Here is a 57075-nt window from a genome sequence, read left to right as displayed (position 1 = left end):
AGCTCCGCGGATTTTTCCGCCCATGCCGTTGATATAGTTTGCTAAATCAACGATTTCGGGTTCTTTCGCCACGTTCTCCAGCGTTGTTGTTCCATCAGCCAGAGCGGATGCCATAATCAGATTCTCTGTAGCTCCTACACTTGGGAAGTCCAGATAGATTTTTGCGCCTTGCAGACGGCCGTTTACTTCAGCTTCGATGAAGCCGTTGCCGACTTTGATTTCTGCGCCCATTGCTTCAAAACCTTTTAAATGCTGATCGATCGGTCTGGAACCAATTGCGCATCCGCCCGGAAGCGCAACTCTTGCATGACCTGTACGCGCAAGAAGCGGCCCCATAACAAGCACGGACGCACGCATTTTACGAACATATTCAAAAGGTGCTTCAGTTTGCAAAGCGTATGAAGCATTTACAGTCACTTCATTATTTTCAAAATGCACATCTGCTCCTAAATGACGCAACACTTCGTTAATTGTATATACATCGGAGAGCGTAGGTACATCACAAATTACGCTTTTTTCTTCACTTGCTAATAAAGATGCAGCGATAACAGGTAAAACGGCATTTTTAGCGCCTTCAACTTTGACTGTGCCGTTTAACTTTTGACCGCCGCGGACGATGATTTTTTCCAAGGTATTCCCCTCCGCGTCCCTAAATTCTCTATATTAATATTCAGTCGTAACGATTGGTGTGCCAACCGTAACGGTATGTTTTCCGCCCATTCCTGCACTTCTAAGTGCAATTTGCAAATTCATTTTATGTTTTGAGGTCATGATGGACTCTTTCCACTCATCTGTAAACGCAGAAATAGAAACGAAATTTGGCTCAACTACATGTTCTACAGTTCTTGCTTGAAATTCATTTAATAACTGATTTGCTTTTTTTTGCAAAACAATATTCATATTATCATCTAAATGACCATTTAGACAAGTAAAAATAACTACTTTTTCTTGGAATATCCCGAGTGACTCACGTTCAAACTGTTCATATGTATCATTCCAGCTATTCGGTGTCTCAAGACTCATTTGCTCATATAATAAATACGAAGTTGGGTTGTGTTTTTTGAGGGTTGTGACAAGCTGCAGCCTAAAAGAAGTGCGATTTTTTTTGTCAGTATATGTGCCCATTGCCTTTACGACCTTATCTTCCTGTGCAAGCGCCCAATTATATTGACGATATTTTGTTTTTAAACGTTGCACTTTTTGATAAAATTCTTTTTCGGTCAGCGACATGTTTTGTTTGGCATGCAATGTCCATTTATCTATTGACACATCTTGGCGTTTCATCCCCTCAGCGATTTGCGCTAACGGTGTTAGCTCACTCGCATGAATGGTATGAAAAAAAGCTATGACGAAGCTTAACATCACGGAAATGATAATGGCGCGGCTTACTTGTTTTTTGTACATATTCATCTCTCCCCCTTATCCCCAGTTTTACCGGAGGTGAGAGGCGCCATACGTAAAAATCTTCGTCAAAACTCGAGCTATTCGCTTATACCCCTTCCCCAACCATTCCCGTGATTATGATGTTCAAAACCTATTAAAATAGATAGGGAAGCTGCTGTGAATAATTGAGGTAATCTAAAAAGAAATTTGCAACGGTCGTTCCAATAGCGATTGTCAGCAAAATCATCAGGAGTCTAGCCTGCACAACTTTGCCTTTTTTGATTAACGGATCGATATTGACGGCTTGCAGTGCCCACCAAGTCACCGCTATAAAAATCAAGTGAACGACAATGCCGATTGCAGCCTGCTGTCCCAATACACTCATCTATTCCACTCCTTTCATCCTTTCTCCGCGTTTTTACCCTTTCTTATTATATAAGAAGCACAGATAAAGATGATACCTTTTATACAGAACGGAATAATCAGCCAAATCTAGGGTTAATCCCCGCTTAAAGTACGATTCTCTTACATGGTATACTTTGTTGGAAAGGAGCTGGCAAACGTGAATCATTCTTTTTTTCAGCCTGAAAAGCAATACGGTGAGGATTTGCCAATTTTTGAACAGGAATGGGAAGCAATTGCATTCTATTATGATTATAGACAGTCACAGATTGAAGAACTGAATGAATTGTGTCAGTTTTATAACATTTCTCTTACCTATACGAGAGAAAGCCTTGAAGAGCTTGAAAACCTTTATTTTCAAAGTATACAAGACCTTTTGCTTGCTGATTGGAATCTTCCTATTGAAGAATTCGAGAAAATGATCAGTGTGTATCTTATAGATTGCGTGATTGCCCATCATGAAGATGCGGAATGGATCGTAAAGCCTTACCCGTATACAGACGGCGCTTATACAATGGGCTTTAGAAGACATCTCAAATCATGGCATACAATGAATTGCTGTGATCGTTTATACTTGCGGCATAAAGAGAGTCAGCCGCTGCTTTCGCTGTTTGATTCTCTTATGCGGTCATAAAAAATCCTTCTCATAAAGAGAAGGATTCAGCGTGTCGACAAACCCTTGCATTCGTTGTCAAGCCTGTGCGTTGGTGCTCACGAATTAGGACATTCGCTCCGCTCCAATGCTCGCCTTTCCTAGACTTCAAGGGTTTTCAACCACGCTGAAAAGATGACAAAATCCTTCTCATAAAGAGAAGGATTTTTTCTATTTCCCTGCTACATCCAATCTGTTCAAAGCCCGCTGTAACGCAAACTCAGCCCGACGAATGTCAGTATCACCTGATTGAGAATTCAAACGCTCCTGCGCCCGCTGGCGTGCAGCTTCAGCGCGCTCTTTATCGATGCCTTCCGCTGTCTCCGCAGTTTGGGCAAGGATAGTCACATGATCAGGACGGACTTCTACAAACCCGCCGCTGACAGCAACCAATTCAGTCTGTCCGTCTTTTTTCAGACGGACAGCGCCAATTTTAAGAGGAGCCACGGTTGGAATATGACCTGGCAAAATACCGAGATCGCCGCTTTCGGCTCTCACACTCACCATTTCAATATCCGCATCGTATACTGGGCCGTCGGGAGTAACGATATTGACTTTAACGGTCTTCATGCTTTTACCCTCCTAGGACCAGATTAAACTTCTACACCCATTTCTTTTGCTTTCTCAACAACTTCTTCGATACGGCCTACAAGACGGAACGCATCTTCAGGAAGATGGTCGTATTTGCCGGCTAAGATTTCTTTGAAACCTTGAACCGTTTCTTTTACAGGCACGTAAGAACCTTTTTGTCCAGTGAACTGTTCAGCCACGTGGAAGTTTTGAGAAAGGAAGAACTGAATGCGGCGTGCGCGTTGAACGACAAGCTTGTCTTCATCACTCAATTCATCCATACCGAGAATCGCAATGATATCTTGAAGCTCTTTGTAACGCTGAAGCGTTGATTGCACTTCACGGGCAACTGCATAATGCTCTTCTCCGACAATTTCAGGAGCAAGGGCGCGTGATGTAGAAGCCAACGGATCAACCGCGGGGTAAATACCCATTTCTGTTAACTTACGCTCAAGGTTTGTTGTCGCATCCAAGTGAGCGAACGTTGTTGCCGGCGCCGGGTCAGTGTAGTCATCGGCAGGCACGTAGATCGCCTGGATAGATGTAACTGATCCAACGTTTGTAGACGTGATACGCTCTTGAAGCTGACCCATTTCAGTCGCAAGCGTCGGCTGATAACCAACCGCTGAAGGCATACGGCCAAGAAGGGCTGAAACCTCGGAACCCGCTTGTGTGAAACGGAAAATGTTATCGATGAAGAACAGTACGTCCTGTCCTTGTTCATCACGGAAGTGCTCAGCCATTGTAAGGCCTGTCAAAGCAACACGCATACGGGCGCCCGGCGGCTCGTTCATTTGTCCGAATACCATGGCTGTTTTGTTGATTACGCCAGAGTCGCTCATTTCGTAGAACAGGTCGTTCCCTTCACGAGTACGCTCCCCTACACCGGCGAATACAGAGATACCGCCGTGCTCTTGCGCGATGTTGTTGATTAATTCCTGGATTAATACGGTTTTACCTACACCGGCACCGCCGAACAAACCGATCTTACCGCCCTTGATGTATGGAGCAAGCAAGTCAACAACTTTAATACCTGTTTCAAGAATTTCAACTTCTGTTGAAAGCTGATCAAACGAAGGCGCCTGTCTGTGAATCGGATCCTTTTTTGCATCCGCGGAAAGCGGCTCATTCAAATCAATATTTTCTCCGAGTACGTTAAATACACGGCCGAGTGTTACATCACCAACTGGTACTGAGATTGGCGCTCCTGTATCAATAGCTTCCATTCCGCGCTGAACACCGTCCGTAGATGCCATTGCGATTGTACGGACTGTATCATCGCCTAAATGAAGAGCGACCTCAAGCGTTAAATCAATACCTACTTCGTTTTCACTTGCTGGCTGTGAAACTTTAATCGCATTATAAATTTCAGGCAAATGACCGTCTTCAAAACGCACGTCGACGACCGGCCCTAATACCTGGCTAACGCGTCCTTTCTTCATCGCTATCCCTCCTGACAAAATCTTTCTATTCTAAAGCGGCTGCTCCGCCGACAATTTCCGTAATTTCTTGTGTGATGGCTGCTTGGCGAGCGCGGTTGTAAGATAGCGAAAGTGAATCGATAAGTTCCTTCGCGTTGTCTGTCGCGTTTTTCATCGCCGTCATTCTTGCAGCGTGCTCACTTGCTTTACTGTCAAGAAGCGCACCGAAAATTAAGCTTTCCGCGTATTGAGGAAGCAAAACCTCCAGAACCTCCTCTTCAGACGGTTCAAATTCATAAGACGCCGTTCTTTTACCGCCGCCGCTGCCCAAATCAGATAACGGCAGAAGTTTTTTCTCCGTTACTTCTTGAGAAATGGCGCTGACAAAATGGTTATAAACAAGGTGCAATTCATCATACGCACCATCTGTAAACATTTGGATCGTTTGTCGGGCAAGATCCTTAATTTGTGTAAACGTTACTTCATCTCCAAGCCCTGTTAACTCGGAAATGATCGGAATCTCACGTTTCTTAAAGAAATCACGGCCCACTCTTCCGATGACGATCACCGCGTACTCATCCTTAGACTGATGACGTTCTTGCATGGCCTGATAAGCACTTCGTAAAACCGAACTGTTAAAAGCGCCGGCAAGACCGCGGTCAGACGTAATGACTAGGTATGCTGTCTTTTTTACTTCTCTGCTGACAAGCATCGGATGCTTCACGTTGCCGGAAACTCTTCCGACGTTTGACACAACCTCTTGGATCTTATCCATATATGGCACAAATGATTTTGCGTTGTTTTCAGCACGATTCAGCTTAGCCGCAGATACCATCTGCATGGCTTTTGTAATCTGGCTCGTTTTTTTCGTTGACGTGATCCTTGACTTAATATCGCGTAATGAGGCCAAAGATTTCACCACCTTTTCTCTTCATCTGCGTAAAAAGAGAGAAAAAGAGAACCTTTTTCTCTCATCAGCATTCGAGTTAGTTGCTTGGTGCAAATGTGCGTTTGAAGCCTTCGATTGCAGCTTTGAAGTCTTCATCAGCAGGAAGGTTTCCTGTTTTCGCAATTCCATCAAGCAGTTCTTTATGGTTTTGGTCAAGGTACATGTAGTACTCTTCTTCAAAACGTCTGATGTCCGCTACAGGAATATCATCAAGATGTCCTTTTGTCAGCGCATAAAGAATGGCTACTTGCTTTTCAACCGGAAGCGGCTTGTTCAGGTCCTGCTTCAGCACTTCAACTGTACGCGCACCGCGGTTCAGTTTCGCCTGAGTCGCTTGGTCGAGGTCAGATCCGAATTGAGCAAATGCTTCCAGTTCACGGTATGACGCAAGGTCCAGACGCAACGTTCCTGATACTTTTTTCATCGCTTTGATTTGCGCTGAACCGCCGACACGGGATACAGACAATCCGGCGTTGATCGCTGGACGTACGCCTGAGAAGAACAAATCAGATTGCAGGAAGATTTGTCCGTCGGTGATAGAGATAACGTTCGTCGGAATATAGGCAGAGATATCTCCGGCTTGTGTTTCTACGAACGGCAGAGCTGTAATTGATCCTGCGCCTTTCGCGTCGCTAAGCTTTGCTGCACGCTCAAGCAAGCGGGAATGAAGGTAGAATACATCCCCAGGGAACGCTTCACGGCCCGGCGGACGGCGTAGAAGCAAGGACAGCTCACGGTAAGCAGCCGCTTGTTTAGAAAGATCATCGTATACAACAAGAACGTGCTTGCCGTTGTACATAAATTCTTCTGCCATTGTAACCCCTGCATACGGAGCCAGGTACAGAAGCGGTGCCGGCTGTGACGCAGACGCCGTTACAACAATTGTATAATCAAGCGCGCCGTGCTTACGCAATGTTTCTACTACGCCGCGGACTGTTGATTCTTTTTGACCGATCGCAACGTATACGCAGATCATGTCTTGGTCTTTTTGGTTCAGGATCGAGTCGATCGCAACAGAAGTTTTACCTGTTTGACGGTCACCGATGATCAGCTCACGCTGGCCGCGGCCGATTGGGATCAGTGCGTCGATCGCTTTAATACCCGTTTGAAGCGGTTCATGAACGGATTTACGGTCCATAACGCCTGGTGCAGGGCTTTCAATCGGACGTGTTTTGCTTGTGAGGATTGGGCCAAGTCCGTCTACCGGCTGACCTAATGGGTTCACAATACGGCCGATTAGTTCCTCACCGACAGGAACCTCCATGATGCGGCCTGTTCTTTTTACTTCGTCTCCCTCACGGATCTCACTGAAAGGCCCTAAGATAACGATACCTACGTTTGATTCCTCAAGGTTTTGGGCCATACCCAGAACGCCGTTTGAAAATTCGACAAGTTCACCGGCCATACAGTTGTCAAGACCGTGCACACGCGCAATACCGTCACCGACTTGGATGACTGTACCTACGTCTTGAACTTCAATATCAGATTGATAATTTTGTATTTGCTGTTTTATCAGCGTGCTAATCTCTTCAGCTTTGATGCTCACTTAGGTTTCACCCCTTCTATCGATTTTCCCCGGCTAGTTGACGTTCAATGCGCTGAAGCTTTCCGCTTACGCTGCCGTCAAAAATCCGGTTTCCAATGCGGACTTTAATGCCGCCTATTAAATCCGTCTGCACTTCATTTTTGATTCTCAGTGAAGCGACTCCGGCTTTTTGTGCAAACACTTGTGATAATGATGAAATTTCCGTATCCGTCAGCGGTTTCACTGAATATACGATTGCGTCTTCTGTTTGACGGGCCTCATTTGCGAGTTTGATAAACTCATCTGTGAGATCAGGCACAATCGCTGCCCGATGGCGGTCAATCAAAAGAAAAATCGTATTGAGCACGGTCTGTGACAGAGAGCCAAATACATTTTGAATCAACTCTTTTTTCTTCGCAGCCGGCACCTTCGGATGGTTTAACACATCATTAAGCGCTTTTTCATTTTGAAATACTTCTTTTACAACGATTAGCTCTTCTTCTACTTGATTCAGCTGAGCGGACTCATTGGCAATATCAAAAAGAGCTGACGCATATCGTTTAGAGACAGCTGATCCACTCATCGGCTTTCTCCTACCTCTTTAAGATAGTCCTGAATCAATTTCTCTTGAGCCTGTTCATCCAGTTCTTTTTCGATTACTTTCGACGCAATCATGACAGATAGAGACGCTACTTGCTCACGGAGAGCAGAAACCGCCTGTTCTTTCTCCTTCACAATTTCAGTTCTTGCTGCTTCTTTCAGACGTTCAGATTCTGCACGTGCAGCCTGAATAATCTCTTCTTTTTGCTTATCTCCCAGTTTCTTTGCGTTTTCGATAAGAGTTTGGGATTCCTGTCTTGCTTCTTTTAAAAGAACGCGCTGCTCTTCAATCAGCTGCTGCGCTTCTTTATTTTTTTCTTCAGCAGACGTAATTTCTCCAGCGATATGGTCTTCACGCTGTTTCATTATGTTTAATAGCGGCCCTAAAGCGTATTTCTTCAGAAGCGCTAATAAGATTAACATAGCTAACAGTTGGAACAGAATATCTCCGCCGTTAAACGACAATCCTAGTTCAAGTGGTAATTGAGACATCTACTACGGCAACTCCCTTCTGCAGGTTTTTCTTTGCTGATCCAGCAGCCGCACTTGTCTCTTTTCAGCCGGCAAGGCGGGATGCTTATCAGACATAAAGCAATGGCGAAGGTTCTCTTGGAATGATCTTCGCCATTTTTAGTTCATATAAGGCTTTTATGCTTAGCCAAAGAACGCTAAGAATGCGATAACGACAGCGATAATTGGAAGGGCTTCAACTAATGCGATACCCATAAACATAAGAGTTCTAAGTTCTTTACCTGCTTCCGGCTGACGGGCAATCCCCTCTACCGTACGTGAAACAATCAAACCGTTACCAATACCTGCACCAAGTGCGCCTAAACCAATTGCAATTGCAGCTGCTATTAAATTCATGAAAAAGTTCCTCCTTTTAAATGTTATCCGTTTGGATATAATGTTTTAATGATCATGACTGATTTTATGAGACATGTACACCATCGTGAGCATTGTAAAGATAAACGCTTGGATGGCACCTATAAATAAACTGAATGCTTGCCATGCCAGCATCGGCAGAATAGCGCCGATTGTACCGACAAGACCGAGAGCCACGCTTTGCGAATAATGGCTTGTCGCTAAACCCGCAAGCAGGCCGAGAAGAATCTCACCGGCGAAGATGTTACCATAAAGCCGCAATCCGAGAGTCAGTGTATTCGCAAACTCTTCGATAATTTTCATCGGGAACATGAGTGGAACAGGTCTTAAATAGTCTTTGGAATATTCCTTGAGCCCTTTCATCTTCACACCATAGTAGTGGGTTAAAGCGACAACCATCACGGCTAGCGTTAATGTAATGGCAGGGTCGGCTGTCGGAGATTTCCACCAGAGCTCATGTCCGATTGTAATAGAGAACGGCAGCCCCAGCATATTCGACACAAATATGTACATCAGCAATGTGACACCAAGTGCCAAGAAGTTAGCCCCTGTTTTCAAATCCATTGTACTGCCGATAATATTGCGGACGAAATCCACAACCCATTCCATAAAATTCTGGGCTTTTCCGGGACGGATCGAAAGCGTTCTTGTCGTTAATATCGCAATCAATAAAACAATCACACTCGCCACAGTAATCATCAGAATGTTTGTCAGATTAAAAGTAAGACCTAGAAATTCAATAGTTCTGTATTCATGATTCAAAGGGTTTTCACCTCTCTTCCATTGATGAACGTTTAAGCTGGATAATAGAATCTATCATAATGACAGGATATATTGTCATTAATCCAATAATTGTACTTGCCATATGAAAATGCTCGGGATATTTATAGGCGACAGCCACAGCAAGAATCGCATTGCACCACCGCGCTGCGCTCCCCAGAGATCGTATGGACTTTCCTTTCTCAACAGCTCTGTCAAAAGCGTTCATTCTTCTGATGAGCAGTAACAAATTAAACAAACTGAAAACAGTTCCCAGAATAAGGCCTAAAAAAACGGTTTTATACGCTGTTAAACCATAACCCAGTACATACACTGCCAAAATGCATAATAGATATTTTCGTTGTCTGCTAAATGTAAGCTTGGGATCGTCCATCAACTATCTGTCTCCTGATGAAAAAATAATGTATTTCTTAGATACGGCAAAATCAGCGGTTAACCCTAGTAGAAGACCTTTTTTGACCGACAAAACGGGCCTGTTCGAAAAAATCATTCATCCGCAAGCCTTGCAAGGATGCTGTTTCATTCGCTTAAATAAATCCTCATAATACGGGTTTACTGAGAGGATTTATATTGAGGATGAGGACTATAATGAAAGCTATGAAAACCTTCTCATAATACCCTCGTTTAGCATACAATAGCCCCTAACAAGTGTCAATCTGTTTAAAGTTAAAAAACTTTTTATACTGTAAGCCTCCACAGAATGTTCACATTTTCACCTATAATTGTATACAAATTGACCGAATAGCAAATAACTGGATAAAAAAAGAAAACCCCTTTCGGGAGTTTTCTTTTATTTTGTTCCAAACATACGGTCTCCCGCGTCTCCGAGACCGGGAACGATATAACCTTTTTCATTTAATTTTTCATCAAGAGCCGCGATGTAAATATCCACGTCCGCATGATGCTTCTGCAATTCTTCCACACCCTCCGGCGCCGCTACAAGGCACATGAAACGGATATTTTTCGCACCGCGTTTTTTGAGGCTGTGAATCGCTTCTACAGCAGAACCGCCTGTAGCCAGCATCGGGTCAACCACGATGAATTCACGCTCTTCCACGTCAGAAGGAAGCTTGACATAGTATTCCACGGGTTTTAAGGTTTCAGGATCACGGTACAGGCCGACATGTCCCACTTTTGCTGCTGGAATCAGCTTTAAAATGCCGTCAACCATTCCCAATCCCGCTCTGAGGATAGGAACCACTCCAAGTTTTTTTCCTGAGATGACTTTCGATTTCGCAGCCTGAACCGGTGTATTGATATCCACTTCTTCTAAAGGAAGATCGCGGGTAATTTCAAACGCCATAAGAGTGGCTACTTCGTCTACAAGCTCTCTAAAATCTTTCGTACCTGTATTTTCATTCCGTATATATGTCAGCTTATGCTGAATTAAAGGATGATCAAATACATAAACCTTTCCCATACTGTGTTTCAGCTCCTTTTTTATTGTCCCATCAACAATTACACACTTCTATTGATTCTACAAAAAAAGACATTGAGTTTCAAGAACATCGTCAAAAAACCCGCCGGCCATAAGCCGAGCGGGTTTTTAGGATCTTAGTAATCTAATTCTTTATATAAAGGAAATTGATCAGTCAGAGCAGTTATACGCTGTCTTGCTTCTTCAAGTTTTCCTTCATCTTCGTGGTTCTTCAATGCAAGCGCAATGATGGAACCGACTTCATCCAATGCATCTCCGTCAAAACCGCGGCTTGTCACAGCAGCTGTACCAAGACGGATACCGCTTGTCACGAAAGGTTTTTCCGGATCGTATGGAATCGCGTTTTTGTTAGACGTAATACCGATTTCATCAAGCACGTGCTCCGCAACCTTACCTGTCAGTCCGAGAGAACGAAGGTCAACAAGGATCAGGTGGTTGTCAGTTCCGCCTGAAACGAGCTGGATGCCCTCTTTCGTTAACGCTTCAGCCAGACGTTTTGCATTTGAAATGACGTTTTGCGCATATGTTTTGAAATCGTCCTGCAATACTTCGCCGAATGAAACAGCTTTTGCGGCAATAACGTGCATCAGCGGGCCGCCTTGAATTCCAGGGAAGATCGATTTATCAATTTTCTTGCCGAACTCTTCACAGCAAAGGATCATACCGCCGCGAGGTCCGCGAAGTGTTTTATGTGTTGTTGTTGTCACGAAATCAGCGTAAGGAACCGGGTTTGGATGAAGGCCTGCCGCAACAAGTCCTGCGATATGCGCCATATCCACCATGAAGTAAGCGCCGACTTCATCAGCAATTTCACGGAATTTCTTAAAGTCGATTGTACGAGGATACGCACTTGCTCCTGCTACGATAAGCTTCGGCTTATGAGCGAGGGCTTTCTCACGCACGTCATCGTAATCAATATATTGAGTTTCTTTATCTACACCGTACTCAACAAAGTTATATTGAACACCGCTGAAGTTGACTGGACTTCCGTGTGTTAAATGGCCGCCGTGGGAGAGGTTCATCCCAAGTACAGTATCGCCTTGCTCCAAAATCGTGAAGTACACTGCCATGTTTGCTTGTGCGCCTGAATGCGGCTGAACGTTTACATGCTCCGCTCCAAAGATCTCCTTCGCGCGGTCACGAGCGATATCTTCAACGACATCGACGTGCTCACATCCGCCGTAGTAGCGTTTGCCCGGATATCCTTCAGCGTATTTATTTGTCAAAACAGATCCTTGTGCTTCCATAACCGCTTCACTTACAAAGTTCTCAGAAGCAATCAGTTCGATCTTAGTCTGTTGGCGTTCACGCTCATTTTTAATGGCGTTAAACACTTGTTCGTCTTGCGCAGGTAAATGTTTCATCAGCGAGATCCTCTCCTATCCGTATCCTGTTCTTTGTTTTTACCATCACTATTGTACATGGTTTTTTAGGCCGATGTAAAAGATTATTTTTAAAAAATCAAAATTTTTATTGGTAAAAACGAATATTGATAACTTAAATTTAAGTTAAAGTTCGGGATTTATTTTACTGCCTTAAAAATAAAAGAAAAGACTGGCCACGCAGTCTTTCATTCACATTCATAAATCGCCCGCACTCCGCCGATCAGTTTCGGCCGCGTACGCGCTAATGTCACATGTGCTGCCCCGAGACCGTTTTGAGACACACGCACAGGTACAGCTACCGGCTTCAGATGCATGCCGATAAACGTATCGCCGATGTCGATTCCGGCATCAGCCTGAATGGTTTCGACAAGAACAGGAGACTTCATCTGCTTAAACGCATAAGCAGCCATCGCCCCGCCCGCTTTTGAAACGGGTACGGCAGAAACAGTTGGAAGCCTGAACAGCCGGGCCGTTTCTTCCTCGACGACAAGCGCTCTGTTCAAATGCTCACAGCATTGAAACGCGAGATGGATTCCCGTTTTTCCCTTAAGCTCGGCAAGTCCGCTGTAGATGCTTTCCGCGATGTCTGTACTGCCCGATGTTCCGATCCGGCTGCCGGCCACTTCGCTCGTGCTGCATCCAAGAACAAAGAACTGATCCTGTTTCAATCCCGCTTGTTCCTGAAACTCAGACAACATCGTATTCCACGTTTGCTTGATCTCATTCATTGAACAGCACCCCTACAGGTTTTTCCCTTCATAATCTGAGATTTTTCCAATACGGGTTTGATGTCTTCCGCCGGTAAACTCAGTGGTCAGCCAGATTTTCGCGATTTCACGCGCCAAACCGGGGCCGATGACCCGTTCACCCATCGCGAGGATGTTTGTGTCATTATGCTCTCTCGTTGCCTGTGCACTGAATGTATCGTGCGCCAGCGCGCAGCGAATGCCTTTCACCTTATTAGCGGAAATACTCATACCGATGCCTGTCCCGCAAATTAAAATGCCTCTGTCAACTTCGCCGCTAACGACTTTTTCGGCCACCGGAAAAGCATAATCCGGATAATCGACAGATCCGCTTCCGCAGTCACAGCCCATATCCATATATTCAATTTGCAATTCGTCCATTAACTCTTTGATTTCATTTCGAATGTGAACGCCGCCATGATCCGATGCTATGGCTACTTTCATCAGCTTTTCCTCCCAGCGTGTGTGATGCGGCCCGCCCGCTTTGTTGACCGCGCAGCCTGTCCGCTCTTAGATTCACACCATATGATGTGCTTTTCACTATATTCTACTCCTTCACGAAGGATTTGCAAATGACCTGTTTGCAGATTTTCTGACAACTTACCTGCCGTCTTTTTTCAGTTGTTTTGCCAGCTGCTGAAGAAGCTCTTCAAGCTCATCTCTCGTTTGTTTATAGATATCAATTGTGCCGCCGAACGGATCGATGACATCCCCGCGGCTGTCTGTGACATATTCTTTTAGCGTAAACACTTTATCACGATAACGTCCGAATTGGCTGGCAATGATCTGTTTGTGCTGCTGGGTCATAGCCAGAACCAAATCAGCCGATACCATATGTTCTTCAGTCAATGGAGAAGACAAATGATTAAGGGCAATGTGTTTTTCAAACAGCGCTTCGACAGCATGAGGCGTCGCTCTCCCATTAGGCGAAGCAAACACACCTGCCGAGCGGACACTGACATTCAGCCCTTCCGTTTCTGCAATTGATTTAAAAAGCGCCTCAGCCATGGGGCTGCGGCACGTATTTCCAGTACAGACAAAAATAATGTTCATGTCAGTCACCCCTTATTTTCTCTATTATATATGAAGAAAAAAGAAACGGCGACTTCGTTTCTTTTATTGGTATATTAAATTGGCAAAAGCAGCTTTAGGCCGAATGCGATTAATATGATGCCCCCGAGCGCTTCACTGTATGTACCAAGCCACGACTGTACTTGTTTTCCGATCAGCAGGCCCAGCCATGTCAACATCATGCTGAACAGCCCGAACAGGGTAATGGTGAGGAGCGGATGCGAGCCGTATATCCCCAAGCTCAAGCCGACGGAGAAGCTGTCAAGGCTGACGCCGACGGCAAACAGCAATAAGCCCGGTCCTGCCGGCGACATGAGTCGTTCTTCTGACTGTTTAAAAGAAGACATAAGCATTTGAACACCAAGAACAAAAAGCAGCGCCCCCCCGATATAAACCGCTAACACGCCGAGGAGCCCTGACAGCATGTTACCGGCCGCCATCCCTCCGAGAGGCATGATGACGTGAAAGAGGCCGATGATGAAACCAATATAGAATATCTGCTTTTTTGTGAGTTTGATCATGCCCATTCCGAGACCGACAGAAAAAGCATCCATCCCTAAAGCAAACGCCATGATGCTTAATGTAATCAGTTCGCCTATAAACAAATCCGACATACATGAATAACCCCCTTGGACACGCCCCGCTTTTTTAGCCTATGCGTGTCCAAAAAGGGTTAGAACATCTGACTGCGTTCAGCGAATCACTCTTCCTCCAGCGGCTTTCATCAGCCTGTTCACAATGGCGAGTCCGACGCCCGTGTCCGGAAAGGATTCCGCGATAATAAAATCCACCTTCTTCTCATCAAAGCTGCGTAAAGCATCATACAGCCCTGCCGCAACAGTCTCAAGCTGAGCCCGTCTGCCGCAGCTCTTCACGTAATCAGCGGAATACACGTCCGCATTTTCTTCTGTCGTCAGGACACCGACTCGTCTTCCGTCCTGTTGATATTCTTGAATGAGGTGCTGAATGCGCTCAGGGCTGCCTTCGCAAATGGCAAGCGGCGCTGTCGGCGCATAATGTGTATATTTCATCCCTGGAGAAATCGGCTTCTCATTTTGATCACTGAGCCCTTTATCCACAAGGATCGGTCCAATCTCCGCTTCAATTTGTTCTTTCGTAATGCCGCCCGGGCGCAGGAGAACGGGGATGTCTCCCTCACATGAAAGGACGGTCGATTCGACCCCAATCCCGGTAGGGCCTCCGTCCATCATTCCAGCTATGCGGCCATCCAAGTCGTGAGCCACATGTTCCGCCTTTGTCGGACTTGGCTTGCCTGATAGATTGGCGCTCGGTGCCGCAATCGGCAACCCCGACGCGCGAATCAATGCAAGGGCAAGCGGATGATCCGGCATCCTAATGGCAACCGTTTCAAGCCCTGCCGTTACACGAGGTGAGAGCGCACCAGGTTTGCAAGGCAGGATGAGCGTAAGTGCTCCCGGCCAAAACCGGTTCATCAATGTTTTCGCCTTTTCTGGCGCCGGTCCTGTTAAATCGTCTAGCTGGCTGATGTCCGCAATGTGGACAATCAGGGGATTATCACTCGGACGCCCTTTTGCTTCATATATTTTTTTGACAGCATCTGTGTCTTTCGCATTTGCGCCGAGGCCGTATACCGTTTCTGTCGGGAACGCAACGACCTCATTTTCCCGGAGCGAAGCGGCTGCTTGTGCAATTTGTGGATCATTTGTGGATAACTCGTCAGTTGCGTCCACAAACCATCTTTTCGTTTTCATTTTCTGACCAAACTCCTTATTCACAACAATAAAACGATTGTTTTACGCGTGTAATCCTTTTGAAAGTATAAAAGATGTCCTGTAATAAAACAAGCGTTATCCACAAATTGTGGACAACGCTAATGAAGAAGTGGATAAGTATGTGTATAAATCACACTTATCCAGACGTTTTTTTCATCAAGACAGCCCCTTCTGTTTGCCGGGATTCACGGAAATGGTCGGAAGAAAACAGCTCTTCAGGTACACTTTCAGCTGATTCAAACCCCATAGCCGTCAGGAAATCGGCAGAAGAATGCTGATTCGCAATTAAATATACTGTTTTGATCTGATGCTTTTCACACAGCAGCTCCATACTCTGAAAGAGCGTCACAATATGGCCTTGGTGAAGCTTGTCCGATATCACAAGTGATCGCAGCAGCCCTTGGTCACAGCTTATTTTTTCAATTCCGAGACAGCCGGCAATGTTTTTCTCACTGTCCTCCAGCATCAGAAACTGGGTGAAGCCTTCTTTCACGCCTTCATGATTGGTTTTCGCCTGTTTTAAAAATCCCTCAAGCACGTCTCCGTCTTTTTCCCTTGCCACCCGCAGTTGATAAAACATCCGTTCACCCCGTTTTTGGATTCTTTCTTCCAATCTATGAGGTAAATCTATTTTTAGACCAGGTGATTAGGAAAAAAGGCCGGAAATCCATTCGACTAAAAAGAATTTCACTTCTGTGCCGCCGTCTTCCTTCTCTTCTTTCTCTTCTTTCTCTTCTTTTTTGGCTTTTTCCGCTTTAGCGGTTACGTCCTCAAGCACTTTTTCAGTCTGCTTTTTTGAAGCTTCTTTATCTTCTTGTTCTTTTACGGCTTCCCCGTTAGAAAAATCGAGAAAACAGAGCGGCGGGAACAGCACACACCACCAATTGGCGCCGTCGCCGTTTCCAAGCGTAATCAGAATCGCTTCATATTCACCAGCGGGATATACCATGTTGCCGTAAAGCTTTGTCGGAAATGAGATTTTGTCAAAATCAACGGAAATCGACTGGTACGCTCCTTCTTTCTCCATTGTTTCCTTTGCAATTTCTTTGATTTCGGGCAGCTTTGAGCGAATCACACGCCGCGCTTCTTCTATAGAAGTAATATCCTCTACCCAAGTCGTGATTTCTTTATTGACCGCGTCTCTGATATGCCGTTTTAATTGCTGGTCCTGATCCCTATCGCTGTTTGCCAATATTCTCAGGCGGATCGCCTCGTCCGGAATGACCACCGGCTGATTTTCTGATTGCTGTGCCGTCTCTTCTTTTGCCAGCCCTACAAGCGCACCGGATAATAAAAGAAAGATATATATACAAATGATTACTGTTTTTTTCATCGGTCCCCACCGTTCCTCTCCGTGCTTTGTTTCTAGCCCTATTATGGACAAGGAGAGCCTGGGGTAAACGTGCAGGGTGAAAAAAATCTAGCAAGCTGTTAATCTTATTTATGGTACGATAGTGATTTAGGAGGTTTAAGATGAAATATAATTATACAGTGCTGTTATCAGCATTCACGATGTCGGTTCTTTATTCGATGATTTATATTCATTCATTTATCATTGCCGCTCTCGTAACGATGGCATTTTATTTTCTATTTCCTTATTTGATATTCGCACTTCCGCTTCAGTTCATGATGAATAAAAAACCGAAGCGGTTCAACCCTTTGTATCTGCTGTATTACTTTGCCGCGTCAATTGTTGCCAACGCGATTATTTTCGGCTTGCTGCAGCCTTCGGGACAATCCCTGTTTCAAAATAAAGCCTTCTATCTTTTCGCTGTATTAACAGCTCTTGTCTATTGGATATGGGATTCTGTGTTACTGCAAAAAAAGGAAGCCTAGAGGGCTTCCTTTTTCATTAGAACAAAATCGTCAGCAGATAACAAAGAATAGAGGGTATCGCCGCAACAAAAAAAGCTGCCGCCATTTTCATGCGGGATGTACGGCCTTCTTTCGTTTCTGAATGGTAGTTTGCCCGCTGATCGCTTCCGCTTACGGCCAAACCCGATGTGATGATCGCGAGCCCAATCAAAACAAGAGACGCAATGCCAAAAATCGACTCAAATGGAAGTGCCTGCGGAACAATGGTGCCGATCATACTTTCAATCGCAATGAGCAAGATTCCTGCTGCCAGGGCCTTTTTCATCTTTCACATCCCCTTTGCTGGTGTTAAAACAGCTTGATTCATCAACTCGCCAGCAAGCTGCTTATATATTTTTATGAATCACAGCGCATATGGTTCTGTCTTTTCCATTAATATCTTTCAGCACTTCCACTTCCGCACCCTTAAACGTCTTGAGGATCAGTTCTTTGACCGCCGCTCCCTGATTCCATCCGATTTCAAAAACGACAAACACTTTATTCTTCATGACAAGCGGGATGTCTTCCATAAACCGCTTATAAAATTTGAGCCCGTCTCCGCCATCAGTGAGAGCGTGAAGCGGCTCATGAAAACGGACAATCTCTGATAGATCAGCCATTTCTTCTTCTGAAATATAAGGAGGGTTCGAGACGATAATATCCGCTTTTTTTCCTGCTGTAATCAAAGGCTCGAGCAGATCGCCCTGATAAAAGCGCACATCAGCTCCAAGCTTTTCCGCATTAGCAGAGGCGACTTGCAGCGCCTCTTTTGAAATATCGACCGCCGACACAGAAAAACTTTTGTTTTCAAGCGCAAGCGTGACGGCTATCGCGCCGCTCCCTGTACCGACGTCAACGACATCAACCCGGCCGTCTTCCGAAAAAACACGCCGATATTTTTCAAGCAAATGATAGACAACCTCTTCTGTTTCCGGCCGCGGAATCAGCACATCATCATTCACCATAAATTCCCGCCCGTAAAAAAACTCTTTTCCTATAATGTACTGAACCGGCACGCCCTCTTTATGCATCTCAACGTGACGCTGAAAGCGATACAGTTCGTCTTCGCCAATCGGTTCCTGTAAGCTGGCGAGCAGCTTGCTTCTTTCCATTCCGGTATCATAAAGCAAAAGAAGCTCGGCAGCGTTTTCTTCTCTTCCCGCTTCGGTTAAATAAGAAGAAGCCCATTTCAGGGCTTCAAATATCGTCTTCATCTTAACCTTCCGACTGTTGAAGCTTGCTTGCCTGATCTTCAACGATCAGTGTTTCAACCACTTCGTCAAGTTTTCCTTCAAGAATCTGATCAAGCTTTTGAATCGTCAGGCCGATTCTGTGATCCGTCACACGGTTTTGCGGGAAGTTGTATGTGCGGATACGCTCAGAGCGATCACCTGATCCGACTGCTGATTTCCGTGTTTGATCATATTCAGCCTGGGCTTCCTGCTGAAATTTATCATAGATTCTGGCACGGAGAACCTTCATTGCTTTTTCTTTGTTCTTGATTTGAGATTTTTCATCCTGGCATGATACCACAACACCTGTCGGCAAGTGCGTCAGACGAACGGCAGACATTGTGGTGTTCACGCTTTGTCCGCCCGGTCCGCTTGAAGCAAACGTATCAACTCGGATATCCTTCTCATGGATGTCAACCTCTACCTCTTCCGCCTCAGGAAGACACGCTACTGTTGCAGTCGATGTATGGATACGGCCGCCTGATTCTGTTTCCGGAACACGCTGTACGCGATGGGCGCCGTTTTCATATTTGAGTTTAGAATATGCGCCGCTCCCCGTAATCATAAAGATGATCTCTTTGTAGCCGCCCGTTCCGGTTACACTCGCTTCCATGACCTCTGTTTTCCAGCCTTGAAGCTCAGCGTAACGGGAATACATTCTGTACAGGCTGCCCGCGAATAAAGCGGCTTCTTCGCCTCCCGCAGCTCCGCGGATCTCCATAATAACGTTTTTGTCATCATTAGGATCTTTCGGGATCAGAAGCACTTTGAGGCGTTCAGACAGTGTTTCCGTTTCCTTCTGGAGTTCAGAAATCTCTTCCTTCACCATCTCGCGCATTTCAGCGTCCAGCTTCTCTTCAAGCATCGCTTTTGCATCAGTCAGCTGTTCTGACGCATCTCTGTATTGTCTATATACGTCAACTGTTTCTTGTATATCGGATTGCTCTTTTGAATATTCTCTTAGCTTTTTCGGATCGTTGACTACTTCTGGATCGCTTAAAAGCTCATTTAATTTTTCGTATCGTTCTTCGATTGACTTTAATCGGTCTAACACGGTCTTCACCTCTGTTTTCCTGTGCGTAACATTCTCATTATAGTATAGTGATTAACCCCAGTCAAAAGCATTTCAATCCAAGTTGGAAATGCCTCCTCTGCTATACTGGGAATCGAGGAGGGATCATCATGCTGAGATCCATACATCATATTGCAATCATATGTTCAGATTATGAAAAGTCGAAAGCTTTCTACGTACATAAGCTTGGTTTTCAAGTCATTCAAGAAACGTATCGAGAAGAGCGGGGCTCCTATAAGCTTGATTTGTCGCTTAACGGCACGTATGCTATTGAGCTGTTTTCGTTTCCCCATCCACCCGCACGCCAAACCCGGCCTGAAGCGGCAGGCCTGCGCCATCTCGCCTTTACAGTCAGCAGCTTGGATGAAGCGGTTCAGGAGCTTCAGAAAAAAGGAATCGAAACAGAGCCCATCAGAACAGATCCACTGACCGGCAAGCGTTTCACCTTCTTTTTTGATCCTGACCAGCTTCCTTTAGAACTGTATGAACAATAACGGTTTTTGAAGAAAAAAAGAAGATACCCACTTTCTTTGCCGAATCTTTTCTTGTTTTGTCTAACAGGAAGGGAACCGCATTCTATGGTCGAATACCTAGCTAAAAAGGAGGTATGGGATCATGAATACAAATATGGTAGCAAGTGAACTCGGCGTCTCCGCAAAAACGGTGCAGCGGTGGGTGAAGCAGCTGAATCTTCCGGCCGAACGCAATGAGCTCGGACACTATTCGTTCACGGCAGAAGACGTGAAGATTCTAAAATCTGTACAGAAACAAATCTCTGAAGGCAAGGCGATTCAGGATATTCATGTGCCTCAAAGCACTAAAAAGCGCACAGGCTTCCTTGTCCAAAATACAAATGGCGACACAGAACGAAGAATCGAGCAGCTCGAACAGAAGCTGAACACCCTATTACTGCAAAAGCAGGACGAAAACGAACTGCTGGCAAGGATCGAGGAACTGGAACGCCAGCTGAAGCAAAAAGCGGATGAGGGTGTATCTTATCAGCTGCTTCAGCACCGCAGGGAAATTGATGACATCCTTGCAGACATGCAATCACTGACCTCACAAATGAAAGAATTCACCGCCCAGCCGATCCCCGAGACTGCTGCCGCTTCCGAAAAAACCAAAACAAGAAAAAAACCGCTGCTGTCACTGTTCAAATTTCAAACCTAATATAAAAAGCTCCCCGTAAAGGGAGCTTTTTTGATTTACGCAGTAAGCGCAATAATAATTGGAAGTGAAATCAATGACAGAATCGCACTGATTACAAATGCAGAAGCAGTTTCTTCCTCTTGTTTTTCGAAACGAGTTGCAATCATGGCTGCTACGGCAGAACCAGGGAATGCAACAAGAAGGATCGCTTTTGTCATTTGGTCAGCTGGAAGTCCGACTGCAAGAGCAATCAAGAACATTAACGCAGGCTGAACCGCAACTTTGAGCAGCGCAATACCAAATGCCGGTACGCTGAGTTTGATACTGCGGATACCAACAGTAACACCGACAGCAAAGAGAGCCACACCAGATGTTGTGCTTCCAATCTGGTCAAGCATTTTAACACCCAGCTCAGGTAGAGTCACACCGCAAAGCACTAAGATCATACTGATTAACGGAGCAGCTGCAAGCGGCTCAGAAAGACCGTGCAGGATTGATTTTCCTGTCATCTTCCAGAAGCTGTCGCCGCCCTCTTCGTTTTTCTTAGAAGACACACCGACAGTAGCGACAATAATCGCAAGCGGATCAAGAATCGCATTAACAACAATACCTGTAACCGCGATCGGAATCGCAACCTCTTGCGCGCCGAACAAGCTTCCCAGTACAGGAATACCCATAAATGCGAATGTCGGCTGTGCAGAGTTCAAAGAAAATATGGATGAGTTCGTTAAATCATATTTAAACACAAATCTGCAAAGCAATAAAATAACAATATAGAAACCAACAATCCCAATAATTAAAGAAACCATTAATGGAATTTGAGATAAAAATTCACTTCTGGAAGTAGTCAAAATACCAGCGATAAAGTGAGCTGGAAGTGCGTATTTCGTTACTAACGTACTTACCCCTTTTGCCGACTTGGCATCATAACTTCCAAAATGTCCTGCAAACCATCCCAGCACGATAACAAAGAAGATCGGTGCCAGAAGGATTAAGATATCTAAGATGCTCAAAATATTCTCCTCCAAATCCTATGTCCGTATACTTTAGCTTTCCAAAAAGCTTTCCCTCGGACGATGTATTTAATCGCTAATTATTTTGCGATGACTTTTTTGTATTCCGGTGTCCACATTGCATCAAGAACCGCTTGTTTCACATCTTCAGGCTGACGATTTGCTACGCCTTCTTTAATAGCTGCTTCAGCAACGGCAATCGCAACTTGAATAGAAACCTCTTGAAGCTTATCAATGCTTGGAAGCAATCCTGCTCCAGGTGTTTCAAAATCAACCATTTCAGCAATCGCATCAGCAGTTGCAGCAAACATAGCAGGCGTAATCACACGCGCTTCAGCTACAATCGAACCAAGTCCAAGACCAGGGAACGCAAATGCGTTGTTAGATTGTCCGATTTCATAAGAAACACCGTTGTATTCCACATTTTCAAACGGGCTTCCTGTTGCTACAAGCACTTTTCCGTCAGTCCATTTGAATAGATCTTCAGGAGTCGCTTCCGCAAGGTGAGTCGGGTTTGACATCGGCATGATCACCGGACGGTCTACGTGAGATGCCATTTCTTTTATAATTTCCTCTGTAAACGCGCCTGATACGCCTGAAGTACCGATTAAAATCGTTGGTTTCGCTTGGCGAACCACTTCATCGAATGGAATTTGGCCTTTTTCATCGCGTTTCCATTCTTTCACTTCGTCCGCAGTGCGAAGGTAAGGTTTTTGGAAATCAAGGATGCCTTCGATTTCTTCAGTCAGCAAGCCTCTGTAATCGATTGTGTAGAAGCGTTTGTTCGCTTCTTCTTCAGATAATCCCGCAAGCACCATTGTGTCACGAATTTGGTCGGCGATTCCGATACCTGCGGAACCTGCACCGAAGACAACAACACGCTGGTCTTTAATAGATGCGCCTGTTTTCTTCATAGCAGCAAGCACACCAGCAAGTGTAATCGCGCCTGTACCTTGAATATCATCGTTGAATGTCAGAATGTCGTTGTTGTATTTCTTCATGATATTACGCGCGTTTTTATTACCAAAGTCTTCCCAGTGAAGAAGTGCTTTAGGGAAGAATTTCAGCGCAGCTTTTACATACGCATCAACGAATTCTTCATAACGTTCATCTGAAATACGCTGATGATGGTTACCGATATATAAAGGATCATTTAAAAGTTTTTCGTTGTTCGTACCGACATCAAGCACAACCGGGATCACACGGCTTGGGTCAATACCAGCTGCTGCAGTGTAAACAGCCAATTTACCGATCGCGATGTTAATACCGCCTACACCCCAGTCACCGATTCCGAGGATGCTTTCAGAGTCAGTTGCAACAATAAGATCAATATCGCCTGCTGTCGCATGAAGGTTTTCAAAAGCTTTTTCAATACCCTCAATATTTTCGATTGACAAGTAGATACCTTGAGGTCTTCTGTACTCATGGCTGTATTCTTGAATCGCTTCGCCGACTGTCGGTGTGTATACAACAGGAAGCATTTCGCGAAGATGGTTTTTCAGCAATTTATAGAAAAGAACTTCGTTGCGGTTTGCCAAATCATTTAAGTAAACATTTTGACGGAGGCGGTCTGGCTGAGCTTTAAACTGCTCATATGCGCGTTTTGCTTGTTGATCTAGAGAAAGTACAGTTGGCGGAAGAAGTCCTTCCAAACCAAGTTCTTGTCTTTCCTCTAATGAGAAAGCAACACCTTTATTTAAAGTAGGAATAGATAAAACTTCTTTTCCTCTAAGAGTTGTTTCTAAATGGCCTTCCTTCGTTTTTTTTATGTTATTCAAGCAAATCTCCTTCTTTCTTGAAATAGTTAACAAAGTTAAGTAATAACCCATCTTGAAAATCCGATCATGATCTTTATGCGACTTTATGACAATTATTCGAACAATGTCTAAAAACTATTTACATTACGTAAGCTATTGTATGCCTGTGAAAATCAAAATTCAAGGGAAGAAAATTACTTAATTTTTTAATACACTTAATTAAATTTTTTAATTAATTATTATCAGAATATAAAAAAAACACCGGTGTTTTTAGCCGGTGTTTTCTATCTTTATACCCATGCTTCGGGCTATTTTTTAGATTTCCCTAGAACTTCGTGATGGTGTCTGCATCTCGCTTCATACGATTCGGATGCGCCCACCAAAATGACCGGATCATCGTAGGAAGCAGGTTTGCCGTCAATCAGGCGCTGCGTTCTGCTCGCCGGCGATCCGCAGACGGAACAGACGGCTTGCAGCTTCGTCACACTTTCCGCAATCGCCATAATATCCGGGACGACACCGAACGGCTCTCCTCTAAAATCCATATCAAGACCGGCTGCAATCACACGGTAGCCTTTATCGGCAAGGGATGATAAAACCTCAACAATTTCCTGGTCAAAAAACTGCACTTCATCAACCGCAATCACATCCGTACGCTCACTGATATGGTCCCAAATATCTGCAGCAGAAGAAATGACATAGCTCTTCATGGATGTTCCATTATGGGAGACAACAGCATCTTCACTGTATCGATTATCAATCACAGGCTTAAATACCCTGACTTCCTGCTTGGCGTAAGTCGCTCTCTTCACTCTTCTGATCAGCTCTTCAGATTTCCCCGAGAACATGCTGCCGCAAATCAGCTCAAGCCAACCGCTTTGTTTCATTATGTACATAGGCTCTGTTCCCCTCTTTCTGCCAGCTGTGTTTTAGACAATATAAAAAACAGGCAAGACTGCTTCTTGCCTGTTGAAAAATCTATTATTACTTAAGACCGTATTTTTTGTTAAAGCGATCAACACGACCATCAGCAGAAGCGAATTTTTGGCGGCCAGTGTAGAATGGGTGGCACTCAGAGCAAATCTCAACGCGTACCTCTTCTTTTACTGAGCCTGTTTCAAATTCATTTCCACAAGCGCATTTAACTGTTGCTTTTTTGAAATTAGGATGAATTCCTGCCTTCATTGTATCCATCTCCTTCCGCCCTGAATCCAGTGTGGAAACAGAGTTATTATTTCGGAGCATTGTCCGAAACGCATATAAGAAAATTATATCAGTGATTTACTTCTTTTGCAAATACTATTTACCTTCTTGCAGATGATAGATTTGCCTGTTTCCATTCTTGATTGAGAATGTCGAAAAATTCTTGGTTTGTTTTGGTTTTTTTCATTTTTCTCATGAATTTTTCCGCAAAATCAGGTGAATCAGACATCGTTTTGCGGATCGACCATAAACGATCAAGATGCTCTTTAGGCACAAGCAGCTCTTCCTTGCGCGTTCCTGAACGGCGGATATCGATGGCCGGGAAAATGCGGCGCTCGGCCAAAGAGCGGTCAAGGTGAAGCTCCATGTTGCCTGTTCCCTTGAATTCTTCATAAATAACATCATCCATACGTGAGCCTGTATCGACAAGAGCCGTAGCAAGGATAGTTAAACTGCCGCCCTCTTCGATATTTCTCGCAGCCCCGAAGAAGCGTTTCGGACGGTGGAACGCCGCAGGGTCAATCCCCCCGGAAAGCGTTCTTCCGCTCGGCGGAATCACTAAGTTGTAGGCGCGGGCAAGGCGTGTGATGCTGTCCATCAGAATGATGACGTCTTTTTTGTGTTCTACAAGACGCATCGCGCGCTCAAGTACAAGCTCAGCCACTTTGATATGGTTTTCCGGCACTTCATCAAACGTTGAACTGACGACATCCCCAGCCACAGAACGCTCGATATCAGTTACTTCTTCCGGTCTTTCGTCAATCAAAAGCACGATGAGCTCTGCTTCTGGCTGGTTCGCTGTAATACTGTTGGCAATTTCCTTCAGCAGCATCGTTTTTCCGGCTTTTGGCGGTGCAACAATCAAACCGCGCTGTCCAAATCCGACCGGCGCCATCATGTCCATAATTCTTGTAGACAAGAAGTTAGGTTTTGTTTCTAGCACCATTTGACGGTCTGGATAAAGAGGTGTAAGAGCCGGGAAATGCACACGCTCTTTTGCAGATTCGGGATCATCCCCGTTTACTGCTTCAACGTGCAAAAGTCCATAGTAACGCTCATTTTCTTTTGGCGGACGAACCTTGCCTGATACTTTGTCTCCGTTTCGCAAATCGAAACGGCGGATTTGAGAAGCTGAGATGTAAATGTCTTCTGAGCTCGGAGAGTAGTTGATCGGCCTCAGGAAGCCGAAACCTTCAGACTGGATGATCTCAAGAACGCCTTCCATAAACAGCAGATCTTCCTGTTCTGCATTTGCTTTCAGAATGGCGAAAATGAGTTCTTTTTTTGTCAGTTTGCTGTAATAGGAGATTTTATAATGTCTTGCAAGTTCATAAAGCTCTTTCAATTTCATATTTTCCAAAGAGGAAATAGATACGTTTTTCATAAAAACACCACGCTTTTCATAGTCAATATCTTACTCTGTACATATAACCTGCTGCTTTTGCACAACATCCGCCAAAGCACATTCTTTTTTTAACATAAAGGAACTTCTATCGGTAACACTTCCACCCATGATCGGCGCTTTTGTTAAAAGGATTGTCTTAATGAGTTTTGAAGGAAGCGAGGACAAAAACATGAGAAGATCAATACTTATATCGTCTGTATGCGGTAGAAATTAAAACTTTCCTAGTGCTTAAAAGAAGGAATTACGCAGTAAAATTCGCAGCACTCTTTATTTTTACCTTATTTCAGAAAATTATTCAACTGAAATAAGGTTTTGACACTGAATTGATAGAGTTGACTCTTTTTTGCAAAAGAAAAGCAGGCTCACACCCGCTTTTTCTGTTTGTTATGGACGGATTACAAGATTTGGTTTCTTTTTCAAGCTGTGTCTGCCGTCAACAAAGCGGACAGTGCCTGATTTTGCACGGATCACTATGCTTTCAGTTGTGCCGACAGAACCTTTAAATTGAACACCTTTTAACAGCTCGCCGTCAGTTACGCCGGTAGCTGCAAAAATCGCGTCATCACCCTTCACAAGGTCTTCCATACGAAGGACTTTGCTTAAATCAAGGCCCATCTTGTTGCAGCGCGTGATTTCTTCTTCATTTTGCGGAAGGAGTTTACCAATTATTTCTCCGCCCAGCGCTTTTAGCGCAACAGCAGAAAGCACACCCTCAGGAGCTCCGCCTGATCCGAACAGGATGTCGACGCCCGTGTGGTCGAAAGCCGTATTGATGGCGCCTGCGACATCGCCATCATTGATCAATTTGATTCTGGCGCCTGCCTCACGAAGCTCAGAAATAATTTTCGCGTGTCTTTCACGGTTTAAGATAGTGGCAACAACGTCCTCAACGTCCTTGTTTTTCGCTTTTGCCACCGCTTTAAGGTTATCAATGGCAGGTGCTTCGATGTCAATGCAGCCCACCGCTTCCGGACCGACTGCGATTTTTTCCATATACATGTCAGGGGCGTTCAGAAGCGTGCCGTGGTCTGCGACCGCAATAACCGTCAGCGCGTTCCAGCCGCCGCTTGCCACGATGTTTGTGCCTTCAAGAGGGTCAACTGCGACATCCACGCGCGGACCGTACCCGTTTCCGAGTTTTTCCCCGATATACAGCATCGGCGCTTCGTCCATTTCCCCTTCACCGATCACAACGGTTCCTTTCATCGGAACTGTATCAAAAACATCTCTCATTGCGCTTGTTGCGGCTTCATCAGCCTCGTCTTTTTTTCCCCGGCCCATCCATCTTGCAGATGCCAATGCCGCAGCTTCGGTCACACGTACCAATTCCATTGATAAACTTCTTTCCATTTCAACACGATCTCCTCTCACAAGAAACCATTATGAATTTTGAAGCTGTTCTATTTCTTCGTCAGTCATTCTTTCACGCCAGATTGTCGCTCCAAGCCCCTCAAGCTTCTTCTCAAGGGTGCTGTATCCGCGGTCAATGTGCTCCAGGCCCGTAATTTCCGTGACGCCGTCAGCCATCAGGCCGGCTACCACCAGACAGGCTCCGGCACGCAGGTCGCTCGCCTTCACTTTTGCGCCTTGAAGCTCGACAGGACCTGTGATGATGGCAGATCTGCCTTCTACTTTCATATTGGCACCCATCCGTCTCAGCTCATCAATGTGCTTGAATCTTGCCGAGTAAATGGTGTCCGTTACGACGCTTGTCCCTTTTGCTCTTGTCAGGAGCGCCGTCATCGGCTGCTGCAAATCAGTCGGAAAGCCCGGATATACCAGGGTTTTGACATCAACCGGCTTTAAGTGCTTCTGCCCGCCGACAATGAGAAGCTGGTCATCGCTTGTTTCAATATGATAGCCCATTTCTCTCAGCTTTGCTGTTAACGACTCCAGATGAGTGGGAATCACATTATCGATCATGACTTCCTTGCCCATTGCAGCAGCCGCAATCATAAATGTACCTGCCTCAATTCTGTCCGGAATGATTGTGTGTTTGCAGCCGTGCAGTTCTTTCACGCCGTCGATTCGGATCACATTGGTTCCCGCACCTTTGATTTTGGCGCCCATGCTCGTAAGCAGTGTCGCAACATCAATGATCTCAGGTTCCTTCGCAGCGTTTTCGATGAGCGTTTTCCCTTCTGCCAAGACAGCGGCAAGCATAATGTTAATGGTTGCCCCTACACTCACGACATCTAAATAAATGCGTGCGCCTCTCAGCCTTTCAGCACGCAAATAAATGGCGCCTTGTTCATTGGTCACTTCAGCTCCGAGCGCTTCAAAGCCTTTGATATGCTGATCAATCGGCCGGGGGCCCAAGTGGCAGCCGCCGGGCAATCCGATGACGGCCTGCTTAAAGCGGCCGAGCATCGCCCCCATTAAATAATAAGACGCGCGAAGCTTTTTTACTTTTCCGTTAGGAAGCGGCATGCTGATCATCGACGTGGGGTCAACAACCATCTCCCCATTCTCGAAATGCACGTTGCCGCCGATTTCCTTTAACAGGTCACGCAGCGTTTCAATATCTGAAATCTCTGGAAGCCCTTCAATTGTCACCTCGGAATTTGCCAAAATGGTTGCAGGTATTAATGCAACAGCACTGTTTTTAGCGCCGCTGATATGTACTGTACCGTTTAACGAGTCACCGCCGGCAATATTCAACTTTTCCATGATAGTCTCCTTCCATAAGAAGATAGCTGCGGAGCTAAATAAAATGTCATTTTATTCTGTCTCTGCAAATAAAGCTCATGTCCAAAATCTAGCCAATTCGAAGAGAAAGAATACAACACATTGTAAAATATCAGGAAGAAAATAGCGAAGCTTTGCGGGGCACAGGTTTCGAAAATGCACAGAGACCCGCCGGCTTGAGAAACAACGTCGTCATCCGGCAAAAGCAGTACGCAAACACTTCATTCCGATATCAGCTTCTGCAGCCCAATGATTCCTTCTCTGTAAAGCGGCGTCAGCATCTGAAGGTCCGCTGTATCAGGGGTGAAAAACAAAGGCCGCGGCAAACAGGCATAAGCTGTTTGCCGCCCTTTGAATTATTTATTCCAGTCTGCCAGGAATTGTTCGATTCCTTTGTCTGTTAACGGATGCTTAGTGAGTGAATGAATGACTTTCAGCGGCATGGTGCCGATATGGGCCCCTCTTAGAGCGGCTTCTGTCACGTGTTGCGGATGGCGGATTGACGCCGCAATGATTTGCGTGTCAAGACCATGAATGTCAAAAATGGCTTTGACGTCTGAAATCAGGTCAAGTCCGTTGTGGCCGATGTCATCTAAACGTCCCAGGAAAGGAGATACATACGTTGCCCCTGCTCTGGCAGCAAGAAGCGCCTGGTTTGCATTGAAGATCAATGTGACGTTTGTTTTGATGCCTAATTCAGTAAGGGCTCTTACAGCTTTTAGACCGTCAGACGTCATCGGGATTTTCACCGTGATGTTCGGAGCGATTTTCGCCAGTTCTTTTCCTTCCTCGATCATCTCTTCAGCTTTTAAAGAAATAACCTCAGCGCTTACAGAACCTTTCACGACGCCTGTAATCTCGCGAAGACGGTCGTGGAATGATACGTTAGCTTCTTTTGCTACTAAACTAGGGTTCGTCGTAACACCGGCAAGAACTCCTAATTCATTCGCTTCTCTAATTTCATCGATATTGGCTGTATCAATAAAAAATAACATGTTCAAAAGCCTCCTTGAGTAAGAATTTTTCTGAATTGCAAATATGATTGCGCTTTCTAAAGATAGACGGAAAACCGCCTGTCAAGCTGTCAGGCGGCTATAAAAGTTCCAATTAAATTAAGCTTGGTTTGAAGAACCAAATTCACGCATTTTACCGATAACTGTTTCTTTAATCGCTTCACGAGCAGGTCCAAGGTATTTACGAGGATCGTATTCGTTAGGCTTCGCTGCCAATGTATCGCGAACAGCTTTTGCAGAAGAAATTTGGTTTTCAGTATTTACGTTGATTTTAGCTGTACCAAGTGAAATTGATTTTTTGATGTCAGCAGTCGGAATTCCAGTACCGCCGTGAAGAACTAATGGCAGACCAGTTGTTTTACCGATAGCTTCCATTTCCTTGAAACCAAGGTTTGGTTCGCCTTTGTAAGGGCCGTGAACAGAACCTAATGCAGGTGCAAGGCAGTCGATGCCAGTGCGCTCAACAAGTTCTTGGCACTCTTTAGGGTCAGCGTAGATTACGCCTTCAGCGATAACGTCATCTTCTTGTCCGCCGACTGTTCCGAGCTCAGCTTCTACAGATACTCCGTGGAAATGAGCAAGCTCAACAACTTTAGAAGTTGTTTCAACGTTTTCTTCAAATGGATGGTGAGAAGCGTCGATCATGACAGATGTGAAACCTGCATGAATCGCTTTCGCACAAGATTCAAAGCTTGAACCGTGGTCTAAGTGAATCGCAACAGGAACTGTCACTTTGTACTCTTCCATAAGTGCTTTTACCATAGCTACGACTGTTTTGAAGCCGCCCATGTAGCGTCCCGCACCTTCGGAAACACCAAGGATCACTGGAGATTTTTCTTCTTCAGCTGCTTGTAAAATCGCTTGAGTAAACTCAAGGTTGTTTAAGTTAAATTGTCCTACAGCGTACCCTTTTTCTTTAGCTGTATTCAACATTTCCGTCATAGAAACTAAAGGCATGTCGAATGTCCTCCTTATGTAGCCTGATTGTCTTCTAGCGAAAAAAGCTTTCCACCCTAGCATGACCCATATATTGCTGTCATATGTAAATACTCAGATCGCTTTTTCTCCATAACTAGAATACCAACTTTTCGACAAATGGGCAACACAATGACATCATTCATTTGTATCTTCTTTGTTAATTAGACTTCAGGGGCAGATATTTTTTCACGGCATCTCTGATTTCATCGATATCAAAAGGCTTCGCAAAATGCGTCAAAGCGCCCAGTTCCTTTGATTCCTGGATCATGTCGAGTTCTCCGTATGCCGTCATGATGATCACCCGAATGTTTTCGTCAATGACCTTCATCCGTTTTAAAATTTCAATTCCGTCCATGCCGGGAATTTTCATGTCCAGAAGCACAAGGTCGGGCCGTTCTTTTGTCACGATGTCAAGCGCCTGCAGGCCGTTTGCAGCCTGAAACGTCTGGTAGCCTTCTTTATTGAATACTTCGTTAAGCAAAATACGTATGCCGTATTGATCATCAACGATTAAAATTTTTTCATTCATCATTTTACACCCCAATATTATGATTTTCGTCAAAAGTAAGCAGTAGTGTATGTATTCTGTTTGATTTTCCTATTTCCTTTAATTATAATAGTCTACTTTACGACATTTTCTGAGCATTTTCTCTTTTGTTGTATAATGATATTGTACGTTATAAAGGAGGATTCACTTATGTTGAAAATATTTACGACGCAGTTAACAGGTATTTTTTCCCGCATTCAGGATAAGGAATCTGACGCGATTGAAGATGGGGCACGGCTGCTTGCTCAAGCGGTGATCAGCGGGCATTCCATATACATATACGGAGCAAATGAGCTTCAGGGCGTCTTATATGAGGCTGCCGAAAGCACAGAGCCGCTGCCTTCCGTCAAACCCTTTCCAGAAAGCGCTGATGAAGTGACAGAAAGCGACAGGGTGCTGATGTTTTGCTCAGGGGCGGGCACTGCCGAAGAGCAGGCGCTCGCGAAAGAGCTTTATGAAAAGGGTGCGGGAATCGTATGCGTATCGCCGGCAGCTAAAGACAGCGCGGGAATTGAACAATATTGTGATGTGCATATTGATTCCAAATTAAAAATGCCGCTTGTTCCCGATGAAAGCGGCACCCGTTACGGATTTCCCTCTTTAATGACGGCACTGTATGTCTACCATGCTTTATCGTTTACATTAAAAGAAATTTTGCAAGAGTATGCATAATACATTGTACATGCTGTATCTTGCCGGAAACAAATAAAAAAGACTTGCCCGCTTTTAATAAAAACGGCAAGTCTTTTTTATTACTTCTGATTTGCAGCTTCGACAGACGCTCTGATAAAGCCTTTGAATAGAGGCTGAGGTCTTGTCGGTCTTGATTTGAACTCTGGGTGGAACTGAGAAGCCACGAACCAAGGGTGGTCTTTCAGCTCGATGATTTCAACAAGGCGTCCGTCAGGGCTTGTGCCTGAGAAAACGAAGCCTTGATCTTCCATTTGCTGTCTGAATTCGTTGTTGAATTCATAGCGGTGGCGGTGGCGCTCATACACCACTTCATCCTGATACACTTCAAAGGCTTTTGTGCCTTCTTCAAGCTTACAAGGGTAAAGGCCGAGACGAAGCGTTCCGCCGAGATCCTCAACATCCTTCTGTTCAGGTAGAAGGTCGATGATCGGGTATTGAGTTGACGGATCAATTTCCGCTGAGTGAGCGCCTTTTAAGCCCAATACGTTTCGTGCGTATTCAATAGACGCAACCTGCATGCCCAGGCAAATGCCCAAGAACGGAATGTTGTTTTCGCGCGCGTATTTTGTTGCGACAATTTTGCCTTCAACACCGCGGTCTCCGAATCCGCCCGGCACAATGATGCCGTCCGTTCCGCTTGTAAGCTCTTCAATGTTGCTTTCTGTTACTTCTTCCGCGTTGATCCATTTCACTTTTACATCTGTGTCGAACGCATAGCCCGCATGGCGAAGTGATTCAACGACAGAGATGTACGCGTCAGGAAGCTCAACGTATTTACCGACAAGGCCGATCGTGATCGTTTGAGACAGATTGCTGACCTTGTTAACAAGCTCATTCCACTCGGACATTTCCGCTTCTTTGCATTCCAATCGCATGTGCTCGCAAACAAGCTTATCAAGCCCTTGTTTTTGAAGCTCAAGCGGAATGGAGTAAAGGTTGTCCGCATCCTCACACTCGATAACCGCTTTTGTATCAATGTCGCAGAATAGCGCGATTTTATCTTTCATATCTTGAGAAATCGGCATTTCTGTACGAACGACGATGATGTTTGGCTGAATGCCCAAGCTGCGCAATTCTTTTACACTGTGCTGTGTCGGTTTTGTTTTCAATTCGCCCGCAGCTTTAATGTAAGGTACAAGCGTACAGTGGATGTACATGACATTTTCACGGCCGATGTCGCTCTTCATTTGGCGGATCGCTTCAAGGAATGGCAGTGATTCGATGTCCCCGACAGTTCCGCCGATTTCTGTAATAACGACATCTGCGTTTGTTTCTTTCCCCGCGCGGTAAACACGGTCTTTCAGCTCGTTTGTGATGTGCGGGATAACCTGTACAGTTCCGCCAAGGTAGTCTCCGCGTCGTTCTTTTTTAAGAACTGTTGAATAAATTTTACCTGTTGTCACGTTGCTGAATTTATTCAGGTTGATATCGATAAAACGCTCATAGTGACCAAGGTCCAGATCTGTTTCAGCGCCGTCATCCGTTACGAATACTTCACCGTGCTGATACGGGCTCATTGTTCCCGGGTCGACGTTGATGTATGGATCGAATTTTTGAATTGTCACGTTCATTCCGCGGTTTTTCAGCAAACGTCCTAATGAAGCTGCTACAATACCCTTTCCAAGTGAGGATACGACTCCCCCTGTTACAAAAATATATTTCGTCATTTCGTTTGCTCCTCTCTTCGCTCTTGGCTACATTTTTAAAATGTACTGTTTTATAGAAAATCATTTAGCCTTTTAAATGATTTATTAAGAAAAATGAGGGGTGAAAATAAGAAAGCTCCCTTTCAATTTCTTGAAAGGGAGCATAAACGCACTATGTTCTCTCTTCGTTTTTGAAGAGCCCAAAATACATACTACATAGTTCGACTTTGAAAGTCAAGATTGTTTTAAAGATGGGCTTTTACGATTTGAGATCCTTATCGTCGTCGTCTTCTTCGTCTTCTTCATCTTCATCAATCAGATCTTCTTCGATCTCAAGTTCGTCGTCGTCTTCATCAAGATCTTCATCGTCAAAATCATCGGTATCAAGATCAAGTTGTTCCTCGACTTCATCCAAATCAATGTCGTCTTCGTCGATCTCTTCAAACTCGTCAAGATCAAGATCTTCTTCGACTGCTTTCTTCGCTTTTTTCTTTTTCGCTTTTACGGTCGGCTGCGTTTCTTCGTCAAGCTGATCATACGGATACCAGCTGCGAAGCCCCCAAGTCTGGTCAGAAAGCGCGAGGAAGCGGCCGTCAATGTTTAAATCTGTATAAAATTGAGCGATGCGGTCTCCAAGCTCTTCTTTTGTCACGCCAAGCAAAGATGCAATTTCATTTAAAAGCTCCTGAAAAGGAACTGGTTTTTTATGTTCTTCAAATAATTCGTGAGCGATTTCGACTAAAGCCATTTCCTTTAGCTCTTCCTGTGAATATTGTTTGATACCCAAGGTCGGACACTCCCTTTCTATTACTTATATGTATCTGTTTTATCAATAATGAAAGCGTTTTTGTATCGTTCTTATACAAACCATACCTCTCATTATAAACAAAATAAAACAGAATATGCTACCCTTAACAGCGTTAATTTAAATAATTTTACAAGAGTGATCCGCCTGACAGATGTTTTGCGTCAATCCGCGAGCATTCTGGAGATGACCAGTCTTTGAATTTCTTGAGTGCCTTCATAGATTTGCGTGATTTTCGCATCACGCATAAAGCGTTCAACCGGATAATCTTTTGTATAGCCGTAGCCGCCGAAGATCTGCACGGCTTCGGTCGTCACCTTCATCGCCGTATCCCCCGCCAGCAGTTTGGACATGGCGGAAGCTTTTCCATATGGAAGGCCTGACGATTCAAGCCATGCCGCCTGATAGGTCAATAGCCTTGAAGCTTCTGTCATTGTAGCCATATCCGCGAGTTTAAAAGCGATGCCCTGATGCTCGGCGATCGATTTACCGAATTGCTTTCTCTCTTTTGCATATTGAACCGCCGCATCAAGCGCCCCCTGAGCGATGCCTACGGCTTGAGCGGCAATGCCGTTTCTGCCTCCGTCAAGCGTCTTCATCGCGATTTTGAAGCCTTCCCCTTCTTCTCCTAGACGGTTTGCTGCGGGCACAACACAATCTTCGAATGTGATTTCCGTTGTCGTAGACGAACGGATTCCCATTTTCTTTTCTTTCTTGCCTGCAGAAAATCCTTCGAAATCCTTTTCTACAATAAAAGCGGAGATGCCTTTTTTCTTTTTCTCGGGATCCGTGACTGCAAAAACAATGTAAATATCCGCGATCCCGCCGTTTGTAATAAACACTTTGGAGCCATTTAACACATAGTCATCACCGATTCGTTCAGCAGTTGTTTTCATGCCGCCGGCGTCAGAACCGGACCCCGCTTCAGTCAAAGCGAAAGCGCCGATCTTCTCTCCGAGGGCCAGCTGTGTTAAGTGCTCTGCCTTCTGTTCTTCCGTCCCAAAGGCAAAGATCGGCCAGCTGCAAAGAGAGATATGGGCGGAAAGCGTCACACCGGTGGAGGCGCACACTTTTGACAGCTCCTCCACCGCGATGACGTAGGCCAGATAGTCACTTCCGATTCCCCCGTATTCTTCAGGCCATGGAATTCCCGTCAGCCCTAAATTCGCCATCTCCCGAAACAGCTCGTGATCGAAGCGTTCTTGTTCGTCGCGTTCTGCTGCTGACGGGGCCACCTCATGCTTCGCAAAATCGCGCACCAATTTCCTTATCATCTCGTGTTCTTCTGACAATGAAAAATTCATTGCTTCTCCCCCATTTTCATATCAGCGCCTAAGACAGATTGGGCCAGAAGCTCGGCGACATCATACGTTTTGACCCGGTCTTCGGCTTCTTTTGCCTTTGTGCCGTCCCCAAGCATCGTGAGACAGTACGGACAGCCGGAGCTGATCACCGATGGGGTGACCGCGAGCGCTTGCTCTGTTCTGGCGACGTTAATCCTGTTGCCCGTTTCTTCCTCCATCCACATTAATCCTCCGCCGGCGCCGCAGCACATGCCGGTTTCCCGGTTTCTCTCCATTTCAATCAGCTGCACGCCCGGGATGGCTTTCAAAATCTCCCTCGGCGGATCATAGACTTCGTTGTACCGTCCCAAGTAGCACGAATCATGGAAGGTAATCGTCTCTTGAAGAGGGTGCTGCGGTTTTAATTTCCCGTTCTTCACCAGCTCAGCCAATACTTCTGTATGATGAAAAACCTCGCCTTCAAAGCCGAAATCCGGATATTCGTTTTTAAATAAATTGTATGCGTGCGGGTCAATCGTAACGATTTTTTTGACATCATTTTTTTCAAATTCAGAAATATTCTTTTCAGCCAGCTCTTGGAACAAAAATTCATTTCCAAGGCGGCGCGGCGTATCCCCTGAATTTTTTTCTTTATTGCCGAGGATCGCGAAGGACACGCCCGCTTGATTGAGCAGCTTGGCAAAGGAGACCGCGATTTTCTGGCTTCTGTTGTCGTAAGACCCCATGGAACCGACCCAGAAAAGGTACTCAAATTCCTTTCCCTCTTTTTTCATTTCTTTTACGGTCGGAATCTCGGTATCCGGCGCCGCGTCACGCCAATTTTCACGTTCCTTGCGGTTGAGTCCCCACGGATTTCCCTGCCGCTCGATACTGGTCATAGCGCGCTGTGCGTCACTGTCCATTTTCCCTTCTGTCAGCACAAGGTAGCGGCGAAGGTCAATGATTTTATCCACATGTTCGTTCATGACCGGGCATTGATCCTCACAGTTTCTGCAAGTCGTGCACGCCCAAATTTCTTCCTCTGTGATGACGTCGCCGATCAAGCTCGGATGGTTTTCAAGCGCGGCTGCGGCTTCCTGCGATCCGCTTCCTGATGAGGCCGCCGCCAGCTGATTGCCTTTCGTATGCCGAAATGCTGCCGCGGGCACCCATGGCGAGCGTGAGGTGACGGCGGCGCCTTTTTCTGTGAGATGATTCCTGAGACGCAAAATCAAGTCCATCGGCGACAGCATTTTTCCGGTGCCTGTTGCCGGACACATATTGGTACAGCGGCCGCACTCAACACACGCGTACAGATCAAGCAGCTGGGACTGCCTGAAATCTTCAATTTTTCCCGCGCCGTAGCTTTCTTTCGTTTCATCGGTAAAATCTATTTTTTCAAGCTTTCCGGCAGATTCCATCCTATTGAAAAAGACATTGGCAGGGCCGGCGATTAAATGGGCATGCTTTGACTGCGGCACGTATACCAAAAAGCTCAGCAAAAATAGAAGATGCATCCACCATGCGATATAGAAAATCACCGCTGCCCCTGTTTCTCCTACTCCGCCAAGCAAAAACGCAATACCTGATGCAATCGGCTCGCTCGATGAAAGCCCATGCCCATGCCAGATCAGATTCATCCCGTTTCCAAGCAGAACCGTCAGCATTAATCCTCCGATAAAAATGAGAACAAGTCCTGCTTTGAAACCCCGTTTCAGCCTGACGAGTTTTTCAATATAACGTCTGTAGAATGCCCAGACTACAGCGATTAAAATGAGAAACGTAACGATTTCCTGAAAAAAGGTGAAGGCGGGATAAACAGGGCCAAGCGGCAGATTCCGATCGGGAGCCAGTCCTTTAATAATAAAGTCAATTGCTCCAAACTGAACCAATATAAACCCGTAGAAAAACATGACGTGAATGATTCCGCTTTTCTTGTCCTTCAGCAGTTTTTTCTGTCCGAATACATTCACCCATATGGCACGAAGCCGTTCCCTGATCCGTTTATCAAGATGTTCTTTCTGCCCGAGTCTGATGTAGGCCAGTCTCGTTTTGACCAAGTAGACAAATAAATAAACAGCGTAAGCGGTTACAACCAGAAATAACAATGCATTTGCGATGAGAAAGCCGCTCATTTCAATTCCCCCTTTTTACTGATAAAGACCGCGATCCCCTACCTCCGAATCTGTATAAGATTACCTTTATGATAAATAATGAATGAGTGTTCAGTCAATAATTAAATTCCCGCTGTTAGGGCACACTACCCTTACTACAGAAAGGAGTGCCGGGATGAAGATATTTTTCGTGATTCTTATCATTGGCATTATACTATTGGCTTTCATACTGTTTGATATCTTCATGGGGCGTGCCGTTTACAAAAAAAACGCGTACGAGCCTGTTTTTTCAAAAAAGGAGAGTGATATCGAATTGATCCACTGCGGTGCTGATCTTGTGGAACGGATGATGAAAGATATCAGCCAGGCCGCTTCCTCTGTTCACGTGATGTTTTTTATTATGAAAAACGATGAGGTCAGCCACAATATGTTTACGCTGCTGAAAACAAAAGCCCAAGCCGGTGTTTCAGTTTATTTGCTGCTGGACTGGTCCGGCTGCCAAAAAATCAAAAAACCGGCGCTGGAGACGATGAAAAATGCCGGGGTTCATGTGCATTTTCTGAACAAACCTCGTTTTCCTTTTTTCTTTTTTCATATGCAGAAACGGAATCACCGGAAAATCGCTGTGATAGACGGAAAAATCGGTTATATCGGCGGGTTTAACATCGCTGAGGAATACCTTGGAAAGAAGGCGAAGTTCGGCAATTGGGAGGATTATCATCTGCGTATAAAAGGAGAAGGGGTGCATGATCTTCAAACGCTTTTCGCTTCCGATCTGAAACGAAATACCGGAATCGAACTTGGCACGGATGTTTGCCCGGATCTTCCGCAAGGGAATATCTCTCATAAGATTTATGCGACTGACGGTTATTCTCTTGAAAAAACGTATTTGGCAAATATCGCGCAGGCAAAAAAACGCATTACCATTTGTACACCGTATTATATTCCGACAAAACCGCTTCAGCAGGCCTTGGTCAAAGCCAGAAAAAACGGTGTAGCTGTTACGATCATCGTACCGATGAAATCAGATCATCCGCTGGTCCGAGAAGCAGCTTATACCTATTATTCGGAGCTCTTGGATGCCGGCTGCCTGATCTACCGTTTTTATCAGGGGTTTTATCATGTGAAAGCCCTGATCATTGACGATCATTTCAGTATCATTGGAACCGCCAATTTTGATCAGCGAAGCTTTTTTTTAAATGAAGAAGTGAATGTTGAAATTGATAATGAGGCATTTACAAAAGAAGTCTATGCCACGATTGAAGAGGATATGAAAAGGTCGGAGCTGCTGACAAAGGAAAATTTCAAAAAGCGCACGTTCAGGCAGCGTCCGGCGGAATGGCTTGGCAGAGCATTATCTTATTTTTTATAAAGGAGAGTTCCTATGATTTTCAGATTCGGGTTCGTTTCAAACGCGATGAGCCTTTGGGATGCGTCTCCCGCTAAAACACTGACATTCGCGCGTTATTCCAAGCTTGCAAAGGATGAAAGAAAAGAAGCCCTGCTGTCCGTGACAAAAGCCAATTTGCAAAATACACTGAGAACCCTTCACTATATCATCGGCCACAGCATTCCTTTGTACCGTTTTTCCAGTTCGATTGTTCCGCTGGCCACGCATCCCGATGTCATGTGGGATTTTGTAACACCGTTTCAAAAAGAGTTTCGGGAGATCGGGGAGCTTGTCAAAACACATCATCTGCGAACAAGCTTCCATCCAAACCAATTCACCCTGTTTACAAGCCCGAAGGAAAACGTCACAAAAAATGCGGTAACCGATATGGCGTATCACTACCGCATGCTTGATGCCATGGGCATTGCTGATCGCTCTGTTATCAACATTCATATCGGCGGCGCTTACGGAAATAAAGAAACCGCCACTGCACAATTTCAACAAAATATAAAGCAGCTGCCTAAGCAAATCAAACAGCGGATGACGCTTGAGAATGACGATAAAACATATACGACGGAAGAAACGCTACAGGTTTGCGAACAAGAGGACGTTCCATTCGTCTTTGACTTTCATCATTTTTACGCCAATCCAGATGATCAGGCAGACCTGAATGAAGCACTGCCCCGGATGATCAAAACGTGGGAGCGGATTGGGCTGCAGCCGAAGGTTCACCTGTCCTCTCCAAAATCGGAGCAAGCCATACGCAGCCATGCCGATTATGTTGACGCCAACTTTTTGCTGCCGCTGTTGGAACGCTTTAGGCAATGGGGGACCAATATTGATTTCATGATTGAAGCAAAGCAGAAAGACAAAGCGCTTCTCCGCCTGATGGATGAATTAAGCTCCATCCGCGGGGTCAAACGCATCGGCGGCGGCACACTGCAATGGAAATCATAAATGTGCATTATCAGGTTTAAGATTCGTCCGCCCTGGGAACATACGCTATATAAGACAACAATGATGGAGGAGAAAGAACATGAAAAATATCAAGTCTCTAAAAGTAGCCGCACAGGCATTTACTTTAAGAAATTTGATTCATCTTTATAAAATGTGCCATTCCGGCAGCCACGAGGTCTATATTTATTCGAAGAAAACGATGTGCAAAATCAAAAACTTAATTGAGCTTGAGACGTTCCGTATGGCTCATGATGAAAAGGAATATCTCATTGTAGTGGAAGGAACAAAAGCGTCCCAGCTGGTTGAAAAGTTTCAAAATATCATCGAGCCTGCTGAAAAAGAAGCGCTCTGACTTACATATAAAAAGGATAGACGTCGATGTCTATCCTTTTTCTTATGGTCATACATAATGAAGCTGAACCGCCTGTCCAAATTGTTTCAGCCCTTTTAACCGCAGCTTTTTTTCATTCGTTAGCTCGTGAAACAGCGGAATGCCTAGACTGGAATAATATTTTCTAACCCTGCACCATTTGCCCGAATTGCGCCTGATGCAGCCTGCTGTAAAGACCGCCGGCTTCAATCAGGTCATGATGGCGCCCTTGCTCTTCAATTCCGTTCTTTGTGACGACCACAATTCTGTCCGCGTCTTTGATCGTCGCCAGCCTGTGGGCGATCACGAGCGTGGTGCGCCCCTCGGACAATTCTTGCAGCGCCTTTTGGATCGCCGCTTCTGTTTCTGTATCAAGAGCCGAGGTCGCTTCGTCGAGAATCAGGATCGACGGATTTTTCAAGAACATCCGCGCAATGGACAAGCGCTGCTTTTGCCCGCCGGAAAGCTTCACGCCCCTTTCACCGATGATGGTATCCAATCCATCCGGCATGTGATGGACGAGCTCTTCCAGGTGCGCCTGCCTCACAGCCTGCCAAATTTCCTCTTCTGATGCGTCCAGACGGCCATATGCAATATTCTCTCTAAGCGTGCCCGAGAACAAGAAAACGTCCTGCTGCACGACGCCAATCTGCCCCCGCAGTGAAGACAGCGTCATGTCTTTAATACTGATGCCGTCGATCGTAATGTTGCCCTCCGATGCTTCATAAAAGCGCGGAAGCAGACTGCAAAGCGTTGATTTTCCCGCGCCTGACGGACCGACGAACGCAACCGTTTCCCCTGCTTGAATGGATAGGTTTATGTCATCGAAAACACTGTGATGGTCGTCATAGCCAAACGAAACATGTTCATAGCGGATATTGCCCCCCAGAGCGGAAACATCTCTCGCATCAGGAGAATCCTGGATATCCGGCTCTGTCTCCATCAGTTCCATATAGCTTTTAAAACCGGCGATGCCCCTTGGATACATTTCGATAATGGCGTTAATTTTGTCAATGGGCCTGAACAGCACATTCGTCAGGAGCACAAACGCCACGAATTCCCCGTACGATAAGGAACCGCGAATGACAAACCACGTTCCGCACAAAAGGACAAACAATGTGACAAACCGAGTCAGCATGTAGCTGATTGAACCGTTTTTCGCCATGATTTTGTATGAGGAAAGCTTTGTGATACGGAAACGCTGATTGTTGACGGCGAAGCGTTCTTTTTCAAACGCTTCATTGCCGAACGCCTGCACGAGCCTGATGCCGCCGATGTTATTTTCCACACGCGCGCTGAAGGCTCCGATATCTTTGTTCAGCGCGGTAAACGCTTTGGTCATTTTTTTGTTGAAATAAAGCGCGAGCCATATGACAATCGGCATGATGATAAATGTTAGTAATGCCAGCTGCCAGTTAATAAACAGCATCACCCCGAACGCCCCGAGAATGGTCATGATGGCAATGAATAAATCTTCCGGGCCGTGATGGGCAACTTCGCCGATGTACATTAAATCGTTCGTCAGCTTCGACATGAGCGTTCCCGTCTTGTTGTTGTCGTAAAATTTGAACGAGAGCTTTTGCAAATGGTCAAAAAGCGATTTTCTCATATCGGTCTCGATATTGATCCCGAGCATATGCCCCCAGTATGTCACGATATACTGGAGAGCCGAGCTGAGCGCGTACACCGCAAATAATCCGATTGAAGTCGCGATGATCAGGCCCCAGTCCCTGCCCGGAAGCAAGGTATCAATAAAATAATTGACGATTAAAGGAAAACTCAGCTCCATTAAGCCTCCCGCGATCGCCGAAAAAAAGTCGAGAAAGAACAACGTTTTATATGGTTTATAGTATGAAAAAAATTGCCGCAACACCCTATCTTCCTCCAATGCATAAATAACTGATAATTTTTCTCAATTATACTATACACTGTCTGTATTTAAAGATCAGATTTCTTTTTCTTACAGAACGCCTGAAAATAGACGGGCAAAGGATTCTTTTGTCCGGTCGGTCACCCCTCTTTTGTAAAAGGCGACAGGGGTGAGTTTTTCACTGTCCAGCATATCCTCTTCAAAATGGTCTTCAAGGGTGTGTATCGCTTCGGCATCCGTGAAGAACACGTTCACTTCAAAGTTGAGCTGGAAGCTGCGCATGTCCATATTCGCTGTGCCGACCGAGGCGAGATCACCATCAACAATCATCACCTTTTGATGCATGAAGCCTTTTTGGTAGGAGTACACTTCAATGCCCTCAAGAAGCAGCTCCGGGAAATAGGACCTCGACGCGTATTGCGTCAAAAAGCTGTCGTTCGTCTCCGGCACCATAACCCTTACTTCTACTCCTTTTGTCGCCGCCGCTTTCAGCGCCGTGCGAATGGACTCATTCGGGACAAAATAAGGCGTGGCGATCCAGATTGATTTCTGGGCTGAAGTAATCATTTCATAATAGAGGTCGCTCATGCTTTCCTTCATGTCGGGGCCTGTCGCGACAATTTGATATATGCCCCCTCCCTCCACGGGAACAGGCATATTGTATTTCTCTTGATCTATTAACACTTCACTGGAGACGTATTCCCAATCCAGCATAAAGATGGCGTGAAGCGTTTGCACAATTTCTCCTTCCAGCCGGAGGTGAGTGTCTCTCCAAAACCCGATATACGGATCTCTGCTGATATACTCCTTCCCGACATTTAATCCGCCCACAAAACCGATTTTCCCGTCGATGACTACGATTTTCCGGTGATTTCTGAAATTCAATTTTTGGTTGAAAAACCCGTATTTCAGCGGAGAAAACGGAACGATGTCCACTCCCGCTTGTTTCATTTTCATGATATCTCTTCTTGCCAGCTTGATGCTTCCTGCGGCGTCGTATAAAAACCGCACCTCGACACCTTGACGCGCTTTTTCCATCATAATGTCCATCATGCCGCGGCCGAGCATGTCCGACTTGAACATGTAGTATTCAATATGTATATAAGATTCCGCTTTCCGCATCGCTTTGAAAATATCGGGAAAGGTTTCTTCGCCGTTTTTCAGCACTTTGATATCGCTTTTCGTATTGATATTCATATGGGCAGCCCTGATGGAATACGTAAAGAACCTTTCCTGATTGTCCTTAAGACCTGTCACTTCCGGCGTTTCCTCCCTGTCAAACAGCTTCCTGAGCTTTTCCCGGTTGTACATTCGTTTTGTTTTAAAAAGCTTTCCCTTCACATAAAGCTGTCCGGAAAACAGATAAAACATATAGCCGATGATAGGAAAAAAGACGAGAATATGGATCCATAACAGCGTGTGCTGCGAGGTGCGGTTTTCAAGAATTAACGAATAGATGCTGAACAAAATAATGCTGACATAGCAAAGCAATCCTCCGTAAAACTCAAGCCTGGAAACCGGAAAAAACCATATGATATAAGCCCCGATGAGCATGATATATAAAAAGAAAAATTCCAGTTTCCTTTTCAGCATCCTCACTCTCTCCAATCTGATTCAATTACCTCCTTATACCTCTTTTCCCTAGTCTGTAAACCTTTCAAAAAAATCCCCTCCGCGCGAGGCGGAAAGGCTTAAGATGATGCTTCCTGTGATTGGCCGGGTGTGATGTTCCGGAGTAACCCGGGCTTGAGTGAATAGCTGCTTTTGATTTTATTTTTGAAGAAGCCGACGATCAAACCCGTCGCTGCAATCGACACTAGGGAGAAGAGGCCTTTCAGCAATCCGACGGAGAAAATGCCGGCCAGCACTACGCCAAAATCGAAGAGAAAATTAACTGTACCCGGATTCCATCCGTAGCGCTTTTGCAGAAATAAAGCGAGAATATTGGCGCCCCCGAGCGATGCCTGATGATAAACCTGAGCGACAAGCCAAACCCGATCAGCGTCCCGCCGCAAATCGCCCCGGCAAGCGGTGAAAATGAGACAGACGGCAGCCAATGATCCGCGCTTGTAAACAGAGTCAGCGTTGTGACTGCAAATACAGTGGATAAGGTGAATGTAATGCCCATTCTGATGAGAGAAAATACATAAAACGGAATATTGACCAGAGAGAAGATCATGGCAAACGAGGAATGAAACAAGTATGACAGGCTTAGTGACAATCCGGCTGTGCCGCCGGTTAATACGTGAGAATGTCTGAGTGTCAGAACTCCGGCGCTTGTGATAAGACAAGCAGTTAAAATGAGTAAAATTCGTTTCATTCTTCACTCTCCTTTTTTAGATGATGTCATTTCCACCTACAAACATAACAGGATACCCGGCCGCCCAGCTATTGCCTTGGCAGAAAATATCTTATGTTTTCAAAAAATCCCCTCTTGCAAGGGGGATTTTTACGAGCGTTTCCGATACACGACATAGCTTCGTGTCAGATATTTGAGCGGGAGACTGAACACGTGAACCAGTCTCGTAAACGGCCAGAGGATTAAAACGACGTATCCGATTATGATATGAAGCTTAAACCATATCGGGACCTTCTCCATCAAAGAGGCGTCAGGCCTGAACAAAAAGATCTCCCTAAACCACGGTCCGACTGTTGTCCGGTAATCAAATCCTTTCGAATCAATGTTGAGAAATGTGGCGGCAAGGCCCGACAGCATCATAAACAGCAGCAGAATAAGCGTAAGGATATCCGATGGCGAGCTGGTTTTGCGGATTCTTTTGTCAAACAGCCTTCTGTACGTCAGGATGAAAAGTCCGGTACATGCCGCGATTCCGGCAGGCAGGCCCGCGCCAATCGCCATTTTGTGATACACATGCTCTGAAATGCCAATGGAAGCGTACACGGCTTCCGGGATCAGAATGCCCATGACATGCCCGCCGATAACGCACAGCATGCCCCAGTGAAAAAGGGTGCTGCCTGCCGCAAGTTTTTTCTTTTCTAACAGCTCGCTTGATTTCGCGGTCCAGCCAAATTGGTCATGCTGATAGCGGTAAATATGGCCGCCGATGAAGAACGTCATGACAATGTATGGCATCACGCCCCACAGGATCTGCCCGCTCATGGCTGAACAGCCCCTTCAACGCCTTCACGTACGCCGATGTGTTCCAGCGCGGCCAGTAGCACGTGCAGCAGCTCCGCATAGATACTGGCATTTTTTTCGAGGCGGGATGCCAGCTCCCTCACATTGGACAAATACTTTTCAAACACGCTATTCGCAGCTTCAATCTCCGCAACCGCGGCAAATTCCAGCATAAGCGGGAGATAATCAGGCAGCTCTTTGTCTGTCGGCAGGAAACCGGATTGCTGGTAGGTGTTTTTTAAATGCAGCAATTCAATACCGCGTTCCCTTTGCTCGCCTGAGTTAAAGTAGGTGACGTACATATTCGTTTTTTTCCCGAAGTCGAACGTATAGACATAGTGTTCAATCAGCGCTTCATGAGAAAAGCTGGCTGACGCCTCGAAAAAGTGCAGCAGCAGCTCCCGGATTTGTCGGTTGCCGATTTCATGGGTAAGAGCCTTCCAATCGGGAAGCTCGGCTCTCCACTCTTCGTCTGGATAAGACAGAAGACAGGAAAGAGCGGAGAACGTGATTTGCCGGTCTGTGGTGTTCATCTTGTTACACCTCATTTATCAAAAATTAAAAACAAGAGCCGGGGCCGCCTGAAAATGATAAGCCGCAGCTCCCTTGTTCAGCGTATAAATCAGACACTTCTTCTCGGTGGCTGCTTGGAATCACAAAGCGATCATCATATTTTGCGATCGCAAGCAGCCGATACATGTCTTCAATTTGCTGTTCTGTTAAGCCGACGCTGGAGATCAGTGCCGGGTCGATGGATTTATTCGTCTGGACCGCTCTCATATACTGGCGCATGACAGACATTTTCTTTAACGTTGACCGAATATGATCCGTATCACCAGCCGTTAAAAGCTGCGCCAAATAGTCAATCGGAATTCTCATTTGGTCGATAGCCGGAAAAATATCTTCCGCAGATTGCTGGCTGCCTTTTCCTTCAAAGAGATTCATAATCGGGCTCAGCGGCGGAATGTACCAAACCATCGGCAGTGTGCGGTACTCAGGGTGAAGCGGCAGCGCAATCTTCCAGTCAATGATCATTTTATAGATCGGCGATTGCTGAGCAGCCTCTATCCATTCAGCCGGGATGCCTTGTTCTTTTGCCAGCTTGGCAACCTCAGGATCATTCGGATCAAGAAAAACGTCCAATTGGGAATGGTAGAGATCCTTTTCATTTTCAACAGATGCCGCTTCCTCCACTTTGTCCGCGTCATACAGCATGACGCCGAGGTAGCGTATTCTGCCTACACACGTCTCGGAGCAGATGGTCGGCAGTCCGGCCTCCAGGCGCGGAAAGCAGAGGGTGCATTTTTCCGCTTTGTTCGTTTGCCAGTTAAAATAGACTTTTTTATAAGGGCAGGATGAGACGCAATATCGCCATGAACGGCACGCGTTTTGATCCACAAGCACAATGCCGTCCTCCTCGCGTTTGTACATGGCGCCTGACGGACAAGAGGAAACGCACGCCGGGTTGATGCAGTGCTCACAAATACGCGGCAGATACATCATAAAGACCTCATCGAATTCTGTTTTGATTGATTCCTCCATCTTTTGCACGTTTGGATCTTCAAGCCCTGTAATATGGCCGCCTGCGAGGTCATCCTCCCAGTTCGGGCCCCATTCGATATTCATGAAATCCCCCGTCAGCGACGATTTCGGGCGCGCCACCGGCTGGTGTTTTTTCTGCGGGCTGTTTGTTAATGTTTCATAATCATAGTTCCAAGGTTCATAGTAATCATCAATCGACGGCTGGTTTGGGTTATAGAAAAGGCCTGCAAGCCGATTCGTTTTCGGGCCGGATTTCAGCTCGAGCTTTCCTTTTTTCAATGTCCAGCCGCCTTTATATTTGTCCTGGTCCTCCCATTGCTTCGGGTAGCCGATGCCCGGCTTTGTTTCTACATTATTGAAGTACATATATTCCGCACCGGCACGGTTTGTCCACGTGTTTTTGCAGGTGACGCTGCACGTGTGGCAGCCAATGCATTTATCCAAGTTCATGACCATACCGATTTGCGCTTTAATCTTCAAGCCAATCGACCTCCTTCAGCTTGCGGATGACGACGTTCAGGTCGCGCTGATTCCCTGTTGGACCGTAATAGTTAAAGCCGTAGCTGAGCTGGGCATAGCCCCCGATCATCTGTGTCGGCTTGACGTGAATCCTTGTCGGGCTGTTGTGGGTGCCTCCGCGGTTATTCGTCAGTTTTGTGCCGGGTACGTTGATGTGGCGGTCCTGGGCATGGTGCATAAACGCCATTCCTTTAGGAATCCGGTGAGACAGAACCGCTCTCGCGACGACAACGCCATTTCGGTTGAAGCACTCAATCCAATCGTTGTCCTTGATATCCGTGTCCTCAGCATCATCTTTATTCATCCACACGGTCGGCCCGCCGCGGAACAGCGTCAGCATCGGTAAAGAATCGAAATACATGCTGTGGACGGACCATTTATTATGCGGTGTCAAATAATTAAGGACGATTTCTTTGCCCTCTTGATCTGGCCGTTTGCTTAGAAACGGACGATGCTGGAGGATCGGTTTAAATGTCGCCATCGTTTCACCGAATTCCATCATCAGTTCATGATCGACATAATAAGATTGTCTGCCGGTCAGTGTTCGCCACGGGATTAATTTTTCTACGTTCGTCGTAAACGGCGAGTACCTGCGTCCCCCTTTTTCCGAGCCGGTAAATGCCGGAGACGTGATGACTGTTTTTGGCTGGGCTGTAATTTGTTCGAACGTAAAGCATTCTTCCTCTCGCTCTTCCGCCAGGTCTTTTAGCTTCAGGTTTGTGATGTTTTCAAGTGATTCCCAGGCTTTCACAGCGACTTTTCCATTTGAAGTGGATGATAAGGTTAAAACTGCCTCTGCCGCCTGCTTCGCTTCACTTATATTCGGACATCCCTTGGCAACGCTGTCCGTTGTGATTTCTCCCAGTCTCTTTTTGAGTGATTCATATTCAGCGGCTATCGACCAGCTCATCCCTTTTGTTCCGCTCGGTTTTAGGGCGGCTTGAGGACCTAGCGCTGTCATTTTGGCGAAAATTTGTTTATAGTCCCGCTCAACAACATGGATGTTCGGCATCGTTTTTCCCGGAATGGCTTCGCATTCGCCCTTGCTCCAGTCATTGATTTTGCCGAACGGCTGGGCCAGTTCCTGCATGGTGTCGTGAAGGAGCGGCGTCGCGACCACTTCTTTCACCGGCTCCATATCGACTTCTTCTGCCAAATCAGAAACGGCTTTTGAAAGTGCTTTGAAAATATCCCAGTCTGACTTCGATTCCCACGGGGCCGAGATGGCCGGAGCAAAAGGATGAATAAACGGATGCATATCTGTGCTGCTGAGATCGTGTTTTTCATACCATGTCGCCGCCGGAAGCACGATATCGGAATAGAGCGCCGTGCCGGCCATTCGAAAATCGAGATTGATTAACAAGTCGAGTTTACCTTCCGGCGCCTGCTCCCGCCATTTGATTTCTTCAGGGCGGATGCTGTCGCTGTCGTCATTCATTAATCCATTTGTCGTCCCCAGCAGATGCTTGAGAAAATATTCATGCCCTTTTCCTGAACTCGAAATCAGATTTGCCCGCCATACGAAGAGATTCCTCGGGAAATTGGCTTCATGGTCTGGATCTTCAATCGCGAATTTCAGCTTTTTCTCTTGAAGCTGTGAGGCCACGTACGCACCAACGTCTTCAGGTGTTGCTGCCCCTGCTCTTTCAGCTTCTTTGTATAGGTCAATTCCGTTTTGATTGAATGTCGGATAAGACGGCAGCCACCCTAATCGCGCTGCCAGCACATTGTAATCGGCATGATGCTTGTAGCGGGATGACGCAGCGATCGGCGAAGCCAAGTCATTGATCGGCTGGTCCTCGTATCGCCACTGGTCTGTTGCAAAGTAGAAAAATGAGGTGCCGTTTTGCAGCTTGGGCACGCCCTCCCAGTCCTTTGCATTTGCAATCGTCTGCCACCCTTCAGCAGGGCGGAGCTTTTCCTGCCCCACATAGTGAGCCCAGCCTCCTCCGTTTACACCTTGGGCGCCTACCAGCAAAACAAGATTTAACACCGCCCGGTAAATCGTATCGGAGTTGAACCAGTGGTTAATCCCCGCTCCTACGATAATCATGGACCGGCCGTCTGTATCGATCGCATTTTGGGCAAACTCTCTGGCAATCTTCATGACGGCTTCTTTTTTGATTCCTGTCATCTTTTCCTGCCAGGCAGGCGTGAACGGCTCAGGATCATCATAGGAGACAGCTGATTGTTCGCCGATGCCCCGGTTCACGCCATAGTTGGCCAGTATCAAGTCAAACACGGTCGTGACACAAACCTCTTCGCCGTTCAGGTTCAGTTTTTTTAAAGGAAGATCCCGCTCAAGCACTTTGTTTCCGTCATCTGAAAAATACGGGATGCGCACCGTGCCGATTTCGTCCTCTATTCCGAGTACAGAGAGACGGGGTTCTATCGGTTCCCCGGTTTCTTCATCGATCATGTGCAGGTTCCATTTCTGCTGCCCGTCCCAGCGGGAGCCCATTGTTCCTTGCGGTATGGCAAATGTGTTTGTCTGTTCATTCCAGACCGCAGGCTTCCACTGGTCATGCTCTGTCTTGCGGCCAATGTCCTTCGCATGCAGAAACCGCCCCGCTGTGTATGCGCCATTTTCTTTCGACAGGGTGACGAAAAATGGAAAATCCGTGTATTGCTTCGCATAGTCAATGAAACGTTCCGTCTCTTGGTTCACGTAAAATTCCTGCAAAATGACGTGACCCATGGCCATTGCAAGCGCCCCGTCAGTCCCTTGGCGGATACTCAGCCAGTCATCCGCGAACTTTGAGGATTCCGCAAAATCCGGACTGATCGAAATGACCTTCGCGCCTTTATAGCGGGCCTCAGCCAAAAAATGCGCGTCAGGTGTTCTTGTTAACGGAACGTTGGAGCCCCATGTGATGATATAGCCTGAATTGTACCAATCACTGCTTTCCGGAACGTCTGTCTGGTCACCCCAAATTTGCGGGGATGCCGGAGGAAGATCCGCATACCAATCATAAAAACTGAGCATAGGGCCGCCGATTAAAGACATAAATCGGGAGCCTGAGGCGTGGCTGAGCATGGACATGGCCGGAATCGGAGAAAAGCCGACATTCCGATCTGGACCGTATTTCATGACTGTATAGAGCAGAGAGGCTGAAATCAGCTTCAGTACCTCCGGCCATTCAGCGCGCACAAAACCGCCTTTCCCTCTTGCTTTTTTATAAGACTTCGCTTTTTCAGGGTTTTCAACGATTGATTTCCAGGCTTCCAATGGATTTTGATGAGCCTGCAGAGCTTCCCGCCATAAATTGATCAGCACACCGCGCACGTATGGATATTTCACACGGAGCGGGCTGTAGATATACCAAGAAAAACTGGCCCCCCGCGGACAGCCTCTCGGTTCAAAATCAGGCATATCAGGGCCTGTTGATGGATAATTCAAGTTTTGTCCTTCCCACGTAACAATTCCGTTTTTCACATATATATTCCAGCTGCATGACCCCGTGCAGTTGACACCGTGGGTTGAGCGCACGACTTTGTCGTACTGCCATCTGTTTCTGTATACATTCTCCCAATCGCGATCTTCGCGGGTCGTTTGGCTATGTTTATTTGAATGGTGTTCAATAGGAGAGAAATAGTTTAATCTCCTAAACAACGGACTCATTTTCTTTTTCTTCATGAGCGTTCACTCCTTCCGAGTCAGGTGATGCTAAGTTCACTATAAACAGAGACAGCGTGTTTTCTTGTGAACTATGTCACACACTCTGCTTTTTTCACAAAATGTTCACACTGAGAAGAAGGAACAGACTTTCACAGGAAGTGATGAGGGCGGCGTTCAGGCAGGACACCTGAGTCATTAGCCGCTTTTCATTCAAAGATCAAAAAAACCGGTTCTATTTAAGAACCGGGCTCGGCGTTTTTATCTTGTGATGTATGCAGATAACGCAAAAATAATTGATAGGAACAAAAGACATTTTGCTGAAGTACCGCCAAAAAATTCATTTGCAGCTGCGGGTTGTAAGTCATCATTTTTTTAAATATATAAAAAGGGATTTTGAGAATAAGAATGTCCGAAGAGGCATTGACTGAAATAAAAGGCGATAAATACAGCCCGCCTTTTTCATCAATCGGAAACACATCGCCTTTTTCCCACAGCGCAACGGTTTTCGATCCTTCAGGGAGCCTGCTGTCCATCAAACGGACACTGCCTTTTAATACAATATAAACGGATTGAGAATGCAGAAAGGATGAAGCATGATCAGATGAACCGCCGATAAACGTCCCGTTTTTCAGCAAAGTTTCGACAATGGATAGAGGCACTTCATTAAACATAGGGAGTTGTTTCAGAAACAATAAATAGTCACACTGATTCATAGGAAAGCCTCCTGTGCTAAGGATAGCTTTAGTGTAGCTCGATTGAGCCTGTACGGCAGTGATGTATTTCACAGCCTGTATGATGTATGTCACTTATCAGGAGAGTGACTGCATTTATAATCAAATAAAAAAGGAGGATTTCGATGAAGGCGCTGATTCCGAAGCAGCACGGCGCATGGGCGATGCTGCTGATTCCATTTTTGCTTGGGATGGTCAAAGGAGGTCCCGTTTTCTGGCATCTTCCGCTTTTCCTAGGCTTTCTTTTCCTTTACTTGATGGTCTACCCCATCACACTCGCCATGAAGAAGAAACAGATTAAATCCTATCAAAAGTGGATATGTTATTACGGTGTTCCGGCCTGCTGCTTTTTGATGATCCCTGTCTTTTATAAGCCTGCGCTCATCTGGGTTGGCGTTTCTTTATTTCCGCTTTTTCTCATTCATACGTATTATGCCCGCCGAAAAAACGAACGAGCACTAGTGAATGATATTGCGGGTGTCTTGTTCTTTTGTTCAGGCGGGCTTGCGAGCTGCTGGCTGGGGGCGGGAACCCTTGACGGCTGGGCTTGGTTTATTTTCTTGCAATCTGCTTTATTTTTTATCGGGAGTTCTTTTTATGTAAAGTCGGTGATCCGGGAGAGAAAGAACAGGTTTTTTGCATACTGTTCATGGGGATATCACCTGCTGCTCCCCTTTTTATCCGCTCTTCTCGGAGCAGGATCGGCATTTCTTGCTTTTATCCCAAGCAGTTTGCGGGCATGGTTTTTTCACGGAAGGGATTGGCCCGCGAAAACGATCGGCATTCTGGAAATCGTGAATGCCTGCTTCTTTTTTGCTGTTATGTGTTTGTTTATCACTAGATAAAAAACCAAGGACCGCCGGCGGTCCTTGGTTTTTTCAGTCAATATTGCAAATCTCCAGCGGACAGTTTTCACACTCAATCTCGCATCGTAAATAGTCCCGCTTGTGCAAAATAATTTTTCCGGATTCGTCTATCGAAATCACCCCTTGTTTGCGGAGGTCTCCGAGCATACGGTTGACGCTTTCCCTTGCCGCCGCGCAAAACTTTGCCAAATCTTGATTTGTCAGCGCGATATTAATCAGAATGCCGTCGCTTCGTTCCACCCCGTAGCTGTTCGATAAACGGATAAGAGTGGAGTAGAGCGCCCCCTTTTTGCCGTGAAGAAGCAGATCCCTGATTTTAGACTGGATTTTCCGGAGGTGGGTGCTCATCCATTTCATAAATTCAAATGTCAAAGCACCGTTTTGGATGAGTTCCTTTTCCAGCTTGTTTTTATTAATGACGAGCACCTCGCCATCCTCTAGCACCTTTGCACTGAGCATATATCTCGGTTCTTCAGTGAAAAGTGTTAATTCCCCGACAATATCATTTTTTTGGCAGATTCTAAGGGTCAGATCTTTTCCGTCAGATGTCAGTTTGCCGATTTCAATGAGTCCTGATTGAATAAGATATAGCTCTTCTGCATCCATTCCTTCCCGAAACAAATACGTGTGTTTTTCCATTTTTCTTTTCGTACTGATCAATTCCAGCAATTCATGCAGATCGCTGGAAAGAAGATCACTATCAGATGGTCGGACAGAGAGAAAATTCATGCGCTCACCTCGAAGAAAGTCACGTTGCGTATGTTTATTGTAACGTGAATTGTTTTGCACCCATCGAGAAAAAACTAACAATCTTGTGAATGACCAGTGTTAGCTGACGCTCTGACTGTTTCTCTCCGTGTGCATTTTCATTCTTTCCTGCCAATACATCCAAATGACAAGGACAAAGCTGGCTAACGCCACTTCCGAAAGCGCCATAAAGCCGATCGCGTATTGGCCTGTTGCCTGAAATACACTCGCCAATATCAGCGGAGGGAAAAAACCGCCTAATCCCCCCATGGCAGACACAATACCATTGGCAATCCCCGCTTGCTTTGAAAAATAGAAAGGCACCAGTTTAAAAACGGTTCCGTTTCCTATACCTGAGCAGACCGCCACTGTTATTGACCCAAACGTATAAAGGCCGATCGTCGGCGAGAACGATAAGATAATGCCTGATAATGTAAGTCCCGCAAAAACGAACATCAGGATGCGGAGCGGGCTCAATTTGTCAGCCAAGAATCCGCCCGCAGGCCTGAGCAGCGTGGAGACGGCAATAAAGCCGGCCGTCCGCAAACCGGCGTCCGCAGGATTAAGACCAAAGTGCGCTACCAGAAAGTTCGGGAGATAGATGGTGAAGGCGACAAAGGCGCCAAACGTAATAAAATAAAACAGGCTTAGAAACCAGAGGACGTGATTTCGGTAAACGGTTTTGATTTGAGCTTTTACGGAAACATTTACTTTCTTCTCATGCCGGTCGCCAAACAAAACGTGCAGCAACGCGAAAACAGCCAGCAGAACCATATACATCTGCACGGTTGCTTTCCATCCCGCAGTCTGGGCGATAACCGGCGCCGCAAATGTGGTAATCGCGGTTCCGATGTTTCCGGCCCCGTAAATTCCATTGACGAAACCGTGCTTTTCTTTCGGATAATACTTCGGAAGGGATGTCACCCCAATGGAGAATACTGCCCCTCCGATCCCTAAGAAAAAACCGCCTGCGATTAAATCAAACAAAGAATCCGCGATGCTGATCCAAAACACCGGAAACAAAAGCAGGATGAAGCTGATCATAAACATCAGCCGCGCGCCAAACCTGTTCGTTAAATACCCTAAAGGAATGCGGAGAAGCGACCCGAGGATCACGGGAATCGCCGTCACTATAGAAATCTCGCCTTTGCTTAAATGAATATCTAATGTGATTTGGGAAATGAGTGATGAAATCAGCACCCAAACCATAAATCCTGCCACCAAGCTTAATGACTGTAACGATAATTGAATATGTTGACGGTTAATCATTCGGCTTTCCCCTTTCAATGATTCAATAATCAGTCCTATCATACAAAAACTCGGCAAACAGGATTGTGAATTACATCACACGTTTTACATATAAAAAAAGACAAAGCCCGAAGACTTTGTCTTTTCATCATGATTACATTTTTTCCGGAGCCGATACGCCGATCAGCTGAAGCGCATTGTTCAGTGTAATTTGCGTGGCCTTCATTAATGCAAGGCGCTCGCGGCTTTTCTCTTCATTTTCAGGATCGATGACTTTCTCCGCGTTATAGAAACTGTGCAAAGCAGAAGCCAGATCATAAATATAATTTGTGACGCGGTGCGGAATTCGTTTTTCCGCCGCTTCCGCCACTGCCTCTGGGAAGCCGCCGATCGTTTTCAGCAGGTCATATTCTTTTTCTGATTGAATATGGCTGAAATCCAGATCCGCCGCCGGCTTTAGTCCCTGCTCTTCCCCTTGGCGAAGCATGCTGCAAATACGGGCATGTGCGTATTGCGCGTAATACACAGGGTTTTCGTTAGATGTTGATACAGCAAGATCTAAGTCAAAATCCATATGCGTATCCGCACTGCGCATCGCAAAGAAGTAACGCACGGCATCCAAGCCGACTTCTTCAATCAGGTCGCGCATCGTTACCGCTTTACCCGTCCGTTTGCTCATTTTCATTTTCTCGCCGTTTTTGTAAAGGTGAACGAGCTGAATGATTTCTACTTCAAGCGTTCCTTTTTCATAGCCCAGCGCTTCGATTGCCGCTTTCATACGCGGGATATAGCCGTGGTGATCGGCTCCCCAAACGTTGATCAGCTTATCAAAGCCGCGATCAAGCTTGTCCTTATGGTATGCGATATCAGGCAGAAGGTACGTGTACGTGCCATCCTTCTTGATCAATACGCGGTCTTTATCATCGCCAAACGTCGTAGAGCGGAACCAAGTCGCGCCGTCTTCTTCATAAACATGGCCTTTTTCGCGGATCGCTTCAAGCGCCTTGTCGATTTTTCCGTTTTGGTACAGTGACGTTTCGGAATACCACACATCAAACGGCACACGGAAGTTTTCCAAGTCCTTGCGAAGCTTTTCCAGCTCGTATTTTAGGCCGTATTCACGGAAAAATACGAGGCGTTCGCTTTCGTCTTCGTTGACGAAACGGTCGCCGTATTCCTCAGCGAGACGCTTTCCGATCGCAATGATATCCTCGCCGCGGTAGCCGTCCTCCGGCATCGGTTTTTCCAAGCCGAGCGCCTCAAAGTAACGGACTTCAACAGAAAGCGCAAGGTTGTTGATTTGGTTTCCCGCATCGTTAATGTAGTATTCGCGGCTCACATCGTAACCCGCTTTTGAAAGCACATTGCACAAAGAATCGCCGACAGCCGCACCGCGCGCATGGCCAAGGTGAAGGTCTCCCGTCGGATTCGCTGATACGAATTCTACCTGAACTCGCTCACCGTTTCCGATATTCGTTTCCCCGTACGCTTCTCCCGCTTTTAACACAGACGGAATCAGCTTCGTTAAATAGTGATTGTTCATATAGAAATTGATAAAACCCGGGCCGGCGATATCTAGTTTTTCAATTGAAGCCTTCCCTTTATCAAAATGGGCGACAATCTCTTCAGCAATTTGGCGCGGCGCTTTTTTGGCGATTCTTGCCAGCTGCATCGCCATATTTGTTGAATAATCGCCATGTGTTTTATCTTTTGGTGTTTCTAAAACGACATTCGGAATCTGGCTTTCTTCAGCCAACCCCGCTTTCAGAACGGCCGCTTTGATTTCTTCTTTCAGCACGTCCTTCATTTGTTCCGCAATGTTCATGCGTGAGTTCCTCCCTCATACGTGATCGTCATATGATGTAAATGCTGCTGCTCGTCTCCGACATGCATGTCATATGCGATGCTGATACGGCCTCTTTCTTCACCGAGATCAGATTGAATCGATTTTGTGCTTGTTTTCAGCTCAAGCTCACCAAATGACATTTTATATTTGGCAATTGTGGAAGCTCCCGTTACGAAACGCTGATTCATTTTAACAGCGCCTGACCTCATGACAAGCAC

At 45.9% G+C, this 57075-nt stretch carries 59 protein-coding genes and 2 pseudogenes (2 of these 61 running past the window's edge); 9 read left to right on the top strand and 52 right to left on the bottom strand.

Features of this window, described 5'->3' with window-relative positions; translation table 11 throughout:
• The 3 genes from murA to ACMX2I_RS02795 form a co-directional block, all read right to left on the bottom strand.
• On the bottom strand, positions 1–630 hold the start of the coding sequence (murA, locus tag ACMX2I_RS02805) for a UDP-N-acetylglucosamine 1-carboxyvinyltransferase (RefSeq protein WP_414956104.1). Its footprint begins 681 nt before the window's first position; the window shows 630 of its 1311 coding nt (coding positions 1–630); the start codon lies at positions 628–630; its stop codon lies beyond the left edge, outside the window.
• A 33-nt stretch (positions 631–663) separates the two neighbouring features.
• Complete coding sequence (locus ACMX2I_RS02800; protein ID WP_414956103.1) at positions 664–1404, bottom strand: YwmB family TATA-box binding protein; 741 nt, start codon at positions 1402–1404, stop codon at positions 664–666.
• Between the two features lie 133 nt (positions 1405–1537).
• On the bottom strand, positions 1538–1768 hold the full coding sequence (locus ACMX2I_RS02795) for a DUF1146 family protein (protein ID WP_003221879.1): 231 nt from the start codon (positions 1766–1768) through the stop codon (positions 1538–1540).
• A gap of 177 nt (positions 1769–1945) precedes the next feature.
• Here ACMX2I_RS02795 and ACMX2I_RS02790 point away from each other — a divergent pair, with 177 nt between their 5' ends.
• Entirely contained in the window at positions 1946–2419 is a 474-nt protein-coding gene (locus tag ACMX2I_RS02790; protein WP_414956102.1) for a hypothetical protein, read from the top strand.
• Positions 2420–2608: 189 nt separating this feature from the next.
• On the opposite strand, the gene ACMX2I_RS02785 is transcribed toward ACMX2I_RS02790, so the two are convergent.
• From ACMX2I_RS02785 to spoIIR, 18 genes are all read right to left on the bottom strand, one after another.
• Positions 2609–3007, bottom strand: coding sequence for a F0F1 ATP synthase subunit epsilon (locus tag ACMX2I_RS02785; RefSeq protein WP_087992693.1), 399 nt, complete (start codon positions 3005–3007; stop codon positions 2609–2611).
• A 23-nt stretch (positions 3008–3030) separates the two neighbouring features.
• Complete coding sequence (gene atpD / locus ACMX2I_RS02780; RefSeq protein ID WP_010328918.1) at positions 3031–4449, bottom strand: F0F1 ATP synthase subunit beta; 1419 nt, start codon at positions 4447–4449, stop codon at positions 3031–3033.
• Positions 4450–4474: 25 nt separating this feature from the next.
• On the bottom strand, positions 4475–5338 hold the full coding sequence (gene atpG, locus ACMX2I_RS02775; RefSeq protein ID WP_148962519.1) for an ATP synthase F1 subunit gamma: 864 nt from the start codon (positions 5336–5338) through the stop codon (positions 4475–4477).
• A 76-nt stretch (positions 5339–5414) separates the two neighbouring features.
• Positions 5415–6923, bottom strand: a complete 1509-nt coding sequence (gene atpA, locus ACMX2I_RS02770) for a F0F1 ATP synthase subunit alpha (protein ID WP_010328920.1) — start codon at positions 6921–6923, stop codon at positions 5415–5417.
• Positions 6924–6939: 16 nt separating this feature from the next.
• On the bottom strand, positions 6940–7485 hold the full coding sequence (locus ACMX2I_RS02765; RefSeq protein WP_087992695.1) for a F0F1 ATP synthase subunit delta: 546 nt from the start codon (positions 7483–7485) through the stop codon (positions 6940–6942).
• Positions 7482–7994, bottom strand: coding sequence for a F0F1 ATP synthase subunit B (atpF, locus tag ACMX2I_RS02760; RefSeq protein ID WP_003221894.1), 513 nt, complete (start codon positions 7992–7994; stop codon positions 7482–7484). The genes ACMX2I_RS02765 and atpF overlap by 4 nt, the downstream gene beginning before the upstream one ends.
• A 162-nt stretch (positions 7995–8156) precedes the next feature.
• Positions 8157–8369, bottom strand: a complete 213-nt coding sequence (gene atpE / locus ACMX2I_RS02755; protein ID WP_003151167.1) for a F0F1 ATP synthase subunit C — start codon at positions 8367–8369, stop codon at positions 8157–8159.
• 45 nt (positions 8370–8414) lie between these two features.
• Positions 8415–9149 (bottom strand): F0F1 ATP synthase subunit A, encoded by a 735-nt coding sequence (atpB, locus tag ACMX2I_RS02750; protein ID WP_019716028.1) that lies wholly within the window; start codon positions 9147–9149, stop codon positions 8415–8417.
• A gap of 7 nt (positions 9150–9156) precedes the next feature.
• Positions 9157–9540 (bottom strand): ATP synthase subunit I, encoded by a 384-nt coding sequence (atpI, locus tag ACMX2I_RS02745; RefSeq protein WP_148962516.1) that lies wholly within the window; start codon positions 9538–9540, stop codon positions 9157–9159.
• A 417-nt stretch (positions 9541–9957) separates the two neighbouring features.
• The gene (upp, locus tag ACMX2I_RS02740) at positions 9958–10587 is read right to left on the bottom strand and encodes a uracil phosphoribosyltransferase (RefSeq protein ID WP_087992697.1); all 630 of its coding nucleotides are present in this window, start codon (positions 10585–10587) and stop codon (positions 9958–9960) included.
• 134 nt (positions 10588–10721) lie between these two features.
• Positions 10722–11969, bottom strand: coding sequence for a serine hydroxymethyltransferase (glyA, locus tag ACMX2I_RS02735; RefSeq protein ID WP_414956101.1), 1248 nt, complete (start codon positions 11967–11969; stop codon positions 10722–10724).
• A gap of 206 nt (positions 11970–12175) precedes the next feature.
• Positions 12176–12718 (bottom strand): TIGR01440 family protein, encoded by a 543-nt coding sequence (locus ACMX2I_RS02730; RefSeq protein WP_414956100.1) that lies wholly within the window; start codon positions 12716–12718, stop codon positions 12176–12178.
• Between the two features lie 12 nt (positions 12719–12730).
• Positions 12731–13180, bottom strand: a complete 450-nt coding sequence (gene rpiB / locus ACMX2I_RS02725) for a ribose 5-phosphate isomerase B (RefSeq protein ID WP_414956099.1) — start codon at positions 13178–13180, stop codon at positions 12731–12733.
• Between the two features lie 156 nt (positions 13181–13336).
• Complete coding sequence (locus ACMX2I_RS02720; RefSeq protein WP_253268627.1) at positions 13337–13789, bottom strand: low molecular weight protein arginine phosphatase; 453 nt, start codon at positions 13787–13789, stop codon at positions 13337–13339.
• Positions 13790–13863: 74 nt separating this feature from the next.
• On the bottom strand, positions 13864–14421 hold the full coding sequence (locus ACMX2I_RS02715; RefSeq protein WP_202327923.1) for a manganese efflux pump MntP family protein: 558 nt from the start codon (positions 14419–14421) through the stop codon (positions 13864–13866).
• A 78-nt stretch (positions 14422–14499) separates the two neighbouring features.
• Positions 14500–15540 carry an L-threonylcarbamoyladenylate synthase gene (locus ACMX2I_RS02710; RefSeq protein WP_414956098.1) on the bottom strand — a complete coding sequence of 347 codons (1041 nt, stop codon included), beginning with the start codon at positions 15538–15540 and terminating at the stop codon, positions 14500–14502.
• Positions 15541–15697: 157 nt separating this feature from the next.
• Positions 15698–16141: a hypothetical protein gene (locus tag ACMX2I_RS02705; RefSeq protein WP_289348550.1), complete on the bottom strand. Its 444-nt coding sequence runs from the start codon at positions 16139–16141 to the stop codon at positions 15698–15700.
• 66 nt (positions 16142–16207) lie between these two features.
• Positions 16208–16894, bottom strand: a complete 687-nt coding sequence (gene spoIIR / locus ACMX2I_RS02700) for a stage II sporulation protein R (protein ID WP_414956097.1) — start codon at positions 16892–16894, stop codon at positions 16208–16210.
• Between the two features lie 140 nt (positions 16895–17034).
• Here spoIIR and ACMX2I_RS02695 point away from each other — a divergent pair, with 140 nt between their 5' ends.
• Entirely contained in the window at positions 17035–17397 is a 363-nt protein-coding gene (locus ACMX2I_RS02695; RefSeq protein ID WP_087992705.1) for a UPF0715 family protein, read from the top strand.
• Between the two features lie 16 nt (positions 17398–17413).
• On the opposite strand, the gene ACMX2I_RS02690 is transcribed toward ACMX2I_RS02695, so the two are convergent.
• From ACMX2I_RS02690 to prfA, 3 genes are all read right to left on the bottom strand, one after another.
• On the bottom strand, positions 17414–17701 hold the full coding sequence (locus ACMX2I_RS02690) for a DUF5316 family protein (protein ID WP_414956096.1): 288 nt from the start codon (positions 17699–17701) through the stop codon (positions 17414–17416).
• Positions 17702–17762: 61 nt separating this feature from the next.
• Positions 17763–18629, bottom strand: coding sequence for a peptide chain release factor N(5)-glutamine methyltransferase (gene prmC / locus ACMX2I_RS02685; RefSeq protein ID WP_414956095.1), 867 nt, complete (start codon positions 18627–18629; stop codon positions 17763–17765).
• A gap of 1 nt (position 18630) precedes the next feature.
• Positions 18631–19701 carry a peptide chain release factor 1 gene (gene prfA, locus ACMX2I_RS02680; RefSeq protein ID WP_087992708.1) on the bottom strand — a complete coding sequence of 357 codons (1071 nt, stop codon included), beginning with the start codon at positions 19699–19701 and terminating at the stop codon, positions 18631–18633.
• Between the two features lie 125 nt (positions 19702–19826).
• On the opposite strand from prfA, the gene ACMX2I_RS02675 reads away from it, so the two are divergent.
• Complete coding sequence (locus ACMX2I_RS02675) at positions 19827–20213, top strand: VOC family protein (protein WP_414958284.1); 387 nt, start codon at positions 19827–19829, stop codon at positions 20211–20213.
• 121 nt (positions 20214–20334) lie between these two features.
• Complete coding sequence (gene racA, locus ACMX2I_RS02670; RefSeq protein ID WP_414956094.1) at positions 20335–20889, top strand: chromosome-anchoring protein RacA; 555 nt, start codon at positions 20335–20337, stop codon at positions 20887–20889.
• A 35-nt stretch (positions 20890–20924) separates the two neighbouring features.
• On the opposite strand, the gene ACMX2I_RS02665 is transcribed toward racA, so the two are convergent.
• The 11 genes from ACMX2I_RS02665 to spo0F form a co-directional block, all read right to left on the bottom strand.
• Positions 20925–21881: an AEC family transporter gene (locus tag ACMX2I_RS02665; protein WP_087992710.1), complete on the bottom strand. Its 957-nt coding sequence runs from the start codon at positions 21879–21881 to the stop codon at positions 20925–20927.
• An 80-nt stretch (positions 21882–21961) separates the two neighbouring features.
• Positions 21962–23659, bottom strand: coding sequence for an oxaloacetate-decarboxylating malate dehydrogenase (gene malS / locus ACMX2I_RS02660; RefSeq protein WP_414956093.1), 1698 nt, complete (start codon positions 23657–23659; stop codon positions 21962–21964).
• A 287-nt stretch (positions 23660–23946) separates the two neighbouring features.
• Positions 23947–24534: a thymidine kinase gene (locus ACMX2I_RS02655; protein WP_414956092.1), complete on the bottom strand. Its 588-nt coding sequence runs from the start codon at positions 24532–24534 to the stop codon at positions 23947–23949.
• Between the two features lie 88 nt (positions 24535–24622).
• A complete protein-coding gene (gene rpmE / locus ACMX2I_RS02650) occupies positions 24623–24823 on the bottom strand; it encodes a 50S ribosomal protein L31 (RefSeq protein ID WP_003151132.1) in 201 nt (66 codons plus the stop codon).
• A gap of 118 nt (positions 24824–24941) precedes the next feature.
• The gene (rho, locus tag ACMX2I_RS02645) at positions 24942–26225 is read right to left on the bottom strand and encodes a transcription termination factor Rho (RefSeq protein WP_010328939.1); all 1284 of its coding nucleotides are present in this window, start codon (positions 26223–26225) and stop codon (positions 24942–24944) included.
• A gap of 30 nt (positions 26226–26255) precedes the next feature.
• The gene (locus tag ACMX2I_RS02640) at positions 26256–26417 is read right to left on the bottom strand and encodes a hypothetical protein (RefSeq protein WP_141113417.1); all 162 of its coding nucleotides are present in this window, start codon (positions 26415–26417) and stop codon (positions 26256–26258) included.
• A gap of 213 nt (positions 26418–26630) precedes the next feature.
• Positions 26631–27596: a class II fructose-bisphosphatase gene (glpX, locus tag ACMX2I_RS02635; protein WP_289348561.1), complete on the bottom strand. Its 966-nt coding sequence runs from the start codon at positions 27594–27596 to the stop codon at positions 26631–26633.
• A gap of 30 nt (positions 27597–27626) precedes the next feature.
• Complete coding sequence (locus tag ACMX2I_RS02630) at positions 27627–28916, bottom strand: UDP-N-acetylglucosamine 1-carboxyvinyltransferase (protein ID WP_087992715.1); 1290 nt, start codon at positions 28914–28916, stop codon at positions 27627–27629.
• 374 nt (positions 28917–29290) lie between these two features.
• Positions 29291–29929, bottom strand: coding sequence for a fructose-6-phosphate aldolase (fsa, locus tag ACMX2I_RS02625; RefSeq protein ID WP_414956091.1), 639 nt, complete (start codon positions 29927–29929; stop codon positions 29291–29293).
• 117 nt (positions 29930–30046) lie between these two features.
• Positions 30047–30904 carry a class II fructose-bisphosphate aldolase gene (locus ACMX2I_RS02620; RefSeq protein WP_087992717.1) on the bottom strand — a complete coding sequence of 286 codons (858 nt, stop codon included), beginning with the start codon at positions 30902–30904 and terminating at the stop codon, positions 30047–30049.
• 178 nt (positions 30905–31082) lie between these two features.
• Complete coding sequence (gene spo0F, locus ACMX2I_RS02615) at positions 31083–31457, bottom strand: sporulation initiation phosphotransferase Spo0F (protein WP_003227621.1); 375 nt, start codon at positions 31455–31457, stop codon at positions 31083–31085.
• A gap of 165 nt (positions 31458–31622) precedes the next feature.
• On the opposite strand from spo0F, the gene ACMX2I_RS02610 reads away from it, so the two are divergent.
• Positions 31623–32144, top strand: a complete 522-nt coding sequence (locus ACMX2I_RS02610) for a DUF2529 domain-containing protein (RefSeq protein WP_414956090.1) — start codon at positions 31623–31625, stop codon at positions 32142–32144.
• A gap of 80 nt (positions 32145–32224) precedes the next feature.
• Here ACMX2I_RS02610 and pyrG read toward each other — a convergent pair whose 3' ends face one another.
• The 4 genes from pyrG to ACMX2I_RS02590 all read right to left on the bottom strand — a co-directional run bounded on the left by pyrG (position 32225) and on the right by ACMX2I_RS02590 (position 38034).
• Positions 32225–33832 carry a glutamine hydrolyzing CTP synthase gene (gene pyrG, locus ACMX2I_RS02605; protein WP_414956089.1) on the bottom strand — a complete coding sequence of 536 codons (1608 nt, stop codon included), beginning with the start codon at positions 33830–33832 and terminating at the stop codon, positions 32225–32227.
• A 238-nt stretch (positions 33833–34070) separates the two neighbouring features.
• On the bottom strand, positions 34071–34598 hold the full coding sequence (gene rpoE, locus ACMX2I_RS02600; protein ID WP_394715326.1) for a DNA-directed RNA polymerase subunit delta: 528 nt from the start codon (positions 34596–34598) through the stop codon (positions 34071–34073).
• Between the two features lie 182 nt (positions 34599–34780).
• Complete coding sequence (gene acdA, locus ACMX2I_RS02595) at positions 34781–35920, bottom strand: acyl-CoA dehydrogenase AcdA (protein WP_414956088.1); 1140 nt, start codon at positions 35918–35920, stop codon at positions 34781–34783.
• Positions 35917–38034, bottom strand: a complete 2118-nt coding sequence (locus ACMX2I_RS02590; protein ID WP_414956087.1) for a heterodisulfide reductase-related iron-sulfur binding cluster — start codon at positions 38032–38034, stop codon at positions 35917–35919. Before ACMX2I_RS02590 ends, acdA begins: the two co-directional genes overlap by 4 nt.
• Positions 38035–38188: 154 nt before the next feature.
• Here ACMX2I_RS02590 and cls (ACMX2I_RS02585) point away from each other — a divergent pair, with 154 nt between their 5' ends.
• The 3 genes from cls (ACMX2I_RS02585) to ACMX2I_RS02575 all read left to right on the top strand — a co-directional run bounded on the left by cls (ACMX2I_RS02585) (position 38189) and on the right by ACMX2I_RS02575 (position 40712).
• On the top strand, positions 38189–39385 hold the full coding sequence (cls, locus tag ACMX2I_RS02585) for a cardiolipin synthase (protein WP_414956086.1): 1197 nt from the start codon (positions 38189–38191) through the stop codon (positions 39383–39385).
• Between the two features lie 12 nt (positions 39386–39397).
• A complete protein-coding gene (gene uvsE / locus ACMX2I_RS02580) occupies positions 39398–40360 on the top strand; it encodes a UV DNA damage repair endonuclease UvsE (protein WP_414956085.1) in 963 nt (320 codons plus the stop codon).
• 79 nt (positions 40361–40439) lie between these two features.
• Positions 40440–40712 carry a hypothetical protein gene (locus ACMX2I_RS02575; RefSeq protein ID WP_010328953.1) on the top strand — a complete coding sequence of 91 codons (273 nt, stop codon included), beginning with the start codon at positions 40440–40442 and terminating at the stop codon, positions 40710–40712.
• Between the two features lie 48 nt (positions 40713–40760).
• Here ACMX2I_RS02575 and ACMX2I_RS02570 read toward each other — a convergent pair.
• The 9 genes and pseudogenes from ACMX2I_RS02570 to ACMX2I_RS02530 form a co-directional block, all read right to left on the bottom strand.
• Positions 40761–40856: pseudogene (locus ACMX2I_RS02570) on the bottom strand (dihydrofolate reductase); the annotation flags it as partial.
• A 19-nt stretch (positions 40857–40875) separates the two neighbouring features.
• Positions 40876–42603: an ABC transporter ATP-binding protein gene (locus tag ACMX2I_RS02565; RefSeq protein WP_414956084.1), complete on the bottom strand. Its 1728-nt coding sequence runs from the start codon at positions 42601–42603 to the stop codon at positions 40876–40878.
• 87 nt (positions 42604–42690) lie between these two features.
• Entirely contained in the window at positions 42691–44193 is a 1503-nt protein-coding gene (gene cls, locus ACMX2I_RS02560; RefSeq protein WP_414956083.1) for a cardiolipin synthase, read from the bottom strand.
• Between the two features lie 98 nt (positions 44194–44291).
• Positions 44292–44920 (bottom strand): annotated as a pseudogene (locus ACMX2I_RS02555) (YitT family protein).
• Positions 44921–45049: 129 nt separating this feature from the next.
• Positions 45050–45721 (bottom strand): respiratory nitrate reductase subunit gamma, encoded by a 672-nt coding sequence (gene narI / locus ACMX2I_RS02550; protein ID WP_414956082.1) that lies wholly within the window; start codon positions 45719–45721, stop codon positions 45050–45052.
• Entirely contained in the window at positions 45718–46272 is a 555-nt protein-coding gene (narJ, locus tag ACMX2I_RS02545; RefSeq protein WP_414956081.1) for a nitrate reductase molybdenum cofactor assembly chaperone, read from the bottom strand. The genes narI and narJ overlap by 4 nt, the downstream gene beginning before the upstream one ends.
• 25 nt (positions 46273–46297) lie before the next feature.
• Positions 46298–47761, bottom strand: a complete 1464-nt coding sequence (narH, locus tag ACMX2I_RS02540; RefSeq protein ID WP_087992730.1) for a nitrate reductase subunit beta — start codon at positions 47759–47761, stop codon at positions 46298–46300.
• The gene (locus ACMX2I_RS02535) at positions 47751–51437 is read right to left on the bottom strand and encodes a nitrate reductase subunit alpha (RefSeq protein WP_414956080.1); all 3687 of its coding nucleotides are present in this window, start codon (positions 51435–51437) and stop codon (positions 47751–47753) included. The genes narH and ACMX2I_RS02535 overlap by 11 nt, the downstream gene beginning before the upstream one ends.
• A gap of 218 nt (positions 51438–51655) precedes the next feature.
• Entirely contained in the window at positions 51656–52132 is a 477-nt protein-coding gene (locus ACMX2I_RS02530) for a Crp/Fnr family transcriptional regulator (protein ID WP_202327914.1), read from the bottom strand.
• Positions 52133–52275: 143 nt separating this feature from the next.
• Between ACMX2I_RS02530 and ACMX2I_RS02525 the strand changes: the two genes are divergently transcribed.
• Positions 52276–52995 carry a YwiC-like family protein gene (locus ACMX2I_RS02525; protein ID WP_414956079.1) on the top strand — a complete coding sequence of 240 codons (720 nt, stop codon included), beginning with the start codon at positions 52276–52278 and terminating at the stop codon, positions 52993–52995.
• 33 nt (positions 52996–53028) lie between these two features.
• On the opposite strand, the gene fnr is transcribed toward ACMX2I_RS02525, so the two are convergent.
• The 4 genes from fnr to ACMX2I_RS02505 all read right to left on the bottom strand — a co-directional run.
• Positions 53029–53745, bottom strand: coding sequence for a fumarate/nitrate reduction transcriptional regulator Fnr (fnr, locus tag ACMX2I_RS02520; RefSeq protein WP_414956078.1), 717 nt, complete (start codon positions 53743–53745; stop codon positions 53029–53031).
• A 99-nt stretch (positions 53746–53844) separates the two neighbouring features.
• Positions 53845–55032 carry a nitrate transporter NarK gene (gene narK / locus ACMX2I_RS02515; RefSeq protein WP_394715339.1) on the bottom strand — a complete coding sequence of 396 codons (1188 nt, stop codon included), beginning with the start codon at positions 55030–55032 and terminating at the stop codon, positions 53845–53847.
• Positions 55033–55165: 133 nt separating this feature from the next.
• Complete coding sequence (gene argS / locus ACMX2I_RS02510; protein WP_414956077.1) at positions 55166–56836, bottom strand: arginine--tRNA ligase; 1671 nt, start codon at positions 56834–56836, stop codon at positions 55166–55168.
• Positions 56833–57075, bottom strand: partial view of a DUF1934 domain-containing protein gene (locus ACMX2I_RS02505; protein ID WP_414956076.1) — the 3' portion only. The gene runs 186 nt beyond the window's last position; 243 of the gene's 429 nt are visible here — the last part of the coding sequence; its start codon lies beyond the right edge, outside the window; its stop codon occupies positions 56833–56835. Before ACMX2I_RS02505 ends, argS begins: the two co-directional genes overlap by 4 nt.

This window comes from Bacillus sp. SW14, from assembly GCF_047608225.1.
Taxonomy (GTDB): Bacteria; Bacillota; Bacilli; order Bacillales; family Bacillaceae; genus Bacillus; species Bacillus subtilis_G.
This window is presented reverse-complemented; position numbering and strand designations above follow the sequence as displayed.

Excerpts from the sequence above, each read along its gene's own strand:
- ACMX2I_RS02785 (WP_087992693.1), bottom strand. The coding sequence starts at position 3,007 with ATGAAGACCGTTAAAGTCAATATCGTTACTCCCGACGGCCCAGTATAC.
- rpiB (WP_414956099.1), bottom strand. The coding sequence starts at position 13,180 with ATGAAAGTAGCCATAGCATCGGATCATGGCGGCGTTCACATTCGAAAT.
- acdA (WP_414956088.1), bottom strand. The coding sequence starts at position 35,920 with ATGAATTTTTCATTGTCAGAAGAACACGAGATGATAAGGAAATTGGTG.
- atpD (WP_010328918.1), bottom strand. The coding sequence starts at position 4,449 with ATGAAGAAAGGACGCGTTAGCCAGGTATTAGGGCCGGTCGTCGACGTG.
- narK (WP_394715339.1), bottom strand. The coding sequence starts at position 55,032 with ATGATTAACCGTCAACATATTCAATTATCGTTACAGTCATTAAGCTTG.
- ACMX2I_RS02730 (WP_414956100.1), bottom strand. The coding sequence starts at position 12,718 with ATGAATGAGATCAAGCAAACGTGGAATACGATGTTGTCTGAGTTTCAG.
- ACMX2I_RS02705 (WP_289348550.1), bottom strand. The coding sequence starts at position 16,141 with ATGTTTTATCAACTGCGGGTGGCAAGGGAAAAAGACGGAGACGTGCTT.
- fsa (WP_414956091.1), bottom strand. The coding sequence starts at position 29,929 with ATGTTATTTTTTATTGATACAGCCAATATCGATGAAATTAGAGAAGCG.
- cls (WP_414956086.1), top strand. The coding sequence starts at position 38,189 with ATGAAGATATTTTTCGTGATTCTTATCATTGGCATTATACTATTGGCT.
- ACMX2I_RS02715 (WP_202327923.1), bottom strand. The coding sequence starts at position 14,421 with ATGTCGGATTTGTTTATAGGCGAACTGATTACATTAAGCATCATGGCG.
- prmC (WP_414956095.1), bottom strand. The coding sequence starts at position 18,629 with ATGAAGACGATATTTGAAGCCCTGAAATGGGCTTCTTCTTATTTAACC.
- ACMX2I_RS02590 (WP_414956087.1), bottom strand. The coding sequence starts at position 38,034 with ATGAGCGGCTTTCTCATCGCAAATGCATTGTTATTTCTGGTTGTAACC.
- glyA (WP_414956101.1), bottom strand. The coding sequence starts at position 11,969 with ATGAAACATTTACCTGCGCAAGACGAACAAGTGTTTAACGCCATTAAA.
- atpF (WP_003221894.1), bottom strand. The coding sequence starts at position 7,994 with ATGTCTCAATTACCACTTGAACTAGGATTGTCGTTTAACGGCGGAGAT.
- rpmE (WP_003151132.1), bottom strand. The coding sequence starts at position 24,823 with ATGAAGGCAGGAATTCATCCTAATTTCAAAAAAGCAACAGTTAAATGC.
- ACMX2I_RS02795 (WP_003221879.1), bottom strand. The coding sequence starts at position 1,768 with ATGAGTGTATTGGGACAGCAGGCTGCAATCGGCATTGTCGTTCACTTG.
- ACMX2I_RS02630 (WP_087992715.1), bottom strand. The coding sequence starts at position 28,916 with ATGGAAAAGTTGAATATTGCCGGCGGTGACTCGTTAAACGGTACAGTA.
- ACMX2I_RS02720 (WP_253268627.1), bottom strand. The coding sequence starts at position 13,789 with ATGAACATTATTTTTGTCTGTACTGGAAATACGTGCCGCAGCCCCATG.
- uvsE (WP_414956085.1), top strand. The coding sequence starts at position 39,398 with ATGATTTTCAGATTCGGGTTCGTTTCAAACGCGATGAGCCTTTGGGAT.
- narI (WP_414956082.1), bottom strand. The coding sequence starts at position 45,721 with ATGAGCGGGCAGATCCTGTGGGGCGTGATGCCATACATTGTCATGACG.
- ACMX2I_RS02690 (WP_414956096.1), bottom strand. The coding sequence starts at position 17,701 with ATGAAAAAGGCCCTGGCAGCAGGAATCTTGCTCATTGCGATTGAAAGT.
- cls (WP_414956083.1), bottom strand. The coding sequence starts at position 44,193 with ATGCTGAAAAGGAAACTGGAATTTTTCTTTTTATATATCATGCTCATC.
- ACMX2I_RS02800 (WP_414956103.1), bottom strand. The coding sequence starts at position 1,404 with ATGTACAAAAAACAAGTAAGCCGCGCCATTATCATTTCCGTGATGTTA.
- pyrG (WP_414956089.1), bottom strand. The coding sequence starts at position 33,832 with ATGACGAAATATATTTTTGTAACAGGGGGAGTCGTATCCTCACTTGGA.
- atpI (WP_148962516.1), bottom strand. The coding sequence starts at position 9,540 with ATGGACGATCCCAAGCTTACATTTAGCAGACAACGAAAATATCTATTA.
- ACMX2I_RS02525 (WP_414956079.1), top strand. The coding sequence starts at position 52,276 with ATGAAGGCGCTGATTCCGAAGCAGCACGGCGCATGGGCGATGCTGCTG.
- rho (WP_010328939.1), bottom strand. The coding sequence starts at position 26,225 with ATGAAAAACGTATCTATTTCCTCTTTGGAAAATATGAAATTGAAAGAG.
- ACMX2I_RS02575 (WP_010328953.1), top strand. The coding sequence starts at position 40,440 with ATGAAAAATATCAAGTCTCTAAAAGTAGCCGCACAGGCATTTACTTTA.
- ACMX2I_RS02710 (WP_414956098.1), bottom strand. The coding sequence starts at position 15,540 with ATGAAAACGAAAAGATGGTTTGTGGACGCAACTGACGAGTTATCCACA.
- argS (WP_414956077.1), bottom strand. The coding sequence starts at position 56,836 with ATGAACATTGCGGAACAAATGAAGGACGTGCTGAAAGAAGAAATCAAA.
- narJ (WP_414956081.1), bottom strand. The coding sequence starts at position 46,272 with ATGAACACCACAGACCGGCAAATCACGTTCTCCGCTCTTTCCTGTCTT.
- spoIIR (WP_414956097.1), bottom strand. The coding sequence starts at position 16,894 with ATGAAAAAAACAGTAATCATTTGTATATATATCTTTCTTTTATTATCC.
- ACMX2I_RS02655 (WP_414956092.1), bottom strand. The coding sequence starts at position 24,534 with ATGTACATAATGAAACAAAGCGGTTGGCTTGAGCTGATTTGCGGCAGC.
- ACMX2I_RS02620 (WP_087992717.1), bottom strand. The coding sequence starts at position 30,904 with ATGCCTTTAGTTTCTATGACGGAAATGTTGAATACAGCTAAAGAAAAA.
- racA (WP_414956094.1), top strand. The coding sequence starts at position 20,335 with ATGAATACAAATATGGTAGCAAGTGAACTCGGCGTCTCCGCAAAAACG.
- ACMX2I_RS02765 (WP_087992695.1), bottom strand. The coding sequence starts at position 7,485 with ATGAGTGGATCAGCTGTCTCTAAACGATATGCGTCAGCTCTTTTTGAT.
- spo0F (WP_003227621.1), bottom strand. The coding sequence starts at position 31,457 with ATGATGAATGAAAAAATTTTAATCGTTGATGATCAATACGGCATACGT.
- ACMX2I_RS02535 (WP_414956080.1), bottom strand. The coding sequence starts at position 51,437 with ATGAAGAAAAAGAAAATGAGTCCGTTGTTTAGGAGATTAAACTATTTC.
- ACMX2I_RS02695 (WP_087992705.1), top strand. The coding sequence starts at position 17,035 with ATGAAATATAATTATACAGTGCTGTTATCAGCATTCACGATGTCGGTT.
- ACMX2I_RS02640 (WP_141113417.1), bottom strand. The coding sequence starts at position 26,417 with ATGTTTTTGTCCTCGCTTCCTTCAAAACTCATTAAGACAATCCTTTTA.
- ACMX2I_RS02610 (WP_414956090.1), top strand. The coding sequence starts at position 31,623 with ATGTTGAAAATATTTACGACGCAGTTAACAGGTATTTTTTCCCGCATT.
- glpX (WP_289348561.1), bottom strand. The coding sequence starts at position 27,596 with ATGGAAAGAAGTTTATCAATGGAATTGGTACGTGTGACCGAAGCTGCG.
- atpE (WP_003151167.1), bottom strand. The coding sequence starts at position 8,369 with ATGAATTTAATAGCAGCTGCAATTGCAATTGGTTTAGGCGCACTTGGT.
- upp (WP_087992697.1), bottom strand. The coding sequence starts at position 10,587 with ATGGGAAAGGTTTATGTATTTGATCATCCTTTAATTCAGCATAAGCTG.
- fnr (WP_414956078.1), bottom strand. The coding sequence starts at position 53,745 with ATGAATTTTCTCTCTGTCCGACCATCTGATAGTGATCTTCTTTCCAGC.
- ACMX2I_RS02530 (WP_202327914.1), bottom strand. The coding sequence starts at position 52,132 with ATGAATCAGTGTGACTATTTATTGTTTCTGAAACAACTCCCTATGTTT.